Source organism: Syntrophorhabdaceae bacterium (assembly GCA_035541755.1).
Lineage (GTDB): Bacteria > Desulfobacterota > Syntrophorhabdia > Syntrophorhabdales > Syntrophorhabdaceae > PNOF01.
This window is the reverse complement of the sequence record DATKMQ010000003.1, coordinates 1-53,882: the sequence shown is the minus strand read 5'-3', so window position 1 is coordinate 53,882 and position 53,882 is coordinate 1. Positions and strand designations below refer to the sequence as shown.

The 53,882-nt window shown below is 51.8% G+C and carries 45 protein-coding genes, 1 tRNA gene and 1 other RNA gene; 24 read left to right on the top strand and 23 right to left on the bottom strand.

Annotated features, from left to right (window positions below):
- Nucleotides 1-233: hypothetical protein (locus VMT62_00345; protein ID HVN94854.1), on the bottom strand; the 233-nt coding region annotated here is incomplete at its 3' end.
- A gap of 165 nt (nt 234-398) precedes the next feature.
- Between VMT62_00345 and galT the strand changes: the two genes are divergently transcribed.
- The 9 genes from galT (at nt 399) to uxaC (ending at nt 10,679) form a co-directional block, all read left to right on the top strand.
- Nucleotides 399-1,415, top strand: a complete 1,017-nt coding sequence (galT, locus tag VMT62_00340) for a galactose-1-phosphate uridylyltransferase (protein HVN94853.1) — start codon at nt 399-401, stop codon at nt 1,413-1,415.
- 99 nt (nt 1,416-1,514) lie between these two features.
- On the top strand, nt 1,515-2,513 hold the full coding sequence (locus VMT62_00335) for an NAD-dependent epimerase/dehydratase family protein (GenBank protein HVN94852.1): 999 nt from the start codon (nt 1,515-1,517) through the stop codon (nt 2,511-2,513).
- Between the two features lie 210 nt (nt 2,514-2,723).
- Nucleotides 2,724-3,713, top strand: a complete 990-nt coding sequence (locus VMT62_00330; GenBank protein HVN94851.1) for a TRAP transporter substrate-binding protein — start codon at nt 2,724-2,726, stop codon at nt 3,711-3,713.
- A gap of 68 nt (nt 3,714-3,781) precedes the next feature.
- Nucleotides 3,782-4,312, top strand: a complete 531-nt coding sequence (locus VMT62_00325; GenBank protein HVN94850.1) for a TRAP transporter small permease — start codon at nt 3,782-3,784, stop codon at nt 4,310-4,312.
- Entirely contained in the window at nt 4,296-5,612 is a 1,317-nt protein-coding gene (locus VMT62_00320) for a TRAP transporter large permease (protein ID HVN94849.1), read from the top strand. The genes VMT62_00325 and VMT62_00320 overlap by 17 nt, the downstream gene beginning before the upstream one ends.
- 107 nt (nt 5,613-5,719) lie before the next feature.
- Nucleotides 5,720-6,043 (top strand): cupin domain-containing protein, encoded by a 324-nt coding sequence (locus tag VMT62_00315; GenBank protein HVN94848.1) that lies wholly within the window; start codon nt 5,720-5,722, stop codon nt 6,041-6,043.
- A gap of 134 nt (nt 6,044-6,177) precedes the next feature.
- Nucleotides 6,178-7,725 (top strand): tagaturonate reductase, encoded by a 1,548-nt coding sequence (locus VMT62_00310; protein ID HVN94847.1) that lies wholly within the window; start codon nt 6,178-6,180, stop codon nt 7,723-7,725.
- Between the two features lie 14 nt (nt 7,726-7,739).
- A complete protein-coding gene (locus VMT62_00305) occupies nt 7,740-9,251 on the top strand; it encodes an altronate dehydratase family protein (protein ID HVN94846.1) in 1,512 nt (503 codons plus the stop codon).
- Between the two features lie 24 nt (nt 9,252-9,275).
- Nucleotides 9,276-10,679, top strand: coding sequence for a glucuronate isomerase (uxaC, locus tag VMT62_00300; protein HVN94845.1), 1,404 nt, complete (start codon nt 9,276-9,278; stop codon nt 10,677-10,679).
- 2 nt (nt 10,680-10,681) lie between these two features.
- Here the strand turns inward: uxaC and VMT62_00295 are convergent, their stop codons facing one another.
- Nucleotides 10,682-11,647 carry a Gfo/Idh/MocA family oxidoreductase gene (locus VMT62_00295; GenBank protein ID HVN94844.1) on the bottom strand — a complete coding sequence of 322 codons (966 nt, stop codon included), beginning with the start codon at nt 11,645-11,647 and terminating at the stop codon, nt 10,682-10,684.
- A 280-nt stretch (nt 11,648-11,927) separates the two neighbouring features.
- On the opposite strand from VMT62_00295, the gene aspS reads away from it, so the two are divergent.
- The 11 genes from aspS to tyrS all read left to right on the top strand — a co-directional run bounded on the left by aspS (nt 11,928) and on the right by tyrS (nt 24,055).
- Nucleotides 11,928-13,685 carry an aspartate--tRNA ligase gene (aspS, locus tag VMT62_00290; GenBank protein ID HVN94843.1) on the top strand — a complete coding sequence of 586 codons (1,758 nt, stop codon included), beginning with the start codon at nt 11,928-11,930 and terminating at the stop codon, nt 13,683-13,685.
- A 15-nt stretch (nt 13,686-13,700) separates the two neighbouring features.
- Nucleotides 13,701-15,521, top strand: coding sequence for a hypothetical protein (locus VMT62_00285; GenBank protein HVN94842.1), 1,821 nt, complete (start codon nt 13,701-13,703; stop codon nt 15,519-15,521).
- A gap of 3 nt (nt 15,522-15,524) precedes the next feature.
- Nucleotides 15,525-16,784, top strand: coding sequence for a 3-isopropylmalate dehydratase large subunit (locus VMT62_00280; GenBank protein HVN94841.1), 1,260 nt, complete (start codon nt 15,525-15,527; stop codon nt 16,782-16,784).
- Nucleotides 16,784-17,281 (top strand): 3-isopropylmalate dehydratase small subunit, encoded by a 498-nt coding sequence (locus VMT62_00275; protein ID HVN94840.1) that lies wholly within the window; start codon nt 16,784-16,786, stop codon nt 17,279-17,281. Before VMT62_00280 ends, VMT62_00275 begins: the two co-directional genes overlap by 1 nt.
- Entirely contained in the window at nt 17,281-18,417 is a 1,137-nt protein-coding gene (icd, locus tag VMT62_00270) for an NADP-dependent isocitrate dehydrogenase (GenBank protein ID HVN94839.1), read from the top strand. Before VMT62_00275 ends, icd begins: the two co-directional genes overlap by 1 nt.
- A gap of 57 nt (nt 18,418-18,474) precedes the next feature.
- Nucleotides 18,475-19,594, top strand: a protein-coding gene (gene prfB, locus VMT62_00265) for a peptide chain release factor 2 (GenBank protein HVN94838.1) whose coding sequence is annotated in 2 segments (ribosomal slippage) — nt 18,475-18,543 and nt 18,545-19,594 — 1,119 coding nt in all. Because the reading frame shifts where the segments join, the coding sequence is not laid out codon by codon here.
- Nucleotides 19,595-19,600: 6 nt separating this feature from the next.
- A complete protein-coding gene (gene zapB, locus VMT62_00260) occupies nt 19,601-19,855 on the top strand; it encodes a cell division protein ZapB (GenBank protein ID HVN94837.1) in 255 nt (84 codons plus the stop codon).
- Between the two features lie 284 nt (nt 19,856-20,139).
- Nucleotides 20,140-20,319: non-coding RNA, 6S RNA (gene ssrS / locus VMT62_00255), on the top strand.
- Between the two features lie 167 nt (nt 20,320-20,486).
- Entirely contained in the window at nt 20,487-22,040 is a 1,554-nt protein-coding gene (rny, locus tag VMT62_00250) for a ribonuclease Y (protein HVN94836.1), read from the top strand.
- Nucleotides 22,030-22,809 carry a TIGR00282 family metallophosphoesterase gene (locus VMT62_00245; GenBank protein ID HVN94835.1) on the top strand — a complete coding sequence of 260 codons (780 nt, stop codon included), beginning with the start codon at nt 22,030-22,032 and terminating at the stop codon, nt 22,807-22,809. Before rny ends, VMT62_00245 begins: the two co-directional genes overlap by 11 nt.
- Before the next feature lie 34 nt (nt 22,810-22,843).
- Entirely contained in the window at nt 22,844-24,055 is a 1,212-nt protein-coding gene (tyrS, locus tag VMT62_00240) for a tyrosine--tRNA ligase (protein ID HVN94834.1), read from the top strand.
- 36 nt (nt 24,056-24,091) lie between these two features.
- Here tyrS and VMT62_00235 read toward each other — a convergent pair whose 3' ends face one another.
- The 3 genes from VMT62_00235 to VMT62_00225 form a co-directional block, all read right to left on the bottom strand.
- A complete protein-coding gene (locus VMT62_00235; protein HVN94833.1) occupies nt 24,092-25,246 on the bottom strand; it encodes an MFS transporter in 1,155 nt (384 codons plus the stop codon).
- A 304-nt stretch (nt 25,247-25,550) separates the two neighbouring features.
- Nucleotides 25,551-27,062, bottom strand: coding sequence for an FAD-dependent oxidoreductase (locus tag VMT62_00230; GenBank protein HVN94832.1), 1,512 nt, complete (start codon nt 27,060-27,062; stop codon nt 25,551-25,553).
- Nucleotides 27,063-27,144: 82 nt separating this feature from the next.
- Nucleotides 27,145-28,233, bottom strand: a complete 1,089-nt coding sequence (locus VMT62_00225; protein HVN94831.1) for a M24 family metallopeptidase — start codon at nt 28,231-28,233, stop codon at nt 27,145-27,147.
- A gap of 109 nt (nt 28,234-28,342) precedes the next feature.
- Here VMT62_00225 and VMT62_00220 point away from each other — a divergent pair.
- Nucleotides 28,343-28,416 (top strand) — tRNA-Asn (locus VMT62_00220).
- Between the two features lie 45 nt (nt 28,417-28,461).
- Here VMT62_00220 and VMT62_00215 read toward each other — a convergent pair.
- The 16 genes from VMT62_00215 to VMT62_00140 form a co-directional block, all read right to left on the bottom strand.
- Nucleotides 28,462-30,480, bottom strand: coding sequence for an FAD-dependent oxidoreductase (locus tag VMT62_00215; GenBank protein HVN94830.1), 2,019 nt, complete (start codon nt 30,478-30,480; stop codon nt 28,462-28,464).
- Nucleotides 30,481-30,495: 15 nt separating this feature from the next.
- Complete coding sequence (locus VMT62_00210) at nt 30,496-31,401, bottom strand: flavodoxin domain-containing protein (GenBank protein HVN94829.1); 906 nt, start codon at nt 31,399-31,401, stop codon at nt 30,496-30,498.
- A 28-nt stretch (nt 31,402-31,429) separates the two neighbouring features.
- Entirely contained in the window at nt 31,430-32,392 is a 963-nt protein-coding gene (locus VMT62_00205; GenBank protein ID HVN94828.1) for a tripartite tricarboxylate transporter substrate binding protein, read from the bottom strand.
- Between the two features lie 124 nt (nt 32,393-32,516).
- Nucleotides 32,517-33,500, bottom strand: coding sequence for a tripartite tricarboxylate transporter substrate binding protein (locus VMT62_00200; GenBank protein ID HVN94827.1), 984 nt, complete (start codon nt 33,498-33,500; stop codon nt 32,517-32,519).
- 76 nt (nt 33,501-33,576) lie between these two features.
- Complete coding sequence (locus VMT62_00195) at nt 33,577-35,091, bottom strand: tripartite tricarboxylate transporter permease (protein HVN94826.1); 1,515 nt, start codon at nt 35,089-35,091, stop codon at nt 33,577-33,579.
- Between the two features lie 19 nt (nt 35,092-35,110).
- Nucleotides 35,111-35,581 (bottom strand): tripartite tricarboxylate transporter TctB family protein, encoded by a 471-nt coding sequence (locus VMT62_00190; protein HVN94825.1) that lies wholly within the window; start codon nt 35,579-35,581, stop codon nt 35,111-35,113.
- A gap of 47 nt (nt 35,582-35,628) precedes the next feature.
- On the bottom strand, nt 35,629-36,789 hold the full coding sequence (locus VMT62_00185) for an acyl-CoA dehydrogenase family protein (protein ID HVN94824.1): 1,161 nt from the start codon (nt 36,787-36,789) through the stop codon (nt 35,629-35,631).
- 91 nt (nt 36,790-36,880) lie between these two features.
- Nucleotides 36,881-38,260: an MmgE/PrpD family protein gene (locus VMT62_00180; GenBank protein HVN94823.1), complete on the bottom strand. Its 1,380-nt coding sequence runs from the start codon at nt 38,258-38,260 to the stop codon at nt 36,881-36,883.
- A gap of 60 nt (nt 38,261-38,320) precedes the next feature.
- A complete protein-coding gene (locus VMT62_00175) occupies nt 38,321-39,748 on the bottom strand; it encodes a hypothetical protein (GenBank protein HVN94822.1) in 1,428 nt (475 codons plus the stop codon).
- A 19-nt stretch (nt 39,749-39,767) separates the two neighbouring features.
- On the bottom strand, nt 39,768-41,186 hold the full coding sequence (gene glmL, locus VMT62_00170) for a methylaspartate mutase accessory protein GlmL (GenBank protein HVN94821.1): 1,419 nt from the start codon (nt 41,184-41,186) through the stop codon (nt 39,768-39,770).
- Between the two features lie 29 nt (nt 41,187-41,215).
- Complete coding sequence (locus VMT62_00165; protein ID HVN94820.1) at nt 41,216-42,664, bottom strand: methylaspartate mutase subunit E; 1,449 nt, start codon at nt 42,662-42,664, stop codon at nt 41,216-41,218.
- Nucleotides 42,654-43,100, bottom strand: a complete 447-nt coding sequence (gene glmS / locus VMT62_00160) for a methylaspartate mutase subunit S (GenBank protein HVN94819.1) — start codon at nt 43,098-43,100, stop codon at nt 42,654-42,656. Before glmS ends, VMT62_00165 begins: the two co-directional genes overlap by 11 nt.
- A gap of 13 nt (nt 43,101-43,113) precedes the next feature.
- A complete protein-coding gene (locus tag VMT62_00155; GenBank protein ID HVN94818.1) occupies nt 43,114-44,232 on the bottom strand; it encodes an NADH:flavin oxidoreductase in 1,119 nt (372 codons plus the stop codon).
- Between the two features lie 5 nt (nt 44,233-44,237).
- The gene (locus tag VMT62_00150; GenBank protein ID HVN94817.1) at nt 44,238-45,227 is read right to left on the bottom strand and encodes an electron transfer flavoprotein subunit alpha/FixB family protein; all 990 of its coding nucleotides are present in this window, start codon (nt 45,225-45,227) and stop codon (nt 44,238-44,240) included.
- 19 nt (nt 45,228-45,246) lie between these two features.
- Nucleotides 45,247-46,047, bottom strand: a complete 801-nt coding sequence (locus VMT62_00145) for an electron transfer flavoprotein subunit beta/FixA family protein (protein HVN94816.1) — start codon at nt 46,045-46,047, stop codon at nt 45,247-45,249.
- Nucleotides 46,048-46,157: 110 nt separating this feature from the next.
- Nucleotides 46,158-47,432, bottom strand: coding sequence for an acyl-CoA dehydrogenase family protein (locus tag VMT62_00140; protein HVN94815.1), 1,275 nt, complete (start codon nt 47,430-47,432; stop codon nt 46,158-46,160).
- Between the two features lie 752 nt (nt 47,433-48,184).
- On the opposite strand from VMT62_00140, the gene VMT62_00135 reads away from it, so the two are divergent.
- The gene (locus VMT62_00135; GenBank protein ID HVN94814.1) at nt 48,185-49,333 is read left to right on the top strand and encodes an acyl-CoA dehydrogenase family protein; all 1,149 of its coding nucleotides are present in this window, start codon (nt 48,185-48,187) and stop codon (nt 49,331-49,333) included.
- A 162-nt stretch (nt 49,334-49,495) separates the two neighbouring features.
- On the opposite strand, the gene sucD is transcribed toward VMT62_00135, so the two are convergent.
- Entirely contained in the window at nt 49,496-50,368 is an 873-nt protein-coding gene (gene sucD / locus VMT62_00130; protein ID HVN94813.1) for a succinate--CoA ligase subunit alpha, read from the bottom strand.
- Nucleotides 50,369-50,370: 2 nt separating this feature from the next.
- Entirely contained in the window at nt 50,371-51,510 is a 1,140-nt protein-coding gene (locus tag VMT62_00125; GenBank protein HVN94812.1) for an ATP-grasp domain-containing protein, read from the bottom strand.
- A 352-nt stretch (nt 51,511-51,862) separates the two neighbouring features.
- On the opposite strand from VMT62_00125, the gene VMT62_00120 reads away from it, so the two are divergent.
- Together VMT62_00120 and VMT62_00115 are read left to right on the top strand one after the other, a co-directional pair.
- Nucleotides 51,863-52,564, top strand: coding sequence for a GntR family transcriptional regulator (locus VMT62_00120; protein HVN94811.1), 702 nt, complete (start codon nt 51,863-51,865; stop codon nt 52,562-52,564).
- A 38-nt stretch (nt 52,565-52,602) separates the two neighbouring features.
- On the top strand, nt 52,603-53,882 hold a 1,280-nt coding region (locus VMT62_00115), incomplete at its 3' end, for a 4-hydroxyphenylacetate 3-hydroxylase N-terminal domain-containing protein (GenBank protein HVN94810.1).

Genomic DNA, 53,882 nt, shown 5'->3' with positions numbered 1-53,882 from the left:
TTGGCGATATCACGTTGTATCGTTGCCACGCAGTCCTCAGCGGAAAATCTCTTATGAAGCTCAAAGACAAGTTTGAGATTAAGCTCCTGAAGGTTAGTCAGGAAAGCCTTTCGCTGGCTCGGATCGAGCCGCTCATAGTGGTTTATGAGGGATTTCTGCCCGTTAAGGGTGAGTAGCTCGAGGAGGTCTTTTTCGTTCATGTTGAACCTGTCCTGATAGATTTTGTAAGGCAACTATCGCTCATCATTATAAATGATTTATCGACGACATAATAGTAGAATAATTCGAGGTGCACGTGGCATGAGAAATGGCCATCTTTTCCTATTGTGAAGCCTTTGTTTTTATCTTAATATCTAGGAGCAGTAGGTGTAGTATGGGCGGGTACATTGTGGTGAAGAATGTCTGAGGTCCGATTAAACCATATTACCGGAGACTGGGTCATCGTCTCGGCGGAGCGGGCGAAAAGGCCGGAAGATTTCGCTCAAAAGAGGCAGAGCAAAGAGCTGCCCGCATATGTGGCTTCCTGCCCCTTTTGTCCTGGTAACGAGACCGATACGCCTACAGAAACATTCCGCTTAACGAGCCCGGACGGGGCCTGGTCCGTGAGATCGGTTTTGAACAAATTCTCGGCCTTATCTCCGGAGGGGGACGTAAGAAAAGAGAAGGTAGATTTCAAGCAGGTCATTTCGGGCGTGGGTCGTCATGAGGTCATTATTGAGACGCCTGAGCACAATAAGACGACGGCGCTTTTGTCTGTCCATCAGATGGAGCGGGTCCTCGCCGGATACAGGGATCGCCTCATTGCCTTCTATGAAGACCCGCGCGTGGAACACGTGATCATCTTCAAGAACCACGGCATTGGGGCGGGAACCTCCCTTGAGCATCCGCATTCCCAAATTGTGGGTACGCCGGTATTCCCCGGGCAGGTGATGACGAGGCTCGAGGAGGCCCGGAGAAATTACTATTATGTGAATTTTGGGGAATGCCTCTATTGCACGTATATGTATGGAGAGATGAATGAAAAAGTGCGGATCGTGAGCGAGAATGCATCTTTTGTGGCGTTTATCCCCTATGCGGCCCATTCACCCTTCCACACCTGGATTTTTCCCAAGCGACACTGCGCCTGTTACGGATGCATAAGTGAGGATGAGATCAAAGGGCTCGCCGGTATTTTGAGAGATGTGCTTCGTCGAATGTACGTGGGACTGGATAATCCTGATTTTAATTATGTGATCCGATCGTTGTCCACGAGAGAAAGCGATTCTAAGTATTTCCACTGGTATATATCGGTCATCCCGAGGATCACACAGACCGCCGGTTTCGAACTCGGTACGGGTATGTATATCAATACGGCTCTACCCGAGGAGAGTGCGAGGTTCTTAAGGGATGTTGGCTATGAATTTCCGGGGGATTAGACGACAATCGGTAAACGATATCTCCCACAATACTGATATCGCCGGTGACCCTTGCGTCGTCGGTGCGTTCGACACTGGAGATGCAGGGGAGGCTCGATTGTGAAAGTGCTCTTTATAGGCGGCACGGGCGTGATTAGTAGGGCGGTGAGCCGGCAGGCCATTGACAGAGGATTTGAACTCTCCGCGCTCAATCGAGGGTCCGAGCTTCATCCGGCCGGAAGTACGCATCTAGCTGCGGATATAAATAGAACCGGGGACCTTTACGCAGTTCTTGAGGGTAAGAAATTTGATGTGGTGGTTGATTGGATCGCATATGCTCCGGGTGATATAGACCGCGACGTGGCCCTGTTTAAGGACCGGGTCGGGCAGTACGTCTTCATCAGCTCCGCATCAGCTTATCAAAGGCCGCCGGCCTCTTATCTCATCACAGAGTTAACCCCGCTTAGCAATCCGTACTCGGAATATGCCCGCGGCAAAATTACCTGCGAAGAGCGTCTGATGCAAGCATACCGTGAGCAAGGTTTCCCCGCCACGATTGTGCGTCCTTCTCTAACCTATGATCGCAACTTTCCCATCGCTATCGGGGGGAAGGGCTGTTATACGCTCGCCCAGCGAATACTCGATGGCCATCCGATCATCGCTCACGGCGACGGCTCGTCCCTCTTCGTTGTGACGCACGCGGACGACTTTGCGCGAGGGTTTCTCGGCCTTCTGGGAAACGCTTGCGCCGTGGGGGAGGCCTTCCACATCACTTCCGACGAGGTCCTTACCTGGAACCAAATCTATGAAACCATAGCTCAGGAATTGGGAACCGAGGCTAGAATCGTGCATATCTCCTCAGACTTCATCTCCCAGGTGGCGCCGCAGCTGTCAGCGAATCTGCTGGGCGACAAGACCTGGAGCCTTGTCTTTGACAACAGCAAGATCAAGAACTTTGTGCCCGACTTTGAAGCGACGATCTCCTTCAACGAGGGCGTACGCAGAACAGTGGCATGGTTCCGGGAAGATAGGGCACGCCGGCGTATCGATGAGTCAGTGAACCGCGAAATGGATCGCATTCTCAGTATTTACAGCGGAGAATGCGTGACAGACCCTTAAGGCAACTGCTCTCCGGTAGCAAGGGGCTGACGTACAGGGTAGCTCAGGTGGGAAATTGGTTCTCTTGCCTGTCTCAGGGCAGATAAAAATTATGTTGCAATTTTGTCCAATATGATTCATGATTGTACATAGTTTCGTTATTTGAAGCACGGTTTCGCATAGCGGAACGGCTATAATACATAATAACCAAACTTAGACAAGGAGGAGGAAATGAAAAAAGGTCTGATTATTTTATTGGCTGCTGTATTTTTGGCTGTCGTAGGCCATATCAGTATTGCTTTTGCAGCTGATACGATTGAGCTCAAGCTCGCTGAAATCCATCCCAAGGGTTATCCCACTGAGCTCGGAGATGAAGAGTTCGCCCGTCTCGTCAAGGAGCGCACGGGCGGCCGCATCAATGTCACCGTGTACCCTGGCGGTCAGCTGGGCGGTGACGAGAAGGCGGTTGTGGAGCAAGTTCAGATGGGCGCCATCGATTTTGCCCGTATAAGCCTGGCGCCGGTATTGCAGTTTGCCAAGGAGCTCAATGTTCTCTCGCTCCCTTACATCTATCGCGATTCCAACCACATGTGGAAGGTTCTCTCCGGTCCTATCGGTCAGGACTTGTTGAAATCCGTCGATAAGGCAAACCTTGTGGGCCTCGCATATTATGACGCGGGTGCACGGAGCTTCTACAATTCAAAAAGAGAGATTAAGAGCCTTGCCGACCTCAAGGGGCTCAAGATCCGTGTTCAGGAAGCGAAACTCATGATGGACCTGGTCAAAGCGCTCGGCGCCTCTCCGACCCCGATGGCCACAGGCGATGTGTATTCAGCCCTTCAGACGAACGTTATCGACGGCGCCGAAAATAACTGGCCGTCGTACATCTCCTTCAGCCACTACCAGGTGGCAAAATTCTACACCGTGGACGGACATACACGGGTTCCCGAAATCCTCATCGGGAGCAAGAAGAACTTTGCAAACCTGTCAAAGGCCGATCTTGATATTATTAGCAAGTCGGCCAAAGACGCGGTAGAGTTCCAGAAGAAAAAATGGGCGGAATCAGAGAAGGTAAACGAAGAGAAGGCCAAGGCGGCGGGCTGCAAGATCACTTATCTTGACGCGAAGACCTTGGGCGAGTTCCAGAAGGCCGTTCAGCCCATCTATGCCGATTACAAAGAATATGCCGATCTGATCAAGAAGATCCAGGATGTAAAGTAGGATAAGCAATCAAAAACAGGGGGCCGGCTCGCCCGGCCCTTCCTTAAGAACAATGCCGAGGTAAAGACATGAACGGGATCAAGTACGTCTTTGACAGGATATTTGCAGGGCTCACATGGGCGGCCTTCGGTATGCTCATTATTATGACGATTCTGATTTTTGCCGATGTCTTCTGCAGGTACCTTCTGAATTTTAGCATCTTCTGGGCTGACGAGGTGAGCCTCATCCTCATGATCTGGTTTACCTTCATTGCCCTCGCCGTGGGGGTGCGCAAGAAGATTCATATTGCGATAGATTTTGTTCTGTCCTTTCTCCCGGACAAGGTTCAGACCAAAATCGTGGCGCGCATCGTCGATGTATTTACGTTTATTTTCGGAGTGACCTTCGTCTACTTTGGCATTGCACTTTGTAGAATCGGTACATATTCAACGCTTGCAGCAACCGAATGGCCTTCTTACACAGAATATGTTTTCATTCCGGTGAGTGGGCTGCTCGTCATATATACGTCCGTTGAAAATTTTCTTCAGAGGTCGAAAGGTCCTGAATATCTCGACACCATTTTTTTAGGCCAGGGGGACAAAGATGCATCATTACAGTGAAGGCGTAGCTATAGCGATCCTGTTCAGTTCATTTGCGGCATTCATGATCATCAGGGTCCCCATCGCATTTTCCCTTATTCTTTCCTCTATCGCAGCCGCCGTTTACATGCACCTTCCCATCATGGCGCTCGCCCAAAGCATGGCCAAGGGCGTTCAGTCCATGGCGCTGCTCACGATCCCGCTTTTCATTCTCGCGGGTGAGATCATGAGCCAGGGAGGGATTTCCCAGCGGATGGTCGGTTTTGCTAACGCCCTTGTAGGGCGCGTTCGAGGCGGCCTTGCTATGGTTGACGTGCTTGCCTGTATGTTTTTCGGGGGCGTGAGCGGCTCATGTGTGGCTGACGTTTCAGCCATAGGCGCGATCATGATTCCCATGATGAGAAACAAAGGCTACGATAACGATTACGCGGTCGGAATCACCATTTCCGCGGCCGTTGAGGGAGTTCTCGTTCCGCCGAGCCATAATATGATCCTCTATTCAATCGCAGCCGGCACCATCGGAGGCGGCGCCTCTGTGGGGGCTCTTTTTCTGGCGGGGATTGTCCCCGGCGTTGTTCTTGCGGCATGTCTTATTATCTCAAGCTACATTCTGGCCGTCGTGCGCAAGTATCCCAAGGGCAATAAGTTCTCTTTTCTCCTTTTGCTCAAGACATTCAGACACGCCTTTCTTGGCCTTTTGACGGCGCTTATTATTCTCGTGGGGATTCTTTCAGGGGTCTTCACCGCGGCTGAATCATCGGCTGTGGCCGTTGTCTATGCCTTCATCATCACATTTTTCGTATACCGCGAAGCCCCTTTCAGTCAGTTCAAAAGTGTCTTGTTTAAGACCACCAAGACCCTTGCCATGGTCATGAGTCTCATCGCCACGGCGAGTGCCTTTGGATATATCCTTGCCCAGTTGCAGGTTCCAAAGAAAATAACCGATATAATACTATCTCTCACATCGGACAAGAACATGCTGCTTCTCTGGATAAACATCCTGCTCCTATTTTTGGGATGTATTATGGACATGGCGCCCCTTATCCTGATTTGTACGCCCATCCTTTTGCCTGCTGTTGTCGCCTTCGGCGTCCATCCGGTCCACTTCGGTGTGATCATGATGCTTAACCTCGGCATCGGTCTTTTGACGCCGCCGGTTGGCTCAGCGCTGTATGTGGGTTGCGCGATAGGAGACATCAGGATAGACAAGCTGACGAGGAGCATGGTCCCGCTCTATCTCACGCTGGTCGTGGTGCTCATGATCGTAACGTATCTCCCTGAGATAGTTGCATACCTGCCCCGCCTGTTCCACTTTATGTGATAACAGGCGTAGCTTGAAACTGCTTTCATTAGAGCTTAAGCCGGATGAAGAAGGAAGCCGGCTAAGGTGCAATAACTGGAACAAACTCTCCATGAATGAGGTGAAACATGGTCTTTATTCATAGTTCTATAGCATCGGAGAATGTAGGGAACGGTGTAGAGAGAAAGATACTTGCATCAGCGGGAAAGCTTATGACGGTCGAGGTAACGTTTCAAAAAGGGGCTATAGGGGCGCTGCACGCCCATCCTCACGAACAGATCAGCTACATTGTTCGGGGAACCTTCGAATTTACCATAGATGCTGAGAAATATGTTTTGAAGGCCGGGGATTCCTATTATGTGCCCCCGGATATGGTACACGGCGTGAGAGCCCTTGAGGATTCTGTGATACTCGACGTTTTCACGCCGCAAAGAGAAGATTTTCTCAAATAGAGCCGTGTTGATATATTCCCGTGTGTGCGCTAAATTGGTAAGGTGCGCATCTCCAAGAGGTGGCGCTACTTTCCGGTATGCAGAGAACTTAAGCGGGGGGTGATCAGACCTCTCACACATAGGGGACACACGTCATGAAACAGCTTAACGCCAGCCTCGTTAACTCCAAGGTTCAACTACCCAAAGATTTGAACGTACACGAAAAAAGGAATCTACCTGAAAGGATAGTACAATTCGGCGAAGGTAATTTTCTCAGGGGTTTTGTCGACTGGATGGTTGACAGGATGAATGAGCAAGGGCTTTTCAACGGGGGCGTTGCCGTAGTGCAGCCGATCCCTACGGGCCTTGCAGAAACGCTCAACATCCAGAACGGCTTGTATACGCTTTACTTGAGAGGGATTAGGGATGGAATGATTGTTGAAGAGAAAAGCATCGTCTGCTCGGTTACACGGGCACTCAATCCCTATACGGATTTTGAGTCGTACATGAGTATAGCCGAGAGCCCGGATTTGAGGTTCGTCATCTCCAATACGACTGAGGCCGGGATCGTCTATTCAGAGAAAGACAGACCAACTGACAGGCCGCCTCATTCGTATCCGGGTAAGCTCACGGTGCTGCTTCACCGGCGTTTTGAGGCGTTTGTGGGAGACCCGGAGCGCGGACTCGTTATCATCCCGTGTGAGCTTATCGACAGGAACGGAGATGTGCTCAAGGAAGCGGTGCTCAGGCTGTCAAGGCAGTGGGGGTACGAGGAAGCATTCATCAACTGGTTGACGACAGCGAACTATTTTCTCAACTCACTGGTGGACCGGATCGTGACCGGCTATCCCAGGGAGGAAGCGCAGGGCATCACTGAAGAACTTGGATACGAAGACAAACTGCTCGATACGGGTGAGGTGTTCCATCTGTGGGTTATTGAAGGTGATAAGAGGTTCGCCAAAGAACTGCCGCTAAGTGAGGCCCGTTTGAACGTGATCTGGACTGATGACATGACCCCCTACAGGACGAGGAAGGTCAGAATTCTTAACGGCGCCCATACCATGACAGTTCTCGCGGCGTACCTGTATGGTCTTAATACGGTTAAGGAGTGCATGGACGATCCTCTCGTAAGGAGGTTTATGGAAAAGGGTCTGTACGAGGAGATCATCCCCACCCTCGACATGCCCGAGAATGAATTGCTTGATTTCGCGAGGACCGTATCCGAACGGTTTGCCAATCCTTTCATCAAGCACTATCTTTTGAGCATTTCACTGAACTCGACCTCGAAATTTAAGACGCGGGTCCTTCCGTCAATCACGGAATATGTGGCCCGCAAAGGCGCCATACCGGAGGCCCTCACGTTTTCACTTGCCGCCCTGATCGCCTTCTACAGAGGTACCGAGATAACCGGACACGCGCTAAAAGGCTCGCGCTCAACAGGTGGCCAGGGCACTAACCCTTACGATATCAATGACGACGAGGACGTACTCGAGCTGTTTCGTGACGTCTGGAAGAGATACGAGCATGCGCGCATGAACCTCAATGAATTGGCTTTAGCCGTGATGTCAAGGGCCAGTATATGGGGGTTCGACCTGAATACTGTTCCGGGTCTTACTCGCGCGGCAGTGAGATATCTCGCAGGGATCGTTGACCACGGCATTGGTGCCACCCTGGAACAGGTGCTGGCGCGAGGCAATTCTTAACCGGAGACACTATAGTGATAAGAGCCGGCAAGCTACTTATGATTAATGCCAAGGATAATGTAGCCGTGGCACTCGCGCGTATCGCAGCCGGTGAGGCGCTTACGATCGGCAAGTATCAGCTTGTCGCAAGAGAGGACGTGGAGAGTGGTCACAAGATAGCCCTCGAGAATCTCGCACAAGGCAGGGACATCATAAAGTACGGGTTCCCCATGGGCCGTGCTGTGGTAAATATTTCGGCGGGGGAGCATGTTCATACCCACAACGTCAAGACTAACCTCAAAGGCCTCGAACAGTATCGTTACACACCGGTAAACAAAAAGGGCCGCGCGGCAAACCCTGAGACCGCAACTCAGCCGCGAGAGTTCGCGGGCTACGTGAGGAAAGATGGACAAGTCGGCATAAGAAACGAGATATGGATCATCAATACGGTGGGGTGCGTGAATAAGACCTCGGAGAATCTCGCGAAAGAGGCAAATGTGCGGTTGGCGGGGCTGACGGACGGCCTATTTGCCTATACGCACCCCTATGGTTGTTCCCAGCTCGGAGAGGACCACAGGAACACCCAAAAGATACTGGCTCAGCTTACGAAACACCCCAATGCGGCGGGGGTGCTTGTATTGGGACTTGGTTGTGAGAACAACAATATCGACGAGTTCAAAAAGGTACTGGGGGACTACGACCGAGAGCGGGTCAAATTCATGGTTTGCCAGGACGTTGATGACGAGATGGAACACGGAGTTAAGCTGCTTGGCGAGTTGGCGCGTTATGCGCAGACATTCGTGAGGCAACCCTGTGACGTTTCGAAGCTCGTTGTGGGGCTTAAGTGCGGCGGCTCCGACGCCTTTTCGGGAATTACGGCAAATCCGCTCGTAGGCGAGTTTTCGGATATGCTGATTCGGCGAGGTGGAACGGGCATTCTCACGGAGGTACCCGAAATGTTCGGGGCCGAGAAGAGGCTCATGGATCGATGCGTGAGCCGGGAGATCTTCGATAAGACCGTGAGCCTCATCAATGGGTTTAAGGAATATTACCTCAGCCACGGTCAGGAAGTATACGAGAACCCCTCTCCGGGGAATAAGAAGGGTGGCATTTCGACCCTGGAAGAAAAATCACTGGGGTGTATTGAGAAGGGCGGCACAGAGCCGGTTGTAGATGTGCTTCAATACGGTGAGAGGGTAAAAACGGAAGGTCTCAACCTGCTCGCAGGTCCGGGCAACGATATTGTGGCCTGCACCGCATTGACGGCAGCCGGCGCACATGTAATCCTGTTCACTACGGGACGCGGAACACCGCTCGGGGCGCCCGTTCCCACCATCAAAATCTCAACAAATAGAGAGCTGTCTCAGCACAAGGGAAATTGGATCGACTTTGACGCAGGCCGGCTTTTGACGGGTGAAGATGCGGACCATCTGAAACATGAGTTGTTCGGTTTCGTGGTAAAGGTGGCCTCCGGCGAATTAAGGACAAAAAACGAGGAAAACGGTTACAGGGAAATCGCCATCTTTAAGCAGGGCGTGACGCTGTGATAAAGCTTGGGCGGGAGGCTTGCGATGAAAGCATTTATGGATGAAAACTTTCTCTTGAACAATAAGACGGCTGAAGCACTTTACCATGATCATGCGAAAGACATGCCTATCATCGATTACCACTGCCACCTGAATCCCAGAGAAATAGCGGAGGACAAGAAGTATAGGAACATCGCCGAATTGTGGCTCGGAGGTGACCATTATAAATGGCGTGCCATGAGGAGTAACGGCGTGGAAGAGAGATGTATCACAGGGGATGCTTCAGATAAAGAGAAGTTCTTAAGTTGGGCCTATACCATACCGCGGTGCATAGGGAACCCCCTGTATCACTGGACGCATCTTGAGCTTAAACGATATTTTGCTATCGACACGCTGCTTTCACCCGAGACGGCGGAAGAAATATGGGAACGGTGTAACGAGGTACTCACCTCCGGCCGGTTATCGGCGAGAGACTTGATCAGGCGCTCGCGGGTGAAGGTGATCTGTACCACGGACGACCCTGCGGATGCGCTCGAATATCATCGGGCTATAGCTCTGGACGAGAGATTTGACGTAAAGGTTTTTCCCGCTTTCAGGCCGGATAAGGCCTTAGGCATAGAGAAAGACGGTTTTCGCGAGTACCTGGCAAAACTGGAGAGTGCGGCAAAGGTGAGCATCAATGATTTTGGCACTTTGCAAGGGGCCCTGGTCAAACAAATCCAGTTCTTCCACGACGCAGGATGCAGGGCAGCCGACCATGCGCTTGATCCTGTAGTGTATACTGAGAGTTCCGAAAAAGAGGCCGCCCACGCCTTTGATAAGGCGCTTCGGGGTCAAGCGCTCACTGAGATAGAAGTGAAAAAGTACAAAACGTATCTCGTCCTGTTTGTGGGCAGAGAATATGCAAAGAAAGGTTGGGTCATGCAGATGCATATGGGCGCCATACGAAATACGAACAGGCGGATGATGAGGGTTTTAGGGCCTGATACGGGCTTTGACGCCATAGGGGACTTCAGTTTCGCAGAAGACCTAACCGGGGTGCTCGACGCACTCGATTACACGGATGAGTTGCCGAGAACCATACTCTACTGTCTTAACCCAAGGGACAACGAGATGCTGGCGTGTATCATAGGCTGCTTTCAAGGTGGGAATATACCCGGCAAGCTGCAGTTTGGCTCAGCCTGGTGGTTTAACGATCAGAAAGACGGTATGGTCCGCCAGATAACCGCTCTTGCCAACCTTGGGCTTTTGAGCAGATTTGTGGGTATGCTTACAGACTCGAGGAGCTTCATGTCCTACGCCCGCCACGAATATTTCAGAAGGATCCTGTGCAATTTGATCGGAGAGTGGGTAGAAGACGGGGAGGCTCCAAACGATTTGGAGCTTCTTGGCGGTATGGTTAGAGACATCTGTTACCACAATGCTGCATCATACTTTCGGTTCCCATAACTCTATTTGATCGCCCCGTAAATTTTGTCTATCACGGCGGCGTTTCGTCTGGTCTCATCCTGACTCAACCGGGGTTCGCCGCCGTGTGCAATCGCCCGGGAAAAATCTTCAATTTCGTGCCTGTAGCGGTCGCTTCTTGCCACGCGTATTTTGCGAGTGCCCGAATCCGTTCTCAGTGTGATATACCCGGGGTCATCGAGGAACGTATCAGGGACTTGAAGCGCCCCTTTTGTACCGACAATTTCGGAGTATATGCTCTGGTATGCGTTGAATCCGCAGTGGAGCGTGGCAATGATGCCAGAGCGATACGTAAGAACCGCAGAAAGCATCACGTCAACACCACAGTCTTGAACGGAGGAGGCCGCAACGGATTGAGGATCCTCACCGGTTATCATGCCGATGAAGTTGACGGGGTAGCAGCCTACGTCGTACAAAGAACCGCCTCCCAGGCGGGGAATCAGTTTTATTGAAGCAGGATTGAGAAGAAGAAACCTGAAGCACGAATTGATATACTTTATTTCACCTAATTCTCCGCTCGCAAGGACCTGCTCCGCTTTTCTTACGCGGTCAGTGTAGCGATACATGAAGGCTTCCATGAATTTTACGTGCTGCTCCTTGCAGACGCGGATCATCTCTTCGCACTCGGAGACCTTGAGCGCCACGGGTTTTTCACAGAGCACATGTTTTCCCTTTCGGGCGGCCTTTATGGTCCATTCCTTGTGAAGGGCGTTTGGCAGCGGGATATATACGGCTTCGACATGCGGATCATCGAGCAACAGGTCGTAGCCTTCATAGGTTCGTGCAACCGGATAGGCCTTGGCACATTCCTCAAGTTTTGCCGTCTCGCGTGATGCAAGAGCGTAGAACTCAGCATTGGACGATCTGAGGATGGCGGGAATGACGTTCATCCGCGCTATCCTGGCGTAGCCGAGTATGCCCCACCTGATCTTTCGTCCCTGTCTTGCCATGGCGGTCCTCCTTCTTGATTGAAAGCCCTGAGCGCGATCCCGAGGAAAATGTCCGTGGTGCACGATCCCTGCAACGAACGGTCTAGCCGGCACCAATAGTGCGTGTTTGGGCGTGCTCCAGGATACGCCGAGCCGGTCAGAGTATATAGAACCATTCTAAATTGGCCGCATGAAAAAAATCAAGGATCATTAAGGGAGTCGAGCATCGGCTTTAATACGGGCCTTGACTTGTAGGGGCTAAACCATATATAATTATAGACTTTTTTGAAAGGGGTAGAGAGTGAGAGATAAATACTGCGGATTTGTGACAAAGGATGACATCGGGAAGGAATTGGCGCTCTCAGGCTGGGTTTTCAGAAGGAGGGACCATGGAGGCCTCATTTTTGTCGATCTGCGTGATGTCACGGGTGTGGTCCAGGTTGTCTTTTCCCCTGAGATAGCCAAAGAAGCTCATGAGAAGGCAGGAGACATAAAGCCTGAATATGTCTTGAAAATCCTCGGCAGGGTCGAGAAAAGGCCTCCCGAGACGGAGAACCTCAACATACCTACGGGCCAGATAGAGGTATATGTCCGCTCTTTTGAAGTCCTCAATACGTGTAAGCCTCTGCCTTTCCAGCTTGATGAAGAAGGCATCGGCGAGTCCATCAGACTTAAGTACCGGTATCTGGATATGCGTCGGCCTGAGATGAAGAAGATCTTTATCGAGAGGAGCAAGGCGTACAAGACCACGAGGGATTATCTCACGGTGCAGGGTTTCTATGAATTTGAAACCCCCTTTCTTACCAAGAGCACGCCCGAGGGTGCGCGGGATTTCATTGTTCCGAGTCGGCTCAATGCGGGCACGTTTTATGCGCTGCCGCAGTCGCCCCAGCTCTACAAACAGATGCTTATGATAGGTGGTTTTGAACGGTATTTTCAGATTGCCCGTTGCTTCAGAGACGAAGATCTGAGGGCCGACAGGCAGCCTGAGTTCACCCAGATCGATATCGAAATGAGTTTTGTGGAACGAGAGGATGTGATGCGATTGAGCGAGGGCCTTGCCATTGCGCTCTATGAGGCGTTAAAAGGGGTGAATCCCCCCGAGGTGCCTTTTCCGAGAATGAGTTATACCGAGGCCACGGAGCGCTACGGCACGGACAAGCCCGATCTGCGCTTCGGCCTGCCTCTCGTTGAAATCACCGACATATTTAGAGATACCGAGTTCGGTGTGTTTCAAAAGACCCTCGCCGAAGGGGGTGTGATCAAGGCCATGGTCCTCTCCGGTAAAACGCTTTCGAGAAAAGACCTTGACACCACTGTGGATGCAGCCAAAGACATGGGCGCGGGCGGTCTCATCTGGATGCGCAAGGATACGGAAGGCCTGCAATCGCCTATAGCGAAATACTTGAAGGATGATGAAAAGAGCCGGATGGAGGCGACACTTGGACTTTCGGCCGGAGATGTTTTGTTCATGATGGCAGACAAGCGGGGCAAGGTGAACGATATTATGGGGAGGTTGAGATTGCATCTTGGTGAGAAGTTTGATCTCATCGACCGCGACAAGGACAAATTCCTCTGGGTCATAGATTTCCCTCTTCTCGAATACAGTGAGGAGGAGAAACGATTTGTAGCCCGGCACCACCCTTTCACGTCGCCCAAGCAATCGATAAGAGGTTATCAGGGCGATTATGGGGGGATCCTTGCCAATGCCTACGATATGGTGCTTAACGGTGTGGAGATCGGCGGCGGGAGTATCAGAAATCACAGGATGGACGAGCAGAGGGAAATTTTTCGGCTCCTCAATATCAAAGAGCAAGAGGCCGAGGAGAAGTTCGGGTTCTTGCTTGAGGCCCTGGAAATGGGCGCCCCGCCGCACGGCGGCATAGCTTTCGGTTTCGATCGGATACTCATGATGCTTCTCGGGCTGGAAAGTATTCGCGATGTGATTCCATTCCCCAAAACCCAGAAAGGCACCTGTCTTTTAACCGGCGCTCCTTCGAAGGTTGGACAGAAGCAGTTAAACGAACTGAAGATAAAGCACATCACAGAAGGTCGCTGACAAGCGGAGGTCTGCTTGAAGAAGGAAGAGAAAGGCAAAGGTTTTATCTTTAAGAATGTCACTAAACGTGCAAGCTACCCGCTCATCGACGTTGATGCACCTGAGTTTTATCGGGAGATATTTCCCTACGACGAGATGTGCAGGGTTAAGTTCGATCACAAGATCGAACTCATCGATCCGCCCGAGGAGATTTACATTACTGATACAACGTTTAGAGACGGGCAGCAATCAAGGCCGCCGTTTACGCCGCAGCAGATAGAGGACCTTTTCGATTTCCTCCATCGCTTAAGCGGGCCGAACGGCGTCATTCACCAGTCCGAATTCTTCCTTTATTCCGATAAAGACAAAGAGGCCATAGAGAGGTGCCTTGAGAAGGGGTATCGGTACCCCGAGATAACGGGCTGGATCAGGGCTAATAAGAACGATCTGCAACTGGTCAAAAATGTGGGTCTCAAGGAAACGGGTATTTTGACAAGCGCTTCCGACTACCACATCTTTCTCAAATTCGGTAAGTCAAGGTCTCAGGTGTTTAAGGATTACTTGAAGATCGTTGAGAGCACGCTCGACCTCGGCATTATCCCGAGATGCCATTTCGAGGATATAACGAGGGCCGATATTTACGGATTTTGTGTGCCCTTCGCTCAGGCGCTCATGAGCATGTCTGAGGAAGCCAAGATACCGGTGAAAATACGGCTCTGCGACACGCTCGGCCTGGGCATTACCTACCCGGGATCCGCAATACCCAGATCCATCGGAAAGATTATCCGCGCCATGATCGACGACGCGGGAGTCCCTTCGGGTTACCTGGAATGGCACGGCCACAATGATTTCTACAAGGTCCTCATCAATAGTGTCAGCGCATGGCTTTACGGATGTCAGTACGTCAACGGCACACTCCTCGGTATCGGAGAGAGGACAGGCAATGTTCCTATCGAGGGACTCATTATGGAGTATATAGGTCTTACCGGTGAGGACAACGGTGTTGATACGACCGTCATCACGGAGATCAGAAACTATTTTGAAAAGGAGCTGGGCCATCATGTACCGAAGAACCAGCCCTTCATCGGTCTTGATTTCAACGCCACCTCCGCAGGCGTTCATATTGATGGTATGATCAAAAATGAAGAGATCTATTCGTCGTTTGACACGAGCAAAATCTTGAAGAGACCGCTTGCCGTGAATATCACCGATAAATCGGGCCTTGCGGGCGTCGCCCACTGGATCAACTCGCACTTCGCCTTGGTCGACGAGGACAGGGTGGAGAAGACGCATCCGGGTATAGCGAAGATCAACAAATGGGTCCTGAAACAGTACGATGAAGGAAGGGTGACGAACATATCAGAAGAGGAGATTGAGCACCAGGCGAGGCTCCATATCCCTGAGATCTTTGTGTCCGAATTCGAGCTCATCAAAAAGCGGGCCTACGATATGGCTGCCCACCTCATGGAACGATATATCGAAGATGCGGCAATCAAGAGCATGAAGCCTGTGAACCAGGAAGAAATCCTCAAGAACATCGTGGAAGAGTATCCTTTTATCCAGTTTGCCTATATCGTGAACGGCGAAGGTATCAAGATTACCAAGAATATCACCCAGGTCGTGGACAGGGCGAAGTACGCGCAAATCGGTCTTCATGAGGATTTTTCAGACAGGGATTGGTTTATCAACCCCATGAAGAACGGCAAGATCAGCGCCACCAACATGTATTCATCAAGAATTACAGGGGCTCTCTGTGTGACGGTTTCCGGCCCGATCCGGGACGAGACCGGAGAGATCGTGGGTGTGCTTGGCTTCGACATACGCTTCGAAGACTTAACCAAGGCAGAGGTTGAGTGATTTATGGGTCAGACTTTAGCGGAGAAGATCCTCAGCGCTCGTGCAGGGGCGAGCTTGAGACGGGGCGAATATGCCGTCATCGATATCGATCGGATTCTTCTGCAAGATGGTACCGCGCCGCTCGCTATCCAGAGATTCAGACAGATGGGATTCCAGAGGATTTTTGACGGAAAGAGGGTCACCTTCTTCATAGATCACGCGTCGCCAAGCCCCCGACAGGAGCTTTCCAACGATCACCGGATCATCAAGGAATTTGCCAGGGAGTTCGGCGCCAATGTGAGCGATGTGGGTGAGGGCATATGTCATCAGATCATGTCCGAGCAGGTTTTGTTGCCGGGAGAGATACTGATCGGGGCGGACTCTCATAGCTGCACGGGAGGGGCGCTTGGCGCCTTTTCCACGGGCATGGGATCCACGGATGTGGCAGTTGCCATGGGGTTGGGAAAGACCTGGATGAGGGTCCCGGAGAGTTTTAGGTTTGTGCTTCAAGGTGAGTTCCCCCGGGGTGTCTATGCCAAGGATCTTATTCTCAAAATCATCGGCATGATTGGTTCTGACGGGGCCACGTATAAATCCATGGAATATTTTGGCGAGACGGTGAGACATATGGATGTGGAAGACAGGATGACTATTGCCAATATGGCTGTTGAAGCCGGGGCGAAATGCGGCCTGTTCCCGTCCGACGATATGACGCGCCTTTTCCTCAAACGGTCGGGGAGAGGTAGCGCCTTCGTGGAGATACTTCCCGATGAAGATGCGGACTATGAGAAGACCCTTGAGATAGATGTTAAAGAAATAGCGCCGATGGTGAGCCTGCCGCACCAGGTTGACCGCGCAAAGAGCATTGATGACCCGGACACAAAAGGGATTGCCGTACAACAGGTCTTCATCGGATCATGTACCAACGGCAGAATAGGGGACTTAAGAGTGGCCGCGTCCGTGCTCAAAGGAAGAAAGAAACACCGCGATGTAAGGCTTATTGTGGGCCCCGCCTCACGGGCAGCCTATTATGAGGCCATGAAAGAGGGCGTCCTTTCCATCCTCGTTGAAGCCGGCGCCCTGATCATACCGCCGGGATGCGGGCCGTGCATCGGTATCCATCTTGGGGTTCTGGGGGATGAGGAGACCTGCGTATCTACTTCGAACAGGAATTTCTTGGGAAGGATGGGAAATCCTGAGAGCGCGATTATTCTCGCCTCACCGGCAACGGCAGCGGCAAGCGCCATCAAGGGGGAGTTGGCAGACCCGCGGGAGGTAACCTGATGGTCTTGCGAGGGGCTGCATGGAAGTTCGGTGACGGCATCACTACCGACCATATTATTCCCGGGAGATTCTACCATCTACGGTCCAATCTTGAGGAATTGAAGAAACACGTATTCGAAGACATTTCGCCGCAATTCTATCAGAAGATTCGCGCCGGTGACATCGTGGTGGGCGGCAAGAACTTCGGTTTAGGCTCAAGCAGGGAGCATGCCCCTCTTATCATCAAAATGGCCGGCATTGATGCGGTAGTGGCCGATTCTTTTGCGAGAATCTTTTACAGAAATGCTATCAATGTGGGGCTTGCAGCCATCATCTGTCCTGCGGACGATATAGGTGAGGGAGATGAACTGGAGATACGACTCGATGAGGGAATCCTGATCGATCACACGACAGGTAAGGAAAAGACGTTTTCTGCGCTGCCTGCCATAATGCGAGACATCCTCCGAGAAGGTGGACTGGACCGTTATATAAAGAAGCGTGGAGGACTGCAGATTTGATGAAGGTTGTAAAGATACCTTATATAGCAGGAGACGGCACAGGGGATGATATCTGGGCCGCATCCAGAGGGATTTTCGAAGAGGCCTTTCTCAAGGCCACAGGGGGAGAGCAGAGAATAGAATGGTTGACGGTGATCGCAGGGCTCAAGGCCCTCGAAAGAAAAGAAGAGCTTGTGCCTGATGAGACGCTTAAGGTCGTTCGAGAGCATAAAATAGCCATCAAGGGGCCTCTGACAACACCTGTGGGGGGCGGATTCCGGAGTGTCAATGTCTATCTCAGGCAGATATTCGACCTCTATGTGTGCATGCGTCCCATCCGGTACTTCAAGGGGTTGCCGAGTCCGCTGAAAGAGCCCGAGAAGGTGGACCTCATCATCTTCAGAGAGAATACCGAGGACCTCTACCGGGGGATCGAATGGAAAGAGGGCACTTCTCAAGCGCGAGCTCTTATCGGTTTCCTGAAGGACGAGATGAGCGTGACCCTGCCTTCGGATACGGGCCTCGGCATAAAACCGATGAGCAAAACTGGCACGGTCCGTTTCACAAAATGGGTTATCGATTACGCGATCAAGCACCGGAGAAGGTCCATAACCGTGGTACATAAAGGCAATATCATGAAGTACACGGAAGGCGCTTTCCGCGAATGGGCATACGAGATTGCTCGCGCTTATCCGGATAGAATCAGTGTGAATGGAGAGGACAACAAGATTCTCTTCAATGACCGTATCGCCGACAATATGTTTATGCAAATCATAATGAAGCCTGAGGAATATGATATCCTGCTATGCCCCAATCTGAACGGAGATTATCTCTCAGATACGTGCGCAGCGCTTGTCGGAGGCCTTGGCGTGGCGCCCGGCGCCAATATCGGCGATGACGTGGCCATATTCGAACCCACCCACGGGAGCGCGCCCAAATATGCAGGCAAAGATGTGGTCAATCCCGCATCCCTCATACTGTCGGGCGCCATGATGTTTCGGCATATGGGCTGCGATCAGGCCGCATTCCTTATAGAAAAGGCAATAGAGAACACCATACGTGACGGGATTGTGACCTACGACCTTGCCCGTCAGCTTAAAGATCAGCGTCCGGTCAGCTGCTCTCGGTTCGGAGATGAGGTTGCAAAACGTTTGTAAACATACGAGGAAATTCTGTTTCAATGGAAACGGAAAGAACGGAAAGGAAGAAAGACCATGTTAGATGAAACCAAAAGCAGGATCGATAACCTGCAGCAAAGAATAGGCTCGTTACGAGGCTATCTTTGACCTCGAAGGCCTCAACAAAAAACTCGGCGAGTTAGATTCGGAGATTTCACAGGCGGCCTTCTGGGAAAATCAGGAACAGGCCCAGAAGACGCTCAAAGAGAGATCGAGAATTCAGGGAGAAATCGAAAGCTGGGAGAAGAAAGAAAAAGACCTGGAAGAGGTACTCATCTTGAGCGATCTTGTGAAAGAAACCGGGGATGCCAAAGACCTGGAGGAGCTCGATTCGCTTGTAGCCGCCCTGGACGAATCTCTCGAAACCTATGAAATCGAACGGATGCTGAGCGGCGAAAACGATGAAGGCAATGCGATTGTGTACATCAATTCCGGCGCGGGGGGCACTGAGGCCCAGGACTGGGTCGAGATGCTGCTCAGGATGTACCTCAAGTGGGCGGAAAGAAAGGGGTTTGAAACACAGGTTGTGGACCTCTTGCCTGGTGAAGAGGCGGGGATCAAGAATGTTACCTTTATCGTGCGCGGAAAGCATGCTTACGGATATTTGAAGTGTGAGGCGGGCATCCACAGGCTGGTCCGCGTTTCTCCCTTTGATGCCAACAACCGGCGCCACACATCGTTCGCGTCGTTTTATGCCTATCCGGAGATTTCCGAGGATATTCAAGTGGCCATAAAGGAAGAAGACCTGCGTGTGGACACGTTCCGTTCCAGCGGGCCCGGCGGACAGCATGTGAACAGGACCGAATCGGCCATACGCATCACCCACATCCCCACGGGTATCGTGGTGCAATGCCAGAATGAGCGGTCTCAGCACAAAAACAGGGCTATAGCTATGGCGATTCTCAAATCCCGTTTGTACGAACTCGAAAAAAAGAAGCAGGAGGAGAAGTTAGATTCTCTGAACAGGGAGAAGAAGGATATAGCGTGGGGAAGCCAAATACGCTCATATGTATTACATCCGTATAAACTTATCAAAGATCACCGCACCAAACATGAAGAGCACAATGCGGAGGCCGTTCTTGACGGGAATATCGATGGTTTTATTAAATCTTACCTTTTATACTTGACTTTTGACCAGAAAAGGTATGATAATTAAATAGATATGGAAATTTTCAGCATAAATAGAGAAATAATTAGCGAAAACCGTGTAGAAGAACTGGAAGAAAGAATTGACCGGCTCATTGAGGGTTACAAGGCGATGAAGGCCGAGAATGAAACACTCAAGGCTAAAATCGCTTCCGTTGAGACGAGTGACAGGGACGTACAGAAGAAAATAGCTGAGATAGCAAATGAGAGGGAATTGCTTATCGAGAAGGTGACAAAGATTCTCGAAAAAGTAGAAAGAGTTGAAATTTAGTATTCAGAGGGTGCGATGGAGAAAAAGGTTGAAGTAACCATACTGAAACAACCGTTTACCTTTGTCGGAGAAGATGAAGACAGGATAAAAAGAGATGCTATGTATGTACACGATAAAATTGACCATGTGATTGACAGGTACGGGATAGTGAACACGTTAAACGCGGTCATCATGGCCATGATGGAGATTACGGACGAGTATCTTGAGATGAAGAAACAGGCAGAGAAATTTGAGGGAAGAACACTTCGACTGATAAAAAAGTTCGAAGATTTCGAAGCAATAGATGTTCCCTGCGGTGCACGTGATAAATGGTAGGCTTAGAGCCAACACCTCAGTGCGGGGAGCCGTATCTTGTCGTGGTGTGCACGCTCACTTTTTAAGTGAGAAGCCTGATACGACAAAATGGCGCCCACTTAACATCGAGGTTCAAGACGTACTGTTTACACGGCACTTGCGGGGCTTTATATTTTAGGGGTAATGTTTAAGGATATAGAGATTTGACATACATATTGATTATGTTATACGGTGGTATACAATGAAATCTAACAGGTGTTGGTAGACCGCCGTATTTTCTCTTTGCCTCCTTATCATTGTAACCCCTAAATAATTTAAGATAGATTTAGGGGGTATCTTGGATACGCTAATACTGACAATCATAAGCTTCGTTGTGGCGCTTTTCGTCGGGTTTGTTCTGGCCAGGCTGGTGCAGAAGAAAAAGATCGGCGAGTACGAGAAGATAGGCAAGAAGATCCTGGAAGATGCCAAGAAGGAGTCGGACGTGATGACCCGGGAGGCATCGATCCAGGCAAAGGATATTGTGCTCCAGGCGAGGAACGAACTGGAGCAAGAAGTGAAGTCGAGAAGGCTCGAGATGCAGAACTCAGAGAGACGTCTATCGCAGAAAGAGTCGAATATTGATAAGAAACTCGATTCCCTGGACAAGAAAGAGGATGAGTTAGGCAAGAAAGAGAGGGAAGTCTCAGGCAAGCAGTCTTATCTCGACACGAAAATAAGGGACTATGAATCGTATATCGTACAGCAGAAAGAGCGTCTTGAAAAGATATCGGGCATGACCGCCGAGGAAGCCAAGAAGATGCTTATCCAGGCGCTTGAAGACGAAGCCAAGTACGAAGCCATGAAAATTATAAAAAAGATTGAGGAAGAAGCCAAGGAAAAGGCCGACAAGAAGGCCAAGGAGATCATAGCTTTTGCGATCCAGCGATATGCCGGCGATTATGTGGGGGAAGATACCGTGTCGGTCGTTGCCCTTCCCAATGAAGAGATGAAGGGGCGTATCATCGGCCGCGAAGGCCGTAACATTCGTGCCCTAGAGGCGGCGACGGGAGTTGATATTATTATTGATGACACACCGGAAGCCGTGATTCTCTCCTGCTTCAATCCCGTGAGGAGGGAAGTGGCCCGCATCGCCATAGAGAGGCTTATCAGCGACGGTCGCATACATCCGGCCAGGATTGAAGAGATAGTTTCCAAAGTTGCACAAGAAATGGAAGAAAAGATCAAAGAGGCCGGAGAACAGGCGGTCTTTGATCTCGGGATTCACAATGTTCACCCCGAAATGGTGAAACTGTTGGGCAGGCTTAAGTTCAGGAGCAGCTATGCGCAGAATATTTACCAGCATTCTCTGGAGGTCGCATTCATATGCGGGGCCATAGCCGCGGAACTCAAAGTCAATGTGAAAGAGGCAAAACGGGCCGGGTTACTCCATGATATCGGGAAAGCGGTGGACCATGAGATCGAAGGCTCTCACGCTACCATCGGCGCCGACCTGGCGAGGAAACACGGCGAATCCGAAGACATCATCCACGCCGTACTTGCCCATCACGAAGACGTGGAGGTAGTGAACCTGCTTGACGTGATCGTTCAGGCGGCTGACGCACTATCCGGAGCGCGGCCTGGAGCGAGACGAGAGATGCTGGAGACCTACATCAAGCGCCTGGACGAATTAGAGCGCATCGCCAACGGTTTCCAGGGGGTGGAGAAATCATATGCCATACAGGCCGGCAGGGAAATACGCATCGTCGTGAATAGCGAAAAGACGAGTGACGAGAATATTGTCCTGCTGTCGAAAGATATTGCCAAGAAGATCGAGACAGACCTTTCCTATCCGGGGCAGATAAAGGTTGTTGTGATTAGAGAGACAAGGTCAGTGGAATATGCCAAGTAGTCTCGATGTCCTGTTTCTGGGCGATGTGATCGGCAAACCCGGACGGGGAGCTGTCATTCGCTACCTGAAAACCATACATGTCGATTTTGTCATCATCAACGGGGAGAATCTCGCAGGTGGTATAGGGATTACCCCTTCTACGGCCATCGAGATCCTGGAAGGCGGTGTAGATGCCATCACCACAGGAAACCACGTGTGGAAAAAGAAAGAAATGGTCCCGTTTCTCATGGAGGAGCATCGCGTGGTCCGTCCTCTCAACTATCCCCGGGGGAATCCGGGCTTTGGATACACCGTTATCAAAAAGAACGACATATCCCTGTGTGTGGTTAATATTGAAGGCCGGGTTTTCATGGAACCCCTGGATTGCCCATTTCGCGTTATCGACGAATTCCTCGAAAAAAGCGACAGGAAAGGGACGCCCATAATCGTAGATTTCCATGCCGAAGCCACCTCGGAGAAGATTGCCATGGGATGGTTTCTCGATGGCAGGGTCTCCGCGTTATTTGGGACCCATACCCACGTGCAGACTTCCGATGAGAGGATACTGCCCGGAGGAACGGGTTATATCACCGATGCAGGTATGACAGGACCGACCGATTCCGTAATCGGTATGGCCAAGGAAGGTGTTCTGCAGAAATTCATTACCCAGATACCTCATAAATTCGAAGTGGGAAAGGATGATGTGGAGGTTCAGGGCGTGCGTGTAACTATCGATCCGTTGAGCAGAAAATGTCTCAAGATCGACAGAGTGAAAGAAAAGATGGTGTAGTCCTCGGTACTACGTGGCAAAGATGGGGTCTTGCATGGATATTGATCGCCAGATGGAGATAATAAAGCGGGGAGCCGTAGACCTCGTCAATGAAGAAGAGTTGCGGAAAAAACTCATACGTTCGAGGGAGCAGAACAAGCCCCTCAGGGTCAAGCTTGGTCTTGATCCCACAGCCCCGGATTTACATCTCGGCCACACGGTCGTCCTTCAAAAACTAAAACAATTTCAAGACCTCGGACATACGGCGATTTTTCTGATCGGCGACTTTACCGGGTTGATAGGTGATCCTACGGGCAGGATAGAAACGCGACCCCAGATATCCAAAGAGACACTACTCGCTAATGCCGAGACATATAAGGAGCAGGGCTTCAAAATCCTCGACTCCAAGACCACGGAAATGAGATTCAACAGTGAGTGGTTCGAAGCAATGAATGCCGCCGACATGATCAGGCTTTGCGCACAGTACACCATGGCCCGAATGATGGAACGGGAAGACTTCCGTAATCGTTATCAAAATAACCTTCCCATCAGTATCCACGAATTCCTCTATCCCCTGGTTCAGGGCTACGATTCGGTCGCGCTCAAGACTGACGTAGAGCTCGGCGGTCATGACCAGATTTTTAATCTCTTTGTAGGTCGCGAGATCCAGAGGGCTTATGGTCAGGAATCTCAGTGTATCGTCACGGTGCCCCTGCTTGAAGGCACGGACGGCGTGAACAAGATGAGCAAAAGCTATGGGAACTACGTGGGCATCGATGAACCGGCTCAAGCGATGTTCGGCAAACTCATGTCCATATCGGATGAGCTCATGCTCAAGTACTATGAACTCCTAAGTGACATCACCCTGGAAGATCTCAAGAGTCTCAAGGAGGGGATACGCTCCGGTACTGTGCACCCGAAAGATGCAAAGGTAAGGCTGGCAAAGGAGATCATTACGAGATTTCACAACGCTCAAGCAGCCGAAGCGGCTCATCAGAACTTTGAAAAAACGTTCAGGGACAAGGAAGTACCGGACGACATCGAAGTTGTGAGGGTAGAGAGCGCAGCGGTGGAGAAGTGGCTCCCTAAGCTTCTCGTGAACCTTGGCATGGTCTCATCCACCTCGGAGGGCAAGCGCATGATCGCTCAAGGCGGTGTTTCTATCAACAGCGAGAAGGTGAAATCCGACGACGTGCCCGCCGGTGAAGAATTGATCATCAAGGTTGGGAAAAGGAAATTCAAGAAGGTGATCATCCAAGGACAGTGAGGCATTCCACGGAGAGTCTCGGGGCCAAGGAGTGCATCATGCTCCGGAGACTTCATTTTTGATAGAGACGCTATTTTGAAAAAGCACAGTGAAACATACTATCCCCGCAACACCCATTAAACCGGCCACATAGAAGATTGAGGACAGGGAAGAGCTGTTCATAAGGACCCCTCCCAGGAGCGGGCCAACAAGCAGTCCGAGGTTCATAGCGGAATTAAAAAACCCGATTGTCAAGCCCATTCCGTGAAAACGACCTTCTTCCACAAGGAGGGCAGCAGTGGCCGGGATGGTCAAAGCGCTGCACACGCCGATTCCCGCGCACAAAAAAGCAAAGTGCCAGAATGTCTTGGCCCAAGGAAGAGAACATGTCATCAGGGCCACGCAAATGCCGCCGGCCTTTGTAATTGTCTCGCGATCCAACCTGTCGCATATCTTTCCGAATGGTCGCAAAAATAGTACTGTGAAGATCGTTCCAACGGCCATTATTGTGCCGATCTTAAGCCCGCTAAACTTGAGATCACTCAACAGAATAGGCAGAAATACGGCACTGACGGTTATGCCGAGAGAACGGGTGAAGATGAATGATGCGAGGCCAAGAAGCCGTCTATTTTGAAAAGCGGTCCGAAAGGTTTTGTCGTGTGAAGGCCTGCCCGCAGCGGAAAAATCGGAAACGTACAGAATACTGAGGAATAAGGATAAAACACAGAGGAAGAAAAGACAGCCAAAGACAGTCTGTATTCCGAAGCGGTCTCTCGCAAGTCCTCCCAATATGGGCCCAACACCCATGGCTATATAGAAAGAGATATCAAAGGTGCCCATGGAAGTCCCTTCACGATTTCTGGGGACAAAATCGGCAATTGAGGCTAAGGCCAGCGGACGCACCAATGCCGCTGCCGTGCCCTGGAATATAAAAAGAATTGTCCAGGAAACGAGGTTCCAGGAAAGAAAGAGGTACCCCAGGGCAACCAGACAATAAATAGTGAGTCCCATGACAATGAGAGTATGCCTGTTAGCGCTGTCGGACAAACTTCCGCCCACGGGCGACAAGAGAAGCCTGGTCAAGCCATATGAAAAATAAAGAACGGCAATACCTAAGCCGCCGCTCCCCACGTCTTTCAGGTAGAGCGGCAAGAAAGGGCTGACCATTGAAAAGCCAAGAGAAACCGCAAAGACGACGGCGAAGAGCGTCACGTACGTTACGTTTTCATTGTGTCGGGTTGTCGGGATGAGTCTCGTCCTCTTAACTCAGGCTCGCGATAAGCGCCGTGCTTTGATAACCATCTCACGCCCCTCTGTCTCAATCCAAATTGATGTTGTCGGTGTCTATTCCATTTGTAATCATGTTCCACGAGAGACCATGATAAAGATATAGTCTAACCTCCTGCAATGACTCGCCTAAGTGAGCACTCACGGCATGCCACAACGCGACACGAATAGTCTACCTGGTGATCCTCCCTCGTTAAGCCGGCTTAGCCAGGCCTATGGGGTTTAAAGATTACCTCCTGACGTATTTTGCCGCGTTCTCCCCTGCCATGCGTCCCGAATTTACGGCAAAACCGAGGGATGTTCCCGGTATAGCAAAGCTGTAGGTATCGCCATACATTACCCCGACGTTATTCCCTACCGCATATAGACCGGGAATCACGTCAAAATCTTTATTCATCACTTCCAATTTTTCATTGACCTTTATGCCGCCGAGAGTACCCAGCATCGTGGGATAGATTCTGAGTGCATAAAAAGGAGCCGTTCTTACGGGCCGGAGATAGAGCGGGTTCTTCGCGAACTGATCGTCTTTCTTTTTTGCCGCAAACCCGTTATATTCGTTGATCGTAGTTTTCAACGCTTCCAGCTTCATGCCGGTTTTGTTTGCCAGGTCTTCAAGAGAGCTTGCGATGAAAAGGTTCTTGTTTCCCTTTTCCGTGGCGCTCTTTATCTGGGCTTCCAGATTGGCGAGCCTGTCACCGGCCACACCGCCCACGTTGCTCGCGCCTCGGTCGAAGCCTTTCGTCTCCATGTAGTTTTTCGTGTCCTCGTCAAAGACAAGGTAACAATGCCTCCCTTTTTGCTTTGCCAGCGCATTTCCCGCAAATGGGCTATTGAGGACCATGGTTTCTTCGTTTCCAAAGCGCAGGCCCAGCAGGTTAACCCAAAGATAAGGCTGACGGATGAGGATAAGGAGCTGGGTTCCGTCAAGGCCCGACCCGGGGAGCCAGTACTCAATTTCAACAAGGCCCATTCCTTCTTGAGCGGCTCCGACATCCCATGCCATTTGAAGTCCATCCCCCATAAGGCCCACATCAACCCTTGGGAACATGTCAACTCCTATCTGAAAACCGGCATATTTCTTTACCCAGTCCCTGTTGCCGCCATATCCACCGGTAGCAATAATGACTGCCCGGGCATTTACCTCAAGAGTCTTCCCGCCCTCTTCCGCGATTACCCCGGTAATTCTGTCCTGTTCCTTGAGAATCCTCTTTACGGGCGCATTCAAGTGGATATCGATGCCTTTTTCCTTTGCTTTGGCTACAAGCGCCTTCATCATTGCGCCCCCGCGCCCCTTGATAAGGTGCCATGTGCGGGGAGCTCCGGGCATTGTGGTCGAGGGTTCGGTGAACTCAACCCCCTGTTTCTGCATCCACTCAATTGTGTCGGGCGACTTGTCGATGAATGCTCTAATCAATCTTGCATTGCCCATATAGTGATTATATTCCATCATCATATTAAAGGCCTCATCCCGGGAAAGAGTAATACCTCTTTCTTTTTGCATTTTACTTTCTACGGCGAAGATCCCCATGGGAAAATTGCTCGTGCCTCCTGGATTTGATTTGGCCTCAAAGACAGTTACCCTTGCTCCATTCTCGGCAGCTGCAAGCGCCGCCATCATTCCCGAGCCGCCGGCGCCGATAACGACTACGTCTGTCTTCAAGGTCTGACCATTTGTCGCGCCTGCCGCACAAAGGACGAACAAACCCGCGGCCAGCATCATTAGGAACTTGTTGGTTTTCATCGTCTCCTCCTTGTGTTGTCCCTAAAAAGGGTTATTCGATTTAAGGTCTGCAGCCTTCTACGGGTTTCTCCCGATCGAGGGCTCAGATGGTAACCTGGCTTAATTTTTCCGCTCCTTCATCGGTGATAAGATACGTATATCCCATACCGATACCGTCTTGTCCGGGTTGAGTAGCGATACATGGATGAAACGCCACTGTCATTCCCGGCATGAGCTCGGTGTTGTCAGTTGCTGAAAACGAGAAGAATTCGAGCGCATCAAGCCCTATGCCGTGTCCTGCACGAAGTGGGCTTGTATAGCCGTGTTTGTGGACTACTTCAGTTACCACGCGATCTATTTTGTCTGCCTTTATCCCTGGTTTCAAAAAAGCAACTCCAGCATCCAACGCTTCGCGCCACACCGGAAGTAACGGTTCGATGTGGGCGGGATATTCTGTGACGGGGATTGTCACCGTTAGCTGTGCATAATAGCCCTCACGGGAAGGGGTGATCTCCAGGGCCAGGGTGCTGTCAGCGCGGAGCACGTTGCCCACCGGATAGAAAAAGTTTATCTTTGCTGCCTCCCCATCTATAAAATTCATTGAGTATTCGCAGCCCATGCTGTGTATAACCCTGCTTACCTCTCCGTAAATCTCGTAATCACTTATTCCTGCCTGCAATGTCTCCCGGACAGCGGCGTACGCCCTGTCGGCAATGGTAGCTGAGTCTCTGATCGTCGCGATTTCCTCCTGACTTTTGACAAGACGCAACTGTTTGAAGATCGATATGGAATCAACTATTCTGCGGGGGAATGCCTCTCTCAAAGATAAATAGAGTGGAACGGGCAGGTGCTGTATGCCTACCAATCCTAAAGAATCGCCATGGCTGCGACGGGAAATCTCCTCTATGACGCGCGCCGAATCGCCCGTAACATCCACACAATCATGAATCCATCCGGCCCGTCGCACATGGGAAGATGCGATAGGCGATCCGAGAAAGACAGGGTCTGAATCGACAGGGAACAGGCAGTACTGTTCACCAAAGTTGACCCCGTGGTTACTCACATATCGTAGATTGCCCCGAGCTGTATGGCTGTCGCGTCCGACGATGACGAGATTATCGAGGCCGGCCTCTCGCATGAGCCTCCTGATGGCTTCGTAACGTCGATCGCGTTCGTTCAGTGAGAAACTCATAAAAGAAGTTCCTTTCTTACTTTAACCAAGTTCGGCCATATAATGGAATTGCTTTGCACCACCTAATCCTTGACATGAAGTATCTTTTTGTAGTTTATTTATACACCGTTCCCCGGTAGCTCAATCGGCAGTAGCGGCTGGCTGTTAACCAGTAGGTTGCAGGTTCGAGTCCTGCCCGGGGAGCTTTTTTATTACCATGCGGACCATCCCACCCTCTCCGTGTGCCGATCATATGGTGCGACCCACTTCATATCCGTCCCAGATTGCCCCGGTTATGTTTCTCGGCTCCCTACAGTCTCCCAATGCATAGAGGTGTGCGATTTTGTTGTTGAGGGCTCTATACAGACCATCCCGGGGCTGCATGCCTGTCGCGATCACAACAGTCTGGGCTGGAACCTCGTTCTTTTCGAATGATGCTCGGGCGATCATAACGCTGTTACAGGCTATTTCCTGAACCTCTGCGCCCGTTATTGTTTTGACGCCATGGGCGGTCATGAGATCGAGCAGCATGATCCTGTTCATGCGGGGTATCGCATGAAGAACATCCGGCATGAGCTCCGGCAGCATTTCCACCACAGATACGTTTAAGCCCTGTTGGGCGAGCCACAGAGCGGTCTCACACCCCATAAGCCCGCCGCCTATCACCACGACTGCGCCATGGGCAGTACTTCTACCGGCAAGCAGCTCGGTGCACGTGACTACTTGCCGGTTCTCTATGCCCGGTAAGTCGGGCATGACGTGATCCGATCCGGTAGCGACGAGCGCCGCATCGGGATTGTGTTCCAGGACGTCTTGTTCGGTGGCCTCTATTCCAAGTCGTATCTCGATATCAAGTTTCTTCAGTTGCGTCTCATACCACTCGATGAGTCTTTTCAGATCCTTTTTGAATTCCGGCACCGCCGCCTCGATCACATGCCCGCCAAGGCGCTCACTCTTTTCGTAGAGTGTTATGGAATGGCCCCTGATGGCGGCCGCCCTCGCTGCCTCCATACCCGCCATTCCACCGCCGACTACAACAACTTTTTTTTGTGTGTTGGCTGGAGTGAGTTGATACTCTCTTTCCCTTCCCACGGCCGGATTCACCGTGCAACAGAGCGGCCGAAAGGTCGAGAACCTGCCCATGCACCCATCGTGGCATCCGATGCACGGTCTCAAGTCTTCATTTCTGTTTTCCCGTACGATCATGGGCCAACGCGGTTCGGCGAGCAGTCCTCTGCCAAGGGCTATAATGTCAGCCTTTCCTGATGCTAGCGTCTGTTCGGCTACATCGGGACTTTCCAACCTGCCCACGGCGATGACAGGGATGCTGACTGCCTGCTTGGCAGATGCCGCCATTTCTATCATACAGCCGTGTTCTTGATAAATCGGAGGGTGAGCCCAATACCAGCTATCGTATGACCCCGCATCGACATGGAGCGCGTCAAAGCCCGAGCCTTGTAAAAGCCGGGCCATCTTAACGCCTTCATCAAGGTCGCGTCCCTGCTCAACGAAATCCTCTCCTTTGAAGGCACTCCTGTTAGGCCCCTTTATGAAATGTTTGAGCCCGAATCGGTAGACCACGGGGAATTCATTGCCGATCCGCTTTTTGATTTCCTGCACTATCTCGATGGGAAACGTGAGCCTTGCTTTAAGACTCCCGCCGTATCTGTCCACGCGCTGGTTCCAAAGGGCCGTGGTAAACTGATCAAGCAGATATCCTTCATGACCATGTAACTCGATGCCGTCCATGCCGGCTGTGGCGACTGTTTCCGCGGCATCACCAAAAGCCCGGACGATAATTTCGACTTCTTCCGTGGAAAGAGATCGACATGTGACCGAAGGATCGGAGTAGTGCGCAACCGCAGATGCTGAAACGGGTTGACCGAAGGCAGTGGGTGTCCTTGAAACACGTCCGAACCCCGCTGTTAATTGGATAAAAATCTTTGCGCCGAGGGCGTGCACGGCCTCGCCAAGCTCGCCCAGGGGACCGAGAGAAGAATGGCTGATAAGCGTCATATATGGCCTGGATACATCGATCTTATTCTCCACTTTAAAGAGTCCGGTGATGATGAGGCCGACCCCGCCGCGAGCCCGTTCCATATAGTAATCGATGGCACGAGGTGATGGATTTCCTTCTCGATCGGTGAGTCCTAAAAGCCCCATGGGCGCCATGGCTATCCTGTTCTTCAGGGTGATTTTACCGATATTTATCGGCTCAAAGAGTTTGCGATAGTGGTCACCCGTTTTATCTTTATAGATATGTCTCATATGCGCCGGGCCAAATCACTCCGCTTCATAATCGTTTTCGGGAATCACGTAGCGTGGATGCTTATCATAAACCTTGTAGAATGGGGTGGTCCAGCCGATCTGTTCCCTGGGAATCAATCTCCGGAATCGACCCTGGGCTTCGGCTTCACCAAGGGCATCAACGAACATACTTCTTGCCCGGCCCGTCTCGAGCAGGGAGTCGGCCTGGTAATCGATTTCTATCGCCCCCGTAGGACAGATCATTTCGCAGAAATAGCAGGGCTGACATTTGCTGGGAAAAATAGGGGGCGAGACCGACAGATCGATGACCCTTAGGCGGCAGTGCTCCATACACAGTGTGCACTCAGGATATCTGCACTTTTGGGTGTGGAATTTCATGTGGGCCATGGGCCTCTTCAACGTCCTCGGCGGCGGCATGGGGGGAACAGCGGGGATGAGACCGGTCTCGCCGGCCGCAATCCGCTCGCTGATCTCCACCATGCTTTCGCCGAAGCGTTCGGCTTCGGTCAAGTCTATCTCATCAGGATGGCCATCGGTTAAGTAGGGTTTAGGAAAAAGAGGGTGGTTCACACTCCCGTACCAATGACCGGTTCCCACGACCACCAGGCCCTTTTTCATGAGGAGCCTTACCATGGTCGGAAAAAAACGCACGTATACTGTTCCGTGGGTGCAGAACGTGAACGTATGTTTGCCCGTGAGTCGGGGCAGGGCATCGACAAAGCGTTTCACATGGAGGGGCACCCCATTCCATACGGGGCTTCCCACGCCAATTAAATCGTAGCTCTCAAGACTTCTCATATCTGCGTGCGGGAGGACCGCTATGTCGCACCGTCGTGCAATCTTGCTTACGCCCGTGCGGATGGCGCGGGCCACTTTTGCCGTGTTTCCCGATTGGGAAAAATAGAGAATGATCGATTTCATAGTCTCAGGCCAGGCATGGTTTCACCGTCTATTTAGCAGGCGCGGCGGTCTGCAAGATAGCCTTTATGAGAGTGAGTTTCTTGGGAATCTTTTGTTCCATGACCACCTTGCCGGGGGCGAAACTCGCCCTGAAATTGTTCCTCATAAGTTCATTGACAAATTCCGGATCTTTCGAGATATTTTCTATTGCCCTCTCGAGAACCGTGACGATTTCCGGAGGAGTTTTTGCCTGAACAGCCAGGTAGGTAGCCACTTCGATGTCAGGCACGTCCTTGCCAAAGACCTTTGTGAAGTCCGGGATTGAAGGATCGAGCCCGAAATCTTTGGCCGGGTCAAAACTGAAAAGGATCCTAATTTTTCCTGCTTCCACCAGAGGTTTTGCCGTGGCATTGCTGGTGAGGCCGATAGGCACATGTTTTCCCAGGACCGAGGCAACCACCTCCTGAACGGGGACACCTATGAGTTTAAGCCCGCCCTGTCTGTTCATGTTTTCCATTCTCATAGCAGCCATGGTCCCAACCCCCGGATGACAGTATTTGATCCCAGGGTTTTTCTTAGCGTAGTCCATAAAATCCTGAAAGGTCCTCCAGGGAGAATCGGCCGGGACGATGAGAACCGTCCCGTTCAGGGCGACTTGGGCGGCGACGCGCAAATCTTCGATAGCGTAACCGGCCTGCCCGGTAAGCACAGGGATGATATAGTCCCCTGTATTGAGAATGGTGTAACCGTCCGGGCGGGCGGTGGCTTCTGTGGTGATCGCCACCACACCACCACCTCCGGTCTTGTTCACGGGCACAACGGTGACGCCGAGCTGTTTTTCGAGGTGATGAGCGAGGATACGATTGAGGATGTCAGGACCGGTCCCCGGTGCAAAACCGCAAAGGATCTCAATCTGATGGGCAGGATATTTCTGTTGCGCCCGTAGGCTCCCGCAAAGCAGGCCAGCCATGAGCACCAAAATCAGAATACCGAAGATCATCTTCTTTATCATAGTCTCAATTCCTCCATACCATGGGTAAGACCCGTGCGAGTCATAGCATGCGCTGCGCGTTCGAGAACAGGCATTAGCGGCGGCACATAAGTATCGGCCTCCTGTAGCGGAACATGGCGTGGCCCTATTTAATGAGGCCTTCCTCCTTCATAATGGACCGTACAAGTTCCATCTTCTTGGGTATCCTTTGTTCCATAACGACCTTGCCGGGAACAAAGCTCACCATCTGATTGATTCTCATGGTTTCGGAAATAAACTCCGGATCTTTCGTCATCTTTTCCAGGGTCTTCTCTAAAATGTCCATAACGTCCTTGGGGGTGTTCTTGGGGGCTACGAGATAGAGTCCGACCTCAATATCCGGAGCATTAGGGAACATTGTGGCCATATACGGGAGAGAAGGATCGAGTCCGAACCCCTTGGCCTGGTCGAAGCTGAAAAGGATCCGCAGTTTACCGGCGTCTGCCTGGGCTTTTGCCATGCCCGCACTTAGACTGCCTATGGCCACGTGTTTTCCGAGAAGGGCCGAAATGATCTCCGAATCTCCTTTCATGGGTACGCCGATCAATTTCAATCCGGCCTGTTTATTGAGGTTCTGCGTTCTGAAATAGACCGAGGTGCCGACCCCCTGATGCGCCCACTTAGCGCCAGGATTCTTCTTTGCGTAATCCACAAATTCCTGGAAGGTCTTCCATGGCGCGTCTGGACCTACGGCCAAGACGCATCCGTTGAGAGCAACCTGAGCAATGACAGCCAGATCCTCGACTTTGTAAGTGGCTGTTCCTTCCAGAATAGGAGTGAAGAAGTCGCCGGAATTCAAAAGCGTGTACCCATCGGGCCGGGCGTTGGCAACAAAGGTGTAACCCACGACGCCTCCACCACCGGGTTTATGGTCAACCACCACTGTGGCTCCAGGGAGATATTTCTCCATGAATCGCGCCCAGATGCGCGCGGTGATGTCGGAGATACCGCCGGGCGCAAAGGTGACGAAGATTGTTATGGGTCGAGATGGAAATTTTTGTTGAGCCCAGACTGGTTTGGCCATATCTAGGCCGAGGCAGAGAGCAAACGCTACAACGAGTACAAGGCCGATCAAGGATTTTTTTCTCATGGTTACCTCCCTTATGGTTTTCTTTGGTTACATTGCCTACGTTGATTATAACTTTTTTTCTAATGGTATACCCTATCTATCCCTCACTCTCAGATTCGTCTATGACCTTAGTTTTCGTCTTGCGATACGTCGAGAAGCCCGTGGACATGAACAGAAGCGCTGAGATGATGAGCAGTATGAGCGAAATGGGTTTTGTGACGAAAATAGCGAAACTCCCATCGGACATGATCAAAGAATTACGGAAATTCGTCTCCATAATAGGTCCCAGGATGAACGCTAAAATCAGAGGGGCCGATTCGAAGTGAAATTTTCGTAATATATAGCCGACAACGCCGAAAATGACCATGATGACAATGCTCATACCGCTCTCATTTTCCGCATATGAGCCGATCAGACAGCACAAAAGGATGAGTGGCATGAGGAGCCTGTAAGGTATCTTCAACACCTTCACCCACATACCGATAAGAGGAAGATTGAGCCCGAGCAACATAACGTTTCCTATGTACATGCTGGCAACGACACCCCAGAATATCTCGGGATGCTGGGAAAGAAGCAGAGGCCCAGGGGTCACGCCGTGAATCACGAGCGCCCCCAAGAGAAGCGCCATGATCGCCGTTGGAGGAATTCCCAGGGCAAGTAGCGGCACGAAGGCCCCGCCTGCCGCGGCATTGTTCGCCGTTTCAGGTCCTGCAACACCTTCGATAGCGCCATGACCGAACTCCTCGGGGTGCTTGGAAAGTCTCTTCTCTGTTGTATAGGAGAGAAAGGTAGACATGGCTGCGCCGCCACCGGGGAGAATGCCAAGAAAGAAACCCATGACCGACGCTCGCCATATAGGACCGATAGACCTCTTCCAGTCTTGCAGATTCGGGAAGAGGTCTTTTACTCTGGTTTGGAACATGACTTTTCCCTGGGATTCGTCGAGGTTGGTGAGCACTTCAGCGATGCCGAACAGGCCCATCACCACGGGCACCATGCCCACCCCGTCAAGAAGGGTCGTACACCCAAAGACAAAACGGGGCATGCCGGAAATAGGGTCCATACCTACGACGCCGAGGATCAGCCCGAGAAGTACCATAAAAACCGCATTGATGACCGATCCGCTTGTCAGATAGGTGAGGACGGTCATGGCAAGACACATCAGGGCAAAGAACTCGGGGGGGCCAAATTTAACGGCCACACCGGCGAGAGGATAAACGAGGAACATAAGCGCGATAATACTGAACGTTCCCCCGATAAAGGATCCGAAAGCAGATATGCCGAGGGCTGGACCGGCTCGGCCTCGCTTGGCCATTTGGTACCCGTCGATGCAGGTGACGACCGAAGAAGCCTCTCCAGGAATGTTTACGAGGATAGAGGTTGTTGAGCCGCCGTACTGTGCTCCGTAATAAATACCGGCAAGCATAATGATGGAGGTGGCCGGGGGCAGGCCAAAGGTCGAAGGCAGAAGAATCGACATGGCGCCAACCGGGCCGATGCCTGGAAGCACGCCCACAAGGGTCCCTATGAATACACCCACGAAGCAGTAGAACAGCACTTGAGGCTGAAACACGTTATGAAAACCGGAAAGCAGACCGCCGAATATGTCCATTCTTCCTCCTCGGGAAAGATCAATACATACCAAAATACCGGAGAACGCCAGGGGGAAACCGCGTACCGAGATACGTGAACATGAAATAAGTTGCGACGACTACGATGGCCGAGTAGCCGAGTGCTTTAGACCAGCTCTTATAGCCCGATGCAAAGAACAGGACGGCCATAATGAAGAAGGTGGTGATAATATAACCGAGCGGCTCTAAAAGTATGCCGTAAGCGAAAAGGGAAGCTACAACCAGGCATAGTTTGCCCACGTTAAGTGCCGACACGCCTGTCTTTTGCTCCTCATCATCCTTAACTTTCTTGACCAATGCGACCAAAAGCTTAAACAAAGAAAGCAGTATAAAGAGGCCCCCAACGGCAAAGGGGAATAGCCCTGGGCCCGGAGTGTGGATTTGCCCAAGACCCAATCTGTAGGAATAGGATACGACAAAAACGCCCAGTGCTAGCCAAAAGCACGTAACAATGAGATTTTCCTTCTTCACTTTATTGCTACCTCCCGTATGGATTGCGCCACCTGATCATAAGCGCCTTAACCCCTGTTGAATCTCTTAAGCAGCGAATTTGCAATAATATTCTTTTGGATTTCGTTCGTTCCGCCGTAGATTCCCGCCAACCGTGCGTCCCGATAGAACCTCTCGACTTCGTATTCCAGCATGTAGCCGTATCCTCCGTGGATCTGGATCGCTTCGTCGGCTACTTCAACGGCCGCGCGACTTGCATACGCCTTGGCCACGGAGGTGAGTTTGGGATCGACTATCCCCTGATCGAGATTCCATGCGGCACGATAGACAACGAGCCTCGCCGTTTCTATCTTGATCACCATATCGGCCAGTTTGTGCTGAATAGTCTGAAATTCCTCGAGTCTTCTGCCGAATTGTTTTCTCTCCTTCATATGGGTCAACGCCCGGTCGAAAGCCCCCTCAGCTATTCCTAAAGATTGAGCCGCTACCTCAATCCGCATCTCTTCGAAGAGTTCCATTGCCTGATAGAAGCCTCTGTTTTCTTGCCCCAGGAGGCTCGATTTAGGGACTCTCACCTCGTTGAAAGAAAGCTCTCCGGTCGGGACCATCCTGTTGCCCATTTTCTCCCCGATGTCAGAGGCAGTGAACCCCTGTGTGCCCTGATCGACGATAACGGCCGACTGGCCCCGGTAAGTGGGCTTCGCGTCGGGGTCTGTTTGACAGAGAACGATAACGAAGGCACTAACCGGTCCGTTTGTGATGAAGGTCTTTGTGCCGTTTAAGATGAACTCTTCGCCATTTTTCACAGCCGTTGTGCTGAGACAAGTAATGTCACTGCCGTGGTCCGGCTCGGTGAAGGCGCCGCTTGACAGGGCACTACCCTGGGCCACGGCGGTTAAGTATTTTTCCTTCTGTTCTTTGGTGCCGTGGCGGAGAATCATCTCTGCTGATGAGTCGGCTGCGCTCAAGGCCATGCCCAGCCCGGAATCTTGTCGGCAAAAGGCCTCCGTCACGAGAGCGTTTTCCAGCACGCCGTAACCCTGGCCTCCATATTCTTCGGGGTAGTGAATGCCCACAAAACCGAGTTCGCAGGCCTTCCTCCATATTTCATAGGGAAACGTGTGGGTCTTTTCGTGTTCGAGGGCAAGGTCCCTGTCGAACTCGCCCTTGGCGAACTCCTGCGCGGCTTTTTGGATGGCCTCTTGTTCATAAGTGAGTTTGAAATCCATGTTTCTGTCATGCCTCCGTCATGGGTTCAACATCTGTCTTGGGCCGGGCGCCGAAAAACCTCCAAGGCCACTTTTTCCATGAAGTCCTTGTTCATTGTCGGGGCACCAGTAGACTGATTATCTCATTGACGTCGTTGACTTCCTCCAATCTTTCGAGCAGACTGAGTACTTTTTCTCCATTTTCCAGAGAAATCGTCCCGGAGAAGGCGACGTTATCAAGAAATTTCTTTCGTATTTCAGCGGAGGCAAGAGGTGTAAGTATGCCGTTGCCTCTCGGCATATCGACCTCCCTGATCAATTCGATCCCCTGCTTCATTCGTATTATGACCTTTGCCCCAAGGGGCTTGCTTGAAGGAATTGTGGCGGTGAGTCTTATTTTGTTGATAAGATCGGCGATGCTCGGGTCCCGGACGAGCTCTTCAGCAAAGTGCTCCAGTTTTACGTCCTTTCTCAGCAGCGCGTTAGCCACGGTATACTGGAGGTTGAACGCGGCATCGATCTGGGGGACATCTCTGATCTTGAAAGGCTGGCCCACGGCAAAATCATGAGCTGTGGGCGTGATATCCACGACGATTTCATCAATATCATCCGGATCAATGTGGTTTGTCTTATTCAATTCCAGGACGCAGTCAATAGCCGCGTGATTCGAGCGGCAGCAGGGATAGGGTTTGCAGGTGTAGTCTGCATAGAATTCCTCCCCCAGGCGGCGTGTGAGTACTTCAAGCTGGTAACTTTTGCAATAGAGGGAAAAGTATCCGTACTTGCTGAGCAGAGGGTCCCGAATCCCTGTGAACCCCTTTGCGGCAAGGGCGGTTGAAAATATCCCTGCCTGTGCGGAAAGCCCCTGCGGCAGTTTGAAGGAATGTACTCCGTCAAAGATATTTTGAAATGAACCGGCAAACTGGTTGAGCACGATTCCAAAGGCGTGAAGCATTTCGTACTCTTTCAGACGCGCGATCCGTCCGGCTATGGCCGCGGCGCCAAACGCATTAATGGTCCCCGTACAATCAAAACCGGAGTCGATGTTGAGATTTGAGGCGGCGATGATTCTCGAGGCGAGATCGTCCCCGAGGATAAGGGCCGTGAGGAGCTCTTTTCCATCTGCGGAGTGCTGCTCCGCGACCGTAATGGCGGTGGGCACGGTTGTGCCGCTCAGGTGGGCGGGAGTACTCTTACCCTCCACATAAGCACCGGTCGGTTCAAAGTCATAGGACCTCGTCATGACGCTGTTTACGAGGGCTGCATTGTGAGCGGGCACTTTGCCCCCTTGTACAAGGATCGTACTCTCTTTCTTGCCTCCCCACTCGCGTATCAGATCGCCTATCATAGAGCAACCTGATGCCCGTGAACCTGCTATCAGACAGCCCAGGGCATCGATGACCCGATCTCGAGCCCTCTCAACGATTGTTGCATCGAAGGCCTCAAAAGGGGTTTCTACAACGTTTTTTACCATCTCGGCAATAACACTCATATTAGCCCTCCATTCTCTTTTTGTTCCCCGGTTGCCGGATGGACGAGGTTGTGATCACCATCATAGAAGCCCTCCTCTTGCGATCGCAGACAGATCTTCGACTACCGTCTCATAGTCTGCTTTTCGTCCACTTAGTTTTTCTCTTCGGGATATCCTCTCTTTATGAAACTCGATGATTTCCCTGCCGAAAGGCAGGTTGCCGTGGTCGAGATACCTTACGGCGCCTCTGTCGTCTTTGATTCCCATAACCTTACAGGCCACGGAGTTGTGGCTACTGAACGGATTGTCGAGTACGCCCTGTTCCACGGCCTTGAGGGTGCCGATCACCACATCGCCGTCACCGAGATCGAAGACGCGGTCGAGAATGGATCGAACCTCCATTTCAATCATAGTCTGTTCGTCGGCTACAAGCTCCTCATCCGCCGCGACGCCCTGGTTTTTGAAGAGGTTAACCGCCATTCTCCCGGCTTCGAACGTAACAAAAATGTCCTGTGCAGAAGGGATGGTCTTGGCTTCCGATATGGTTCGTACGTCGACTATCTGGGCGCCGCAGAGCCGTGCGAGAAGACAGTTGAATGCGACGACCATATAAGATCCTCCCACATCATGGGGATACTTGGCAAGGGCGAGCCCGGCATTGGTGTTGAACCTCATGCCTGTGTAGCCCAGTGTTTCGAGGTAATAGCCGACAAGTTTATAGAAGGCACGAACGCCGGCTATATCCTGCGCCAGGTTTCCGTGCGCATGGTGATGAAAAACGATCTCTTTTACTCCCTGTTCGGCCATCATGAGGACTTGTGTTAGCTGGGCGGCGATGTTCAGACTTGGCGGTATCCCGCATCCATACAGACCCAGCACCGATGCGCTGATCGGCGCTCCTCTCTCCTCGTAAATGCCGATAAGCCTGTGAAGGTACTGGTGATTGGCCAGGACCTTTTCGATAGGCTCTTTGGAATTCATGTTCCAGAAATTGTAGAGGCCGTCGCCCGAGTCGGCCGTATATCCTCCAGCATAAGCTATCTCGTTGATTATCCTCATATCGGGAGCGCCATAGCGGAGTTGAATCGGTTTGGAAATGGCATTAATAAGCTTTCGTATTCCCATGACACCGTGGTTGACAATGGGAAACCCGTTGAGGGTAGAGATCCCTAATTGGAGCGATCTTTCTATTTCTTTTTGGATGACATGGAAATGATGAGCCCGCGTCAGACTGTCGGGTGATGTTCCGAGAATATCGGCAACCGGTTCCACTGTCTGAAGCAGCTTGATCTGCTGCTCTATGGTTGTGTGGCCCATGCCGGTGATAAGAAGCGTTTCACCGTTCTGCCTTGCTCGAGTAAGACGCGTTGACCATACCTTCTCAGGCGGCATGGATTTGTGGTATGCCACCGCCTCGTCAAGGTCCACCTCTTTGCCGGTCGGCCACTCGGCGAGTACTTCTTTTCTCTCCGCCCAGAATTCATCTCCCATCTTTCGGTTACGTATCATCCCAACCGGCCTCTTCTGCTCACCCAAAAGCACCATATACAAGCTGTTTGTTGAGGTATTTCTTCCCTATCCTCAGCGCTGCCCGTGGCGCCTGCTCACCAAGTAGCCCCACGGCAAAAAGGATATAGCTCCTGTCAATCAGAAAATCGGGAGACTTCGGTTTCAAAGAAAATGGACGCTGTGCGGAGAAAAGGGCGCCTTCGAGTATGGGAAACGCATTTTGTCCATAGGCGAAGATGCCTCCGGTGCCGATGACATGCTTGACTTCAGTCAGGTCCTTGCCGAGCTGAACGTACATGGCTCCGTGAGGAGAATAGACCTCTTCCAACCGTCCTGCATGCCTCTCTACAGCTATCTCCGTTGCCGCCCGAGCCAGCCCCGCGTCGAGCAGGCGATCGGGCTCATCGCTTGGCACGTATTCGGTATGCTCGGTGAGGTACCTAATCCTTCTTTCGAGTTCTGCCGACGATCCGCGGTAGCAAATACTCGAGGCGACGTGTTCTAATCCCGCGTCCTCCAGAATTGACAGTGCGTTATACCTGATTCCCAGATCGCCTTCAACCGTCCTCTTCGCGAACGGCTCCGGTATGCCTCTTTTCATAACTTCATGGTTCTTTGGGTCTCCCTTGGCCACGGAGTGAATGTCGGTTGTAGCTCCGCCGATGTCCACGACCATGAGTTCACCCAGCCCTTCTTCATCGCCGTGGCCCTGGGACATCAGCTCAGCGGCCTTGAGCACAGCCATGGGCGTTGGCATGATGATCCCGTCAATAAAATGGTTCGCCTTATCCAAACCTTTCGCCCGGATTATCCTCTCCATGAAGATTTCCCTGATAGCCCGTCTGCTCGGTTCCACATTCAGTTTGTCGAGTTCTCCCAGGACGTTGTCTACGACAGCCACGTGCCTCGAGCCCGATTCCAATAGCCTTTTGACGTGGTCGGCACAACTTTTATTACCAGCGACGACCACAGGAGTATCCAGGTTTGATGAGGCCAAAACCTTCGCGTTGTGGATGATCACTTCTTCATTGCCCCCGTCCGTGCCACCGACGAGGAGTACGATGTCTGGCGACAATCGCTCTATATCATTAATCTCCGATTGGTTCAACTTGTAGGAATAAGCGCCAATGAGTTTGGCTCCGGCTCCCAATGCCGACAGTCTTCCTGCGTTCATCGAGAGGCTCGGAACAAGCCCGATGACAACGAGACGCAAACCACCGGCCGCGCTACTGCAGGCCAATCTGATATTCGATCCTTTAGCGGTCTGGCCGTCTGGAAGTTGCAACTGGTCAAGCGCATGGCTCAGGCCGACGGTAATATCCGTCTTGACCGTACTGGGCGATTTGCCCGCGCCTATAACCTCTTCGTGATCGATGTCCATGGCCACGACCTTGGTAAAGGTGCTGCCGAAATCTACGAATATACCAACTTCAGACACTATAGCCTTCCCCGGATAATACGAATTCCCTACGCATCGCCTCTAAGCAACCCCTTGCTGATCGCCGAGAGGTCATCGGCAATTGTCTGGTAATCGAGGGCGTTTCCTGCGGCCCCTTGCCTTTCCGCCACCTTCTCTTTGTGGAAAGCCACCAGTTCCCTGCTCAGGGGGAGGTTTCCATGATCGAAATACCGCACCATACCCTGCGCATCCCTGATGCCCTTGACCCTGCACGGAACGAACCGGCTCGTGGAAAAAGGAACATCGAAAGCGCCTGACTCGATCGCCTTGATTTCGCCCTTCACCACGTCGCCATTGCCCATATCGATGATTTTGTCGACAATTAATCGTGTTTCCGTCTCAAGGATGGCCGCTTCTTCTTTAACCTCCTTTTCGTTGAGCTTCAGGACCTGGCCCCGAGACATGGTGATCAATGTCTTTGCAAGCCTGACGCTTGCCGCATTGGCTTCCTTCTTAGGTATGCTTTTTGCTTCTTCGATCGTTTTGACCGTGGCGATCTCGCTGTTACTCGCTATGGCGGCAATAACGCCCAGCGCGATGATACTGCAGGCGGCGAATATGTCTTCGGGAAATCTTCCCGACCAATTGGTGCAGTTGAGGGTCACCTGGACATCATGGTACCCATTGGCGTTAAGATAAAGCTCGAGCATCTTGCGAGCCGTGATCATGGCCGCGACGTCCTGAACGAGATTTCCCTGAGTATTCACCGCAAGACTAATATTCACCACGCCCTGTTCTGCTGCGATTAAGGAGTCGACGATGGCCCCTGCTATGAGAACGCTGAAAGGACATAGTATGGCGAAGCCTCCTGCCACAGACGCGGTTAAGGGAACTCCTCGGTCAGCATAGTGACCCATAAGCCTGTAGACATACTGAAAATTCGTGATCACCGTCTCCAAAGGCATCGAACTCGAATATTGACAGAACGCATTGAGCGGGTTGCCAGAAGTACCGGTATGTCCTCCCGCAAACCCGATCTCGTCAATCAGTCTGTAATCGGGCGAGATACCCCGAATCATGACGGGGCGGTCAACGCTTTCTATTATCCTCCGTATATCCGTTATGCGATATGCGACCATAGGGAATCCATTGATGACCCATCTTCCCGTTTCAAGACTTTTTTTCAGGCCCAATTCGGCGTCCCTGTACTTTTGATTTCGTGTCATGCTGTCTACCATGGTTCCCAGGAGATCGATCTCTCCTTCATTTTGGAGAAAGAGCAGATACCTGGTGAACTCCTCCAGATCAGGAACTCCGGATTCGGAGCGGATGAGGGTCCTTCTATTCTTCCGTGCCTCCAACAATGTCAGAGCGAAATTCTTGTGCGAAGGAAGGCTCTTATGAAACGCCACAGCCTCATCCAGGTCCACGTTTGAAGCGGCAGGCCAGGTGGCAAGCACTTCCTGTCTCATCCGCATAAACTCTTTTTCGGTCATCCGTTTATTTCTAAAGTCCACGGGCACTCCTTTTCCTCCTGCAGTCGGCTTCGAGGTCGGCGATGACCTGGGAGAGCTTAACGTCCGGCGGATAGACCCTGTCGAATCCCATTTCCTTGAACGCATTCTCCGAATCTTCCCAACTGGATTCACGGATGACAAGCTGCCCCCCGAGGTAGAGGAGGATTTGTTTCAACCCTGCTTCATCGCATTTCTCCCGAAGCCCGGGTACGAGAATTGAAGCGTGGCCACCGAGCGATGAAATGAGAAGGGCGTCTGCATTCGTTTCAATAGCCGCTTCTATGAACTGCTCTTGAGATACCTGCGCTCCCAGAGGAACTACCCGGAAACCGGCCTGTCTCAAAGCATGCTCGACAATTCTAATCCCCATGATATGCACGTCCTCTCCTATAACGCCGGTGACCAAAGTACCTTCTGCCGTCTCGAAATCGTTCATGAGTGTTCCTCTCTCAACCCTTGTTATATGTGATCTGAGGACAATGAAGGAAATCTCCTATGTTCAATGCCTCAATACATCTGTTACAGGATATGCAACGGGCGCGATGCAGATCACCCTGTTGCCAGTCATTGATTATGTGTGGTTCCCTGATAAACGGCCGACATAGTGAGATATAATCGGCTTCGCCTTTTTCGATGATCTCTTTCATAAATACAGGGTTCCTCAAACCACCGACCATCATGACGGGCACGGCGACTTGTGTCTTGACTTCAACGCACCACCGCCGGAAATAAGCCTCTCGATCGGGTCTATCTATGTCTGTCCGATATTCGGTCCCTTCAAAGATCTCGCCTCGTAGTCCCTGACTAATTTCCAGCGCGTCGAACCCCAGCTCGGCCAGGGCTAAAGCGGCCTTCTTGCCTTCCGAGAAATCAAGACCGTATGGAAAGCCGTCCTGAACGCCGAGTTTGATGAGCACGGGATAATCGTTACCCACGCGGCCTCTCACCGTCTTGTAAATCTCACGATGCAGGCGGAGCCGGTTCTCAAGGGAGCCGCCCCAGGCATCGTCTCGTCGATTCGCATGTGGAGATAAAAACTGACTCAAGAGGAATGCGTGGGCGCCGTGAATTTGTACGGCGTCGAAACCGGCTTCCCTGGCTCTTCGGGCAGCATTTCCAAAAGCGACTATGATCTCGAGAAGCTCTTCTTCGGTCGCGGCCCGATAGGTCGCTCCAGTAAAAAAGGGATCATGTTCGATTACAGAAGGAGCCAGGGCATAGCCGTCTGCCTGCCCGAGCCATTTGCCCCTCTGCCTGCCGGAATGAACGAGTTGAAGGGCGATCTTCGCCCCACGGCTGTGTACTGACGCGGTCAGTTTTTTGTACGCCGGAATGTACTTATCGTCTGCTATGGAGTTCTGAACAGGCCGGATCTGATCGGCGGCATGGACGCATGTCATACCTGTTACGATCAAACCAACCCCTCCCGCAGCGAGTTCCGAAAAGTATTGGATCTGCTTGTTCGATACGAATCCCGATTCAGCGCCGTTATCAACGGTGGCCGATCTTACGAAACGATTCTCCAATTTCATGCCGTTTATCTCTGTCCGTTCGAACAGCTGGTTCATCCCGTTTACTCTAAACTTTTTAGTTTCTCGATGAAGATGGGCAGAACGACTTTCCAATCGCCCACCACGCCGAACTGGGCCTGTTTGAAAATGGCGGCCGCCGGATCCCTGTTGATGGCTATGATAGTCTTGGACCGAGAGCAGCCTGACATATGTTGGCTTGCACCGGAAATGCCCACGGCAAGATAGAGTCTGGGGGCTACGATCTTGCCGGTAATGCCAACCTGTATGGTGGTCGGTACCCACCCGTTGTCACAGGCAACCCGGGAGGCGCCGAGCGCGCCCTTCAGGAATCTTGCCGCTTCCTCCAGTTGTTTGAATCCCTCGGAATCTCCGATGCCTCTGCCGCCGGATACGATCACCTCGGCGTCTTCAAGTTTGACGCCGCTTACGGCCTCAACCACTTTTTCAAGAACAGATATACGCGACGCCGATGAATCGTAATTCCAATCAACAGATATGAATTCCCCGTTTCGCTCCATATGTTCGGCAGGCGTCAAAGATTTCGATCTGACTGTAGCCATCTGAGGGAAGCCTTCACTTGTATAGGTGGCTAAAGCAAGACCTCCATACACCGGTTTTGTTCGTAAAAGAGACTTTGTGTCAGGCTCGACAGACAATTCGATGCAGTCTGTCGCAATGGTCGTATTGAGGTTGAATGCGAGGCGAGGGCCAAGATCAGCGCCCACATCAGTGTGGCCGAAAATGAGAAAACGCGGGTTTTGCTTTTCTATAATGGTTGACGCTGCCGACATATAGAGTTCCGTCCGGTAGAACGCGAGTTCCGGGTGGTCTACTACATAGACCCTGTCTGCGCCTAAGGACATGGCTTCACGGGCAGCCTCCGTTATCCCGCCGCCGATGAACATGACGATGAGCGCCTCACCCAGATCGTCGGCCAGCTTTCGCGCCCCCCCGAGCAATTCTTTGGTAATGGCAGAGATTTTTCCATCTCTCGTCTCACCGTAAATCACGACATCTTTGCAATCAGCCATATCGAACACCACCTTTGAATTACAGTATCTTCTCTTTTCTCAGGGTTAGGGCCAGGTTTTCGGCCATTTCCTGCTGGGTCTCTCCTTCCATGATCGCGCATATCCCCTCGGATACCGGTTGGAAGAGTTTCAGGATTGTAAGCTTTCTCCCTTTGGCGCCCACGTCTGAAGCATCAAGACCGATGTCTGACGGTTTCCAGACAAGCGGCTGTATTTTATTTGCCGTTCTGATATTCTGGATTGCGGGATATCGCGCCTGACCGATCTCATTGCTTACGGTGATCACGGCTGGCAGGCTGACTTCGACAACCTCGTAGCCATCGGCGGTCACCCTTTCCACCCTGGCCTTTTTGTCCACTATCTCAATCTTTCTAGCCACCGTCACGCTCGGAAGCTTCAACATCTCCGCTATGCCGGAACCGACCTGGCCCGCGTTCCAGTCTGCGGCCTGTCTGCCACACAGGATAAGATCGTAGCTCCCGATCTTCTTGATGGCTGAGGAGAGAGCGAGGACCGTCGACCAGCTGTCTCCTCCTGCAAAGGCATCGTCCTCGAGAAGGATGAGTTCGTCCGCGCCCATGAAGAGCGGTTTCTTCACGACCACTCGATCAAGGCCTTTACCGAGGGCAAGGGTCGTAACCCTGGCACCAACCGCGTCTTTTATCCTGAGGGCGGCTTCGACAGCCTGTTCATCGAAAGGATTGATGACCCTCAGGACCTTGGGCGAGGTCGCGAGCACCTTGTTTTCAGGGTCGAGCCTGAAGGAATCCGCGGGGGCTTCTGGATCGGCTATCTCTTTCACACATACGATAATGTTCATAATCATTCTCCGAAAAGAAATGACAGGCTGTGTGAGCCCCTGTCTCGGAGGGCCTATGGCTTTTGCTCGGCGCTACCCTCCGGTTACCTGTAAAACCCGATCAACGGGGCTTACGACTCCTGCAGGGCGTCCGCTGCGCGAGCCGAAGGTTGCCCGGCCTTTGCCATGATGTTGGCTGCTTTTACCAGGCTTAAGAGGCCAGTCGATCCGCCGTGCAGAATACTGAGATGCACACGAACCCAGTGCTCGAAGGTGAGTTCTTTTTGAGGCGCCATACCGCCGTACACCTCGAGACCCGCTTCGATAATGCGCATGAGCACCTTCTTGATATACCAGTTAATATAGTACCATCCGAGCACATCTCTCATCTGACCCTGTCCCACGTTGTGCCACTCCCAGGCATCTTGATACAGAAGGAGCTTTGTGGTCCGTAACAGGCAATCGGTCTCCGATATGAGTGTGCCAACGTTGCTGTGTTGAATAATCGGCTTGCCGCCCTGAATTCTCGCCATGGCGTATTCTTTCATGTCTTCCCATGTCCTCTCAGCCCATCCGAGGACGGCAAACATGTGGAGGGATTTGCCGGCGAGGCGCGACTTCATGACATCAAAGGCTCCATTCACCGGGCTCACCCGGTATCTGTCGGGGATCCTGTAATTCTCGAAATGCATCTGCACGTTTGTCACGAGTTCGTTGCCCATCATATCATTTACGCGGGCGACCGACCACCCCGGCAGGCGTGTGTCGATGACGAACTGAGTCACGGATTTGGTGATGGGACCTTTGGGATCTGTCCGTGCCATGACCGTGAGATAATTAGAAACACCTCCGGCGGTACAGAACATCTTGTCCCCGTTAAAGACCCATTCGTCTTTCTCTTTACGCGCCAAATACTGGCCTGTTGCTCCTGGCTCGTCATAGGGCATGAGGAAATCACTCCCGCTGTTCGGCTCAGTGATGGAAGCTCCCATCATGGTCTTCTTGTCTTTCATGAAATCGTCCAGCACCTCTTTTGCGATGTCTTTGGGCGCGTATGCGAAAGCGGCGAGCTGTTTCCACGTTATAGTCATGAGTCTGCCGAACTGGCCGCCCATATACCCGGCCATCTCGGCCATGGCACCCTGGGCGAGATGATCTTCTTCGTAGCCTCCGCCGCCGTATTCGGCCGGGGCCGTTATTTGCCTCAGTCCCGCATCATGTGCTTTGGCAACTAAATCCCATGGCATGCGGGCCCTCAGGTCCGCGCTCGTGGCATTTGCCGGGATTGTCTGATCTGCGATCTCATTCAAGGTTTTGAGGTCAACTTCCCTCGTGCAGAAATCCTTCATGAGCATGGCCAGACTTTTTTGTTCCTCGTTTAGGTAAGGCAGGTTAAAATCTATCATGCGCGCGATCCTCCCTTTTTGCTAAGTTTTTCCTGATATGAGGCAAGAAGTATGCCATGAGTCGAGGTTATCATAAAGTTATTGCCTCTCACAACGTTATAATCATCTGAAATGAAAAGCCAAAATAGGTCCACGGTACAGAGCACTCTCTCGAAGCTCGACTGCTTTGTCTCGAACCGGCGTTCGGACGACGGGATAATAATCGTGATATTTAGTCATTAATCATGAAATATTGCCATTGTGACCCGGTTCATTCCTGACGTTGCTCTGTGGAAAGAGGGCTCTCCATCCATATTGTATCACTCCGGATCAGGGCGGAAGAGGAGATGAAGTTCAGTCGCTCAACCGATGCGGGAATCCGGATAAGACGGAGGATCCACATTCTGAACATTAACCTCCAGCGCGTCAATGAAGGACGAAAGAGCCGAGGAATGAGGTGGTGGCCATCAATCTTTTTCAGCATGATGAACGGCGGCAATATTATTTTCTTTGACTTTATTCGGTGACTGTGTCGTATTATCATGTAATTGTTCTTGAGGCGGTCGGGACGAGAGGACATTAAAAGTGAATAGTGACCCGTGCCTGAGATGTAACAGATATCTGCATGCTCTTCATTTGGTGTGCGGACGAAGGGCAGCAAAAACGCAAGAGAAACAGATCGATTGACTTTCTCGTGTTTCGGTATTCACCCAAAAAAAAGACAAAGTCAAGATCAAGAGAAGATACAATGATAAACGAGGAGGAAAAGGAATATGCCGCTTTTTGAAGAGAACAGGGATTACAGCGATTTCAGGAAAGTTGTGAGGAAATTCGTAGCAAAAGAGATAACACCGCATCGGGAAGAGTGGGATAAAGCAGGGATCGTTCCGCGCGAACTGTTCCTGAAAATGGGTAAGCAGGGCTTCTTGTGTCCATGGCTTCCCGAAGAGTACGGCGGGATGGATGTGGACGCCCGCTATTCTCTTCTCATAGTGAACGAGGAACTGGCCTGGGGAGACGGATTCAGCGTGGGGGCGCCCCTCCACAGCGACGTCGCAGCGCCGTATCTGTTCTCATATGGAACAGAGGAGCTGAAAAAGAGGATACTGCCAAAGGCCGCATCAGGAGAGACCATACTGGCCATCGGCCTTACCGAACCCGACGCAGGGTCGGACCTTGCATCGATTCGCACACGGGCGGTAAAGGATGGTGACCATTATATCATTAACGGTCAGAAGACCTTCATAACGAACGGCATAAATACTGACCTTGTCATTGCTGCGTGCAAGATAGAATCACCCACGGGTCAGAAGGGTATCAGCATGATTGCAATAGACGGCGACACACCCGGGTTTACCCGGCGAAAGCTTCATAAGCTGGGCCAGGACTCCCAGGATACGGCGGAGCTCGCGTTTGAGGATTGCAAAGTGCCGGCGAGTAACCTTCTCGGTGAGGAAGGAAAAGGCTTCAAATATATGATGGAGAAGCTTGCCAGAGAGCGGCTTGAGGTGTGCGTTAAATGTCAGGCCATGGCGGAATTGGCTTTTAAAGAGGGCCTTGAATACGCAAAGGTGAGGGAAGCCTTCAAAAAACCCATCGGCGATTTCCAGCATAACGCCTTCAAGCTTGCCGAGATGGCAACCGATATTGAAGTGGGTCGCACCTTTCTGGAAACACTTGTGGCCGAGTACGTGAGAGGTGAGAATATAGACCCCAAGAGGGTCTCCATGGCAAAGGCATTCCTTGGTGAGATGGTGAACCGTGTTGCCTATCAGGCGCTGCAGCTTCACGGCGGATACGGGTATATGGAAGAATACCGGATCAGCAGGATTTACCGGGATGTGCGGGCCTTGTCGATCCTTGCAGGCACCACGGAGATTATGAAGCTCATTATTGCCCGAAACCTGGGATTGAACCCGTAAAAACCGGTGCGGGGACAGACAGATAGACGCCAGAAATCGGGCATTTGACACACTGCGATGCACATACTGGTCGTATGGACCTTGGATTCTCTCAGCTGAGCTACCAATGGGATCCACGCGCAAAGAACGGCGCTAAAGGCTAAACCGCAGTCGAAGCTTCTTTTATTGCAGGTTGTGTTTTTTTGCCCAGACAGACACATGTACGGGGCTTTCAAGCACCTCCACGCCTGCTGCCTCGAGCGCCTCTTGTTTACCGCCGACCGAACCTGATGCGCCACGCACAATAGCCCCGGCGTGGCCCATCCGTTTACCCTGTGGAGAGTGACGTCCGGCGATGTACGCGGCCACCGGTTTGGTCATCTTTCTCGAGATGAAGCCTGCGGCTTTCTCTTCCTGCTCTCCGCCCACTTCTCCGACGACGATCACCGCGTCGGTGCCCTCGTCTTCCTCAAAGAGCTCGAGGATGTCCGCGAGGTTTCTTAAGACCACGGGATCGGCGCCCATGCCGACCACGGTACTCTGACCCACATGGTTTTCTGAGAGGATGCCGGCGAATTCATAGGAGAGGGTACCGCTTCGTGAGATGATGCCCACCCTGCCGGGTGCAAAGAGTGAGGCTGGCATGATGCCCATTTTTCCTTTTCCAGGCACGAGGATTCCTGGGGTCGTGGGCCCCAGCGCAAATACGCCTTTCTCAATAGCGTAATTGCGCATCTTTACCACATCCTTTACAGGAATATGTTCGGGAACAATGACGATGAGCTTAATCCCGGCGTCTATGGTTTCGAGAAAGGCATCGAGGACGAAGGCCGCGGGGACGAAGAAAACAGACGCGTTAGCCCCCGTGTCCTTTACCGCCTCCATGACGCTGTCGAATACAGGCACCCCCTCGACTATGGAGCCGCCTTTGCCCGGGGTTACGCCTCCGACCACCTTTGTTCCATAGTCGAGCATCCAGTGCGTCTGGGTGCTTCCGATACGGCCTGTTATGCCCTGCACAATCACTCGGGTTGAATCATCAATCAATATGCTCATTATTAAACCTCTCCGACAAGTTCGTATAGACGCTGCACAGCCTTCTCTGTGGCCGCTTCGGTGACCACGTGCACTCCGCCGGACCGGAATATCTCCCAGGTCTCCTGCTCCCTGTTTCCGAGCGCTTTGGCAACGATGGGAATTTTCAGACCATGCTCCTCAATGTAGCGAACAACCCCTTTTGCTCCTTCATGGATGGGGTTGATGCCGCCATATACGTTGATGAATATGGCCTTAAGTCCTGGTTTCATCATGACGAGTTCCATGCAACGGTAAAGCAGATCGGCGGTAATACCTCCTCCCGTCTCAAGGAAATTGGCCGGTCTCATCTTTTCGCCGATGATATCCATGGAGGCCATGCCGAGGCCGGCGCCGGATGAGATGATGCCAATATCTCCGTCGAGGTCCACATAAGTCACCCCGATCTCTCTGCCTCGGCGCTCAAGCGGATTCTCGATCCGGTCCACGCGATCCGGTAAGGGGAAGCGGATTCTCGATAGCGCCGAATCGTCCACCTCCAAAACAGCGTCAACGGCGAGCAGTCTGCCACTCGTTAGCACAGCCAGTGGATTTATCTCGGCAATGAGCGCCTCGTAGCGTTCCGCCACATTGTATAGTTGGCCGATCACATCTGTCCACGAGGTGATAAGCTGCTGCTTGAGACCGAGCATCTTGAGGAGTGTGCGTGCCCGATATGGATAGTAGCCGAAGGATGGTTCGATGTGAATTGCCGCAATCTTTTCCGGAGATGTCCTTGCCGTCTCCTCGATGAGCACGCCCCCCTCGGTGCTGACAACGATCACCGGTTTGCCCGAATATCCGTCTACGGTTATACCGAGGTACAACTCCTGCGCGATCTCGACTTTTTCACAGACGAGGATCTTGTGCACGGGAAATCCCTTTATGTCCGAGCCGAGAAGCGATTCGGCGACTTCCTTTAACTGATCAGGGGTGGAAGCGATTTTGATCCCGCCGGAAAGGCCGCGTCCCCCAACGAGGACCTGCGCCTTGAGCATGACGGGATAACCTATTTCTCCTGCTATGTGAAGGGCCTCGTGCATGGTCCCTGCCACCCCCCGGCGGGGGACCGGAATGCCGTTCTCTTCAAAGATGTCTAATGCCTCATATTCGTGCAGTCTCATGGTAACACCCGTTCCTTGTTCAATGATGATTTTAAGGGCGCATGTGGAGCTCGTATTCACATACCCGGTGAATTATAAAATCCGAGGGGCAATAAGTCAATGGTAAAATTATATATCCAATTATATTGTAAATTATCGGTGGGGTTAAGAGAGCAGGCGGCTACTGTTTCAGGTACTGTTGATATAAGAGGCCGTACAGATCATAAGTGCGGAAGTATTAGGCGATGATCTACGCATGGCTCTCAGGGAGTGAAGCACGGCGACCGAGGTACGCCGAAGCGCCCGCCAAAATAGTTTATGATAATTAAAAAAATAAATTGCATTTGTGATTTAATTGATGTAGACTGATTCCATGACAGAGCGAAAAACCTCAAAAACAACAAAGCAGAAGGAAGACTCCAGCCAGATTGCCTATCACAAGATTCGCCACATGCTTTACAACAAGGAACTGGTGCCCGGCCAAAGAATCGCATACAGGGACCTTGCTGAGAAGCTTGAGCTGAGTCCGACCCCGATTATTCAGGCCCTTAAATGGCTTGAACTCCAGGGGTTCGTCCAGCACGAGCCGAACCGGGGCTATTCCATGGCGCCATTCAGTATCAAGGAGATTGAAGAACTCTACGAACTGAGGGAGCTTGTTGAGCCGTCGCTCATCGCTGCCACGATCCAGCGTATCGACAAGAAAGGTCTCGGGGAACTTAAACTCGCGCTTGAGGCCCATCTTTCGGCCGAAAGAGAGTTTTACCTGAAAGAACGGCTCTTCAAAAACAGGGAGTTTCACATGACCCTTGCCTCGTTATCGGGGAAGGGGACCCAGGTACGCCTGTTACAAAACGTATTTGATATGTTGTTTCTCAAGTACGGAGGCAACTACTTCCCTATGGCTTCATTAAAATCGACCGATCAGGCGCATCAGGAGATATATGATGCCGTGGCGCTGCGCAGTCTTGAAAGGGCAAGGACGGTGCTCAAGAACCACCTGACGAATGTAAAGGTGCAGGTCATGTCGAGCATCAGGAAAATGCTGGCGGAACAGGAACGGACCGAGTTCTAAACTCACGCAAAATTTATCTTACGGTAAGGAGGTTCAGGATGGGTGTCAAAACAAAAGAAGAATATATCGAGTCGATCAGGGCGCTCAAGCCCACCGCATACATGTTCGGGAAACGGATCGAAAGCGTGGTGGACAATCCACGTATTCGGGCCGGCATTGAGGCCACGGCGGCGACATATGAACTGGCCAATATGCCTGAGAACCGTGATCTCATGGTCACCATGAGTCCTCTCATTAACGAACCGGTGAGCCGATTTACCCTGCCGCCGGCGAGTATTGAAGACCTGGTGGCACGGGTGAAGGTCAACCGGAAGGTTGCTAACTATGTGGGCACATGCCATCAGCGGTGTACGGGCCTGGACTGCTTGTCCAGTCTCGCTATTGTGACCTACGATATCGATCAGAAGTACGGAACCAATTACAATAAAAATTTCCTGGAATTTCTTAAACACATGCAGAAAAATGACCTGACCGGCAATGCCGGCGTCACCGATGTGAAGGGTGATCGTTCGCTCAATCCGAACGAGCAGGTGGATAAAGACATGTTTCTCCGTGTAGTTGAAAAGCGAAACGATGGAATCGTCGTGCGCGGGGCCAAATCACATCAAACCGGCTCGCTTTCCTCGCACGAAATCATCGTGCTTCCCACCCGGGCCATGGGCAAGGCTGATACCGATTACTCCGTGTCTTTCGCCGTGCCCGCTGACACCAAAGGTTTGATACACGTGGTGGGAAGATCTACCCTTGACATGCGGGAGCTCGATGGCTGCGATATCGGCAATGTCTACTATTCGAAATACTGTCCCACACTCATCTTCGACGACGTTTTTGTCCCGTGGGAGAGGGTCTTCATGTGCGGCGAAACGGAATTTGCATCTGATATGGTTGTTAAGTTCTCCTCGCTTCATCGCCAGAGCCATGGCGGGTGCAAATCAGGGAAGATCGATTGCATGATCGGTACGGCCCTCACCATGATGGACTACAACGGAACCAGCATGGCCGGCCACCTGAAACAAAAGGTTATCGATATGATTCACCGTGCCGAAACGCTCTATGGGTGTTGCCTCGCCTCTTCTTACGAAGGGAAAAAGCAACCTTCAGGCACATATTTCATCGATACCGTGCTTGCCAATGCCTCCAAGCTTCACGAGGGTAAGGAGATGGCCGAGGCCACGAGGCTGATGGTCGATGCGTGCGGCGGGTATGTGGCCGATCTGCCCTCTGACAGGGATTTCGAGAACCCGGAGGTGGGCGATCTGCTCAAAAAGTATCTCAAGGGTGTTGATAGCGTCCCGGTGGAGAGCCGTGTTAAGATGTA

Bases quoted from the DNA above. Each gene is read 5' to 3' on its own strand.
- VMT62_00180 (HVN94823.1), bottom strand. From the start codon at position 38,260: ATGAGTGTTATTGCCGAGATGGTAAAAAACGTTGTAGAAACCCCTTTT.
- VMT62_00140 (HVN94815.1), bottom strand. From the start codon at position 47,432: ATGATAGATTTTAACCTGCCTTACCTAAACGAGGAACAAAAAAGTCTG.
- VMT62_00310 (HVN94847.1), top strand. From the start codon at position 6,178: ATGAAACAGCTTAACGCCAGCCTCGTTAACTCCAAGGTTCAACTACCC.
- VMT62_00295 (HVN94844.1), bottom strand. From the start codon at position 11,647: ATGGCAAGACAGGGACGAAAGATCAGGTGGGGCATACTCGGCTACGCC.
- VMT62_00200 (HVN94827.1), bottom strand. From the start codon at position 33,500: ATGAGAAAAAAATCCTTGATCGGCCTTGTACTCGTTGTAGCGTTTGCT.
- VMT62_00320 (HVN94849.1), top strand. From the start codon at position 4,296: ATGCATCATTACAGTGAAGGCGTAGCTATAGCGATCCTGTTCAGTTCA.
- VMT62_00215 (HVN94830.1), bottom strand. From the start codon at position 30,480: ATGAGACATATCTATAAAGATAAAACGGGTGACCACTATCGCAAACTC.
- VMT62_00225 (HVN94831.1), bottom strand. From the start codon at position 28,233: ATGAGTTTCTCACTGAACGAACGCGATCGACGTTACGAAGCCATCAGG.
- VMT62_00195 (HVN94826.1), bottom strand. From the start codon at position 35,091: ATGGACATATTCGGCGGTCTGCTTTCCGGTTTTCATAACGTGTTTCAG.
- tyrS (HVN94834.1), top strand. From the start codon at position 22,844: ATGGATATTGATCGCCAGATGGAGATAATAAAGCGGGGAGCCGTAGAC.
- VMT62_00280 (HVN94841.1), top strand. From the start codon at position 15,525: ATGGGTCAGACTTTAGCGGAGAAGATCCTCAGCGCTCGTGCAGGGGCG.
- zapB (HVN94837.1), top strand. From the start codon at position 19,601: ATGGAAATTTTCAGCATAAATAGAGAAATAATTAGCGAAAACCGTGTA.
- VMT62_00205 (HVN94828.1), bottom strand. From the start codon at position 32,392: ATGATAAAGAAGATGATCTTCGGTATTCTGATTTTGGTGCTCATGGCT.
- VMT62_00150 (HVN94817.1), bottom strand. From the start codon at position 45,227: ATGGCTGATTGCAAAGATGTCGTGATTTACGGTGAGACGAGAGATGGA.
- VMT62_00185 (HVN94824.1), bottom strand. From the start codon at position 36,789: ATGGATTTCAAACTCACTTATGAACAAGAGGCCATCCAAAAAGCCGCG.
- VMT62_00135 (HVN94814.1), top strand. From the start codon at position 48,185: ATGCCGCTTTTTGAAGAGAACAGGGATTACAGCGATTTCAGGAAAGTT.
- VMT62_00325 (HVN94850.1), top strand. From the start codon at position 3,782: ATGAACGGGATCAAGTACGTCTTTGACAGGATATTTGCAGGGCTCACA.
- VMT62_00175 (HVN94822.1), bottom strand. From the start codon at position 39,748: ATGATACGTAACCGAAAGATGGGAGATGAATTCTGGGCGGAGAGAAAA.
- sucD (HVN94813.1), bottom strand. From the start codon at position 50,368: ATGAGCATATTGATTGATGATTCAACCCGAGTGATTGTGCAGGGCATA.
- VMT62_00120 (HVN94811.1), top strand. From the start codon at position 51,863: ATGACAGAGCGAAAAACCTCAAAAACAACAAAGCAGAAGGAAGACTCC.
- glmS (HVN94819.1), bottom strand. From the start codon at position 43,100: ATGAACGATTTCGAGACGGCAGAAGGTACTTTGGTCACCGGCGTTATA.
- icd (HVN94839.1), top strand. From the start codon at position 17,281: ATGAAGGTTGTAAAGATACCTTATATAGCAGGAGACGGCACAGGGGAT.
- VMT62_00145 (HVN94816.1), bottom strand. From the start codon at position 46,047: ATGAACATTATCGTATGTGTGAAAGAGATAGCCGATCCAGAAGCCCCC.
- VMT62_00315 (HVN94848.1), top strand. From the start codon at position 5,720: ATGGTCTTTATTCATAGTTCTATAGCATCGGAGAATGTAGGGAACGGT.
- galT (HVN94853.1), top strand. From the start codon at position 399: ATGTCTGAGGTCCGATTAAACCATATTACCGGAGACTGGGTCATCGTC.
- uxaC (HVN94845.1), top strand. From the start codon at position 9,276: ATGAAAGCATTTATGGATGAAAACTTTCTCTTGAACAATAAGACGGCT.
- VMT62_00210 (HVN94829.1), bottom strand. From the start codon at position 31,401: ATGAAATCGATCATTCTCTATTTTTCCCAATCGGGAAACACGGCAAAA.
- VMT62_00125 (HVN94812.1), bottom strand. From the start codon at position 51,510: ATGAGACTGCACGAATATGAGGCATTAGACATCTTTGAAGAGAACGGC.
- VMT62_00230 (HVN94832.1), bottom strand. From the start codon at position 27,062: ATGAAAACCAACAAGTTCCTAATGATGCTGGCCGCGGGTTTGTTCGTC.
- VMT62_00330 (HVN94851.1), top strand. From the start codon at position 2,724: ATGAAAAAAGGTCTGATTATTTTATTGGCTGCTGTATTTTTGGCTGTC.
- VMT62_00245 (HVN94835.1), top strand. From the start codon at position 22,030: ATGCCAAGTAGTCTCGATGTCCTGTTTCTGGGCGATGTGATCGGCAAA.
- VMT62_00275 (HVN94840.1), top strand. From the start codon at position 16,784: ATGGTCTTGCGAGGGGCTGCATGGAAGTTCGGTGACGGCATCACTACC.
- VMT62_00155 (HVN94818.1), bottom strand. From the start codon at position 44,232: ATGAACCAGCTGTTCGAACGGACAGAGATAAACGGCATGAAATTGGAG.